The sequence below is a fragment of the Cyanobium sp. Cruz CV13-4-11 genome, from assembly GCF_024346055.1.
Lineage (GTDB): Bacteria > Cyanobacteriota > Cyanobacteriia > PCC-6307 > Cyanobiaceae > Cyanobium.
Genome location: NZ_JAGQCH010000024.1, coordinates 1 through 49,691, shown reverse-complemented (window position 1 = coordinate 49,691; position 49,691 = coordinate 1). Strand labels below are relative to the sequence as shown.

The window sequence follows — 49,691 nt, the reverse complement described above, 5'->3', positions numbered from 1 at the left end:
TATCCCGGAAGGAGGGGTGCTCATCACAGGCGGTCTCTGCCTGAGATGCAACCGGGAATCAAGCTCCCGTCAAGGGTTCAGCAGGGCTGAAGTTCGCAATGAGCCGTCCCGACCCCTGAACGGTTACCTCAACTTCGACATTGGCCAGTCCTGCCGCTTGGATGTCGTCAATGAAGGCAAGATTGTCAAACTCAAAAGAGTAATCGTATATGTTCAGGCTTCGAATCAAATGGGTGCCTTCGCTTTTGTAGGAACCCTTTCCGCCTTTAGGGGTGGCGCCACTACCAATCTTGGATGTTACATCACCCAATCTTTTCACCTCCCAACCCTCCGGAATCTCCCCCAGCGGCGAGTCGATAAACCGGCGACCCTGATGGCCGGGGAAGCGGAAGTGGACAAACCACTCGCGGTAGAGCCGGCGGGCCATCTCCTCCAGGATCTTGATACGCCGCTGGCTATTCTCGATCAGGTCATCGTAGGCGCAGAGGATGCCGGCGATGCGGCGCTGGATGGGGAGTGGGGGAATGTGAACTTCTACCTTTGCGAGCTTCTCGCCTGGCAGATGCTTGATGGTCGCTCCGGTGAAGTATTGGTCGAAACCCCTTCGAAGTCCAATATTTCGAAAAGAATAGTAGAGGAACCCATAATCCAAGCCCAACCCAGGCCTGATCCTATGGAGAGCCTTCTGGATCATCATTCCTGGCACCTGTTCTTTCCATATGGCACATCGCCCAGGCCCCCCCCCTTCGCACATGACAATATCTCCATACTTCAAGCCATAGCGGTCACGCTCATGCTCCTCAAAGCGCATGACCCTCAAGTCGTCTAGAACGAACTCACCCCAGCGGACATTGACGTTGGCCAGATACGGCGTAGGCACTCCTCGATTCTTATTTTGATCAAGCATCTTACCGAGGCAGAGATCGGCGACCTCACCCAATGCATATTGTTCCCATTGCGCCATGGTCACGATTCCAAAATCCCCGCCACATTCGTGGCAATTGACTCCTCCAGCCCCCTGGCCTGGGCATTCAGCCCCTCCAGTTCCTCCTGCAGCTTCCCCAGCTGCTCCTTGAAGTCCTCATCGCTGAGGTCTTCCCCCGCCGCCACGCCCACATAGCGGCCGGGGTTGAGGCTCCAGCCCTGGGCTTCGATCGCCTCCAGGGTGGCCGCCTTGCACAGGCCGGCGATGTCGCGATAGGCCGGCGGGCCGCCAGATTCCGAACCGAAATAAGCCTCGATCCAGCGCTGTGCCTCCTCACCGCCGAGGGTCACATCCACCGCTTCGCCGCGGTAGAGGCGCACGATGTTGGCCAGGAAGCCGATCTGCGCTTCGCTCCAGTCGCGATGGGCACGATCGATCTGGCGGTAGAGATGGCGGGCATCGAGGAACAGCACCGTGTTCTCACGCTCCGTGCCGATCTTGCCGCGATCGAAGAACCACAGCGTGCAGGGCAAGGTCACCGTGTAGAACATGTTTGGCCCTACGGCCACCATCACATCCACCGCCTTTGCTTCGATCAGCTTCTGGCGGATCGCCTGCTCTGAGCCGCGGGCATCGGAGGCGGAGTTTGCCATCACGAAGCCAGCCTTGCCTTTCTCGTTCAGCGACGAATAGAACAGCTGAATCCACAGGTAGTTGGCGTTGTCGACGCTGGGTGTGCCGAATGGGAAGCGCCGCCCAGGGCCGCTGGCAGCGCTGAGCTTGGCCATGTCCACTGCGTTCACATTGAACGGCGGATTGGCCATCACATAGTCGAAGGCTCCCACCGCCCGATGCGGATCGAGGTAGTAGCTGTTGCTGTCGCCACCGTGATAGATCTTGCCCTCCAGGCCATGAATCGCCAGGTTCATGCGGCACAGCCGCCCGGTTTCGTCGGTCTTCTCCACGCCGCAGATCGCCAGGTCGCCCGCCGGGTTGCCGCGGTGCGCTTTCACGAAGCGGGCGCTCTGCACATACATCCCACCGGAACCGCTGGCCGGATCCAGCAGCCGCCCGGCGAAGGGCTCCACGATCTCGGTGATCAGCACCACCAGCGAGGTGGGCGTGAAGTACTCACCGCCTTTCTGCCCTTCCGTGCGGGCGAACTCGCGCAGGAAGTACTCATAAATGCGCCCGAAGGCATCGAACTCCAGATCGGTGGGGATCTCGGAGATGCGCTTGAGCAGCTCTTTGAGCAGCTGCGGCGTGAACAGGTTGTAGTCGCGCGGCAGCACCCCGGCGAGCTTGCTGTTGTGCTGCTCGATCAGGCCCATCGCCTCGTTCAGCCGGGCACCGACATCCGCCCCCTCGGGCAGCTCCAATAGTTCCTGGTAACGGGCACCGGGCGGCAGGTAGAGCAGCCCCTCGCTCTGATAGGCGTTCGGGTCTTCCTCGCGGCTGCCGCGCCGTTCACTACCCCCGGCGGCCTTGAGCTCCTGCCAGCGGGGCATGAAGCGCGCATCAGCGAAGCGCAGGAAGATCAGGCCCAGGATCGGGCCGGAATACTCCTGGGCCTTGAGGCCGGAGTTGGCGCGGAACTGATCGGCTGCCTCCCAGAGGCTCTTCTCCATGGCGGCCTTGCCCAGGTCGCGCTCGGGCGGCGCCACCCAGCCATGGAAACCGCGGCTGGGATCTCCGGGTTCCGGTGGGGGGCTGGCGGGAGGTGACGATTCGTTGGAGCCACGCCCCTGGGAGCCGTTGCTGCTGCGTGGCTTGCGGCCAGCGGCTGCGCGTGGTGGCGGCTCTACACCGGCAGCTTTGAGGCCACCGCCAGGCCCGCGGGCTTTTTCCGCCGCGCCCATCGCCACCACAAGGGTCTTGGCTTCCTCCAGCTCCTGGTCGGCGATCGGTTCCCCCAGCCGCTTCTCCAGCTCCGCCTTGATCTCGCCATTGCTGATCCGGCTGCCGTCCTCAGGGATCAGCGCGATCAGGGCGTCGGTGAGGTCTTCGCGGACGGGCATCGGGGCGGGCTGGGGGCGCTGGGGCCAGGGAAGAAGAGGGGACTGGTGAGAGGTGGAGAACCCGGTCTGGATGGGGTCAGTTTCTGGTTGGGCAGGAGGGTCGCTGGTGACTTGGCGTCACTCTGAATTCAGGCGCGCCTTGCATCCGCTGAGGTCGATGCGCCCCAGTCTGCGTCGTTCTACAGCCGGAGGGCAGCAAACGCCGGTCGATCGGCATCACCATGAATGGGCACCTATGCACTGGGTGCATAGTTTTGGGTGCCAGGCAGCCCAGGGACTGCCTGGCAGGTCTCCCGGATGACCGGGTCGTCCTCGTCCTCAGGCAGCTCACCTGCGCCCAGCAGCTCCTCCCCCACCTTCGCCAGGCGCAGGCGCAGGGTGCGGATCAGATGGCGGGCCTCCCGGCTGCTGCGCACCCGCCCCTCCGGCAGCAGCAGCCACAGCTGCTCCAGTAGCGGCGGCTGGTCGGGATGGAGCTCCAGTCCCTGCGCCTCGAGCCAGCCGGAATCCAACAGGCCCGGGCCCAGGGGCAAGGCCAGCTGACGGTCGCGCATGCGTTTGAGCCAGGCGGGCACGTCCTGGCAGCTGAGCGGCTGCTCCTCAAGCTGGAAGCCATGCCAGGCGAGGGCCTCATGCAGCAGGGGGGTGACCGCCCGCTTGGGCAGCAGCACCCGGCGGGGCGCAGCCTCCTCCGGCGAGAGGGGAGCAGGGATGAACAGCTGCAGGGGCAACACCCCCAGCGGCACCGTCGCCAATCCGGACCAGCTCGGCGGCCGCGGGGCCGAGACCGCTCGCGGGTGACACCAGGAGGAGACGATGGCCCCATCGATCACCGCCTGGCTGAGCAGCTGCGCCCATTCGCTGGAGAGGCGGAACTTCGGTGGCACCGCCTGCACGCTGACCATCCCGGCCAGCAGGGGCTGATGCAGTGGGTCGGTCGCCACTCGCAGCTGCCCATCCATCAGGCGGTGGGCCCGATAGGAGAGCCGCAGCAGCTCCAGGCTTTCGTTGCTGCCGTAACGCAGGACACCGGTGCCGCGCCGCGGCTGCAGCCGGAACTGCTCGCCCATCAGCGCGGCGCTGCGGCAGACGGTGCTCTGGTGCATCGCCAGGGCACGGGCAGCCTTGGACTGCGATCCGGTGAGCTCCAGCAGGTCGAGCACATGCAGGTGCTCCAGCGGCTCGGGAGGGGTGTAGGGAGGGAGGTGGCGCCTTGACGCCAGGCAGGCTTGAACGATGGTGGAATAGGCCACAGGATGCTGTTGATCCGCATCCGTCCAGCGTCATCACGCCACAGCCTGAACGGTTCAGTCCACGTGCGAAAGACCAGCCAATCCCAGGACGATCAGGCGTTTTGATGCAGCTGCTGCATCACTTCTCCTGTTTCCTGAAGGAGCCGGCCTGATCCATGCGGATCCCGCATCTGCCTGTCGCGCAGAGGCAATTTCCCCGGTCGGTGCAGGTATTCCTGATGGAATCGGATCACAGCCATGGCCCCCTTCCACCAGCTCCGCCCCTTGCCGCAGCTGCTGCCTGCTGGTGCCCGGGGCTTCGCGGTGGTGGATCTGGAGACCACCGGCACCGGCCAGCTCTGCCGGATCGTGGAGAGCGCTCTGTTGCTGCTCTCGCCGGACGGGGAGATCGAGCAGGAATGGAGCACCATGATCAACCCGGGCGTGCCGATCCCCAATGCCGCCGTGCATGGCATCAATGAGCACCTGGCTGCAGCGGCGCCGAGCTTCTCGGCGGTGGCACCCACCCTGGCGGCCCTGCTGGAGGGGCGCGTGCTGGTGGCGCACAACCTGGATCGTTTCGACGGGCCGATCCTGCGGCACCACCTCTGGGAAGCGAGCGAGGCCTGGCCTGAGCTGGTGGTTGATCTGGGCGATGGCATCGACACCATGCCCAATCCCTTCCTCAGCCTCAGCAAGCTCTGCGCTGCCCATGGCGTCACCCTCTCCGGCGATGACGCCCACACCGCTCTCGGCGATACCCGCGCCCTGGCCGCGTTGATGCGGCACGGCCTGCCCCACCTGCATCCATCGCGGGCGCCAGTGAGGGTGGCGGGGATCAGCCATTCAGCGCCGGAAGCCCCGGTCCTGCTGCCGCGCACCACGACCAGCCGGAAAGGACTGCAGCAGAGCCATGACTGGACGGACGCCACGGTGGTGATCCCCGCGGCCGGCGGCACCATCGCCTTGCATGGCGAGGACGTTCATGGCTGGGACTTCAAGGTGCAGAAGGCCCTGGAGCACGCCACCAGCCTGGGCCTGACTCACGTCACCTTCGAGCCAGAGGCGCCGGCCGATGTGCTGGTGGTCTCCAGCCTGTTCATCGACAGCCCGCTGATGCGGCACCTCCGCGCTGCCGGCCATCCGGTGGTGGTCAGCAAGGTGTTTCAGGAGGTGCGAGCCGGGGCCGCGGTTGCGGCCAAGCGCTGGGGGGAGAGATCGATGTCGCCGGCCACTGACGCGGACAAGCCGTGACGCCAGATCGATGTGGGATTTGCTCCGGACTCTGGATATCACCCCCGGTGCAACCGCACCGCCTCCTCGTACTCCGCCCCGATCCCCAGTCCTGAGTCCTCATTCGGCATCAGCCGCTTCATCCCCACGTGGATCAGGCAGGCCAGGGCCAGATCGCTCCAGCTGCCGGGCAGGGTCTTGAGGCTGCGGGAAGTGCCGGGCTCGTTGATCTGCAGACCCCCCTGGCCGACAGCTGCCACCTCGCTGAGCACCGCCAGGAAGCGCTGCTGATCCATCCCCTCGAACAGCTGCAGGGCCTGGAGGCAGTAGCTCACCGCGTCCTGTCCTGCCGCAGCCCATCGGGTTGGTCGGCCCGCAGGTCGCGTCTGGCGATGCTGCTGCGCAGATCCTTGGCTTTGTCTGACAGCTCGCCGTAGGGCTGGGCTTCGATCACCCGCAGCAGCAAGCGATCGGCCTCGTCGCGATGCTCGTCTGGATCCAGCTCCAGTAAGGCCTGGGCCAGGTTGAAGGTGGAGATCAGATCGTCCGGTGCCGCCGCCAGCGCCTGGCGGAAGCGCTTCACCGCTGCCGCGTAGGCCCCGGCGATCACCAGCAGGCTGCCGAGGCTGCGCAGGGCAAAGCTGTTGCCTGCCTCCACCTCGATTGCTGCTTCCAGGGCCTGGCGGGCTTCTGCCTTGTCGCCCAGCCGCATGGCAGCCAGCGCCAGGGCCACCTGGGCATTGGCCTGGGCGTGGGCATCGGGGGCATTGGCGACCACCGCCCGGCGCAGCAGCAGACGGGCCTCCTCCAGCCGGCCCTCTTCGCTGGCGAGCACGCCCAGGTTGTAAAGGGCCTCCGGGTGCTCGGGCTGGAGCTGCAGCAGGGTTTCGAGTAGCGGACGGGCTTCATCGAACCGCCGTTGCTGCAGGAGCGGGCCGATGGACGCCATGGCCGGTGCTTCCGCAGGGGCCGGCTCCCAGGCCACCTCGATGCGGCCGGCGGCGAACACCACCGACAGCTGACCGCCCATCGAGGCATACGACTTCTGGAAGTAGTCGGTCACCGCCCGGTGGAAGGCCTCCGTTCCAGGGGTGCGGCTGCCCTCCGGCAGCAGGGAGGCATCAAAGCTGGCCTCTTCGATCGAGAACGCCGTGCCTTCCATCAGGGCGTCTTCCAGACGTACCAGCGGGAGAGGCCCAGCTTCTCGGCCCAGCCGTCGACGATCTCCCGATCCGGATCCGCCGTGGTGGGCTCAGCGCGGGTGATGGCGATCAGCTCCTTGGCCAGCGCCTCAAACCCTGCTGCCTGATACGGGATCGCCAGCGGCGGGATGCCCACCAGCTCGGCGGCCTGGAAGGCATAGGCGGCGTTCATCGCCCGGCTGGCCTTCACCACGTCGGCGGGGCTCATCTTGTCCACCTCCGCATTGAGGCAGGGCACATTCCCCTGCACCTGGCTCTGCAGCACCGCCGCCTGCAGGCCCCGCAGCTCCGGCACCTGCTCGAACAGCCAGCGGTCGGCCCACAGCCCCGGCCCCGTGGAGCGCAGCTGCACCATCAAGCCGTCGTAGAAGCGCAGCCCCGCCTGCCTGGCCTGAGCCAGCCCGAGGCGGCCCTTGAACAGCTTCTCCACCTGCGAGACCACCTTCTCCTTGGCATCCCGCCTTTCGGTGAGGTTCACCCGCTGCTCGGGGGGCACCTGCACGATGCGCAACAGCAGGGCGGCCTCAAAGGCCACGTGGTAGCTGCTGGCCTCATCGGCATCGCGGTAGGCGATCACGTGCGCTTGGTAGTCCGGCGTCGCCGGCCGCAGGGTGGCCAGGGTGCTCAGGTCGCTCTGCTGGGCCACCGCCACCGGCAGGCCGCTGGTCTCCTCCACCTGCTTGAGCAGGCGGTTCACGGCCGGCAGGAGCGCATGGGCAGGCATCGCCGGGCCGAGGGGTGAGCAGGGCCCCCACGGTATCGGCGCCAGCGGGGCAGAGCCCCAAGCCCCTCAGCCGAAACCCTTGGCTGGTCCGCGGCTGCCCGGCGGCAGCAGCGGGATCTCGATCACGGCCCCCTGCTCCACCGGGTAGCCCTCCATCTCCAAGTGGATGTCGCTGCAGACCAGGGTCAGTGGCGGCTCCAGCTCCAGGGCCTCCATGAACACCAGCACCACGTCCTGCCCAGGACCAGCGGCGTCGGGATGGCGCTTGACGTCCTGCTGGAACCGCAGGGCCGTGTACTTCTTGAGGTCGGGCCGGGCCGAGAGCACGTTGGTGCGCAGGAAGCGGCCGTTGCCGTACTCGGTCTGGTTGACGAACGTGTCGTAGGGCTCGTCGCCATCGGGCCCGGGTAGCTCGTCCTGGGTGGTGATCCGGATGTCCTTCACGGCAGGGTGGTGTGAGGCGTGCACCCAGCATCCGTGATCCGGTCAGGATGGGGCACGCCCTCGAGCGAGCAACGTGAGCGCACCCCTGCAGATCGGCGACACCGTTCGCTTCACCCGGGCCTTCCTGCAGTCGTTGGCCATGGTGAGCGGCCCTGACGCCCCCACCAGCAGCGGACCCTTCGCGCGGGGCACGGTGACCGCCATTGGGCCGATCATCCCCAACAGCCCGATGGTGCTGGCAACGGTGAGCTGGGCTGATGGCGTCACCACCCAGGTGAACGTGACCAACCTCGAGATCCAGCCGGGCAACCCGCCGCTCACGCCTCGATGAGCCGGCTGACGCCTGAATCGATCCGGGCCAGCCAGGCGGAACTGCCGCCGATCGGCACGGTGATCACCGAACTGCGCCGCCAGGACCCTTACATCCAGCAGGAGCAGCATCGCTACCGCTCGCCGCGGGGTTTTCAGCACTGGGCCAATCACCTGGCCTACTCCGCCCTGATCGAGGCCGGAGCGGAGGTGATGAACGAGCTGGCCGATCCAATCGGCTTCTGGGCTGCCACCACCTGCCGCTGGGCACGGATCGTCGAAGCCCCGCCTCGCTTCCTGGCGCCGGAGCTGGCGGAGGCCTTCCGCCGCACACCCTCGCCCCGCCTGGATGAGGAGCTGCCCCAGGTGCTGCCCTGCTTCCGGCTGATGCTTCCCGATGGCGCCCTGTTCACAGAAGACGGGGTGCCGATCCCGGTGGTGATCGTGGCCGATCTGCGGGCGATGGCCGACTGGCTGCCGGCTGAGGCCAAGCGGATCAGCGGCATCAGTTGCGTCGGCCTGGCCCTCGATGGCGCCAGCTACCTCACCCGCCATTCCTTCCAGCAGATCGGCGAGCGTCAGCCCACCGTGGAAGATCTGAGCCACCCCGCCTGGCAGTGGGATGAACAGGCGGTGCAGAGCACCAACCAGCGGATGGAGGGCCTGGCCATCAACGCCCTGCTGGTGCAGCTCTACCAGCCGGAACTGCTGACCACCGGCCCGGCGGCCAAGGTGCCGAGCGGCAAGGGTTTCTCCGCCGGCAATGCCGATGACGCCGGCCCCGTGACGCCCCAGGGGCCGGTGTGGATCGGCAAGGACTTCCGGCTCGATCGCACCCCCAGGGCCCCATCAGAAGGAACCACTGCCGGAGGCAGCAGCGGCACCGCTCGCCGGCCCCACTGGCGCCGGGGCCATTGGCACACCGTGCTGCATGGCGAGAAGCGTCAGAACCGGCGGATGCAGTGGTTCCAGCCGGTGTACGTGGGGCTCAGCTGAGCAGTCTTCACTCCTCCTCGGCAGCACCCAGGGGGATGAGCTTGATCTGCTTGCGGCCCAGCTTGATCTCGAACTCATCGCCGGGCTCCAGTCCCAGCTGGGCGGTGTAGGCCTTGCCGACCAGCAGGTTGCCGTTGAACTGCACTTTGGTGGCGTAGCTGAGCTGCCTGCCCGGACGACCCTTGCCGCCACGGCTACCGCCTGCGCCCAGGTTCATGCCCTTGGCTTCCAGCAGCGCCTCATAGAAGGCCGTGAAATTCAGGCGCTCCGTGCCGTCCTTCTTGGTGGAGACGTAGCCACAGCCGCGCACCAGATCAGACTTGGAGGCATCGCCCAGCTCCTTGACTTTGGCGAGCAGATCAGCACCGGTGAGCATCATTCGGGGGTTGGGGTGATGGACCAACCCTAATTGCCAGGCCCGCCATGGTGGTCAACTCAAGGGAATGGCGACCTCGCTGAGTCTCGACAGGGGAAACGGCGATCAGCTCTCGGAAGAATCGTTGATCACGCTGCGCAGATCCTCCAGGAAGGATTCGTCAACCTCGTAGTGCGCCAGGGGCTCCTGCCCCTGGTCACCGACCAAATCAAAGAACCGAAAGGCGAACCACTCCTGGAACAAGGCCAGGGTGCGCGGGCAGGGCCAGGTTGCGGGATCTGTGGACCAGGCCTCCAGCTCTGCGCAGAAGATCTCCTCATAGCCCTGCTCCAGCAGCCCGATGGCTTCCTCCCGGGTCTCGTACTCGGGGAGAAGGTAGAGACCAGGCTCAAAGGCCCCTAGCGGCAGGGCCTGATCAGGTTCCACCTGCTTTGCCCAGTCGATGAAGGGCTGCCGAGGTTCGACGGACACGGCGCAGCGGTTGACGATCTTCACGGGGATGGCGGCGACCGCAGCTGGAAACGTAGGCGTGCCAGTCAGCGTTTGTCGTCCTGTGCCAACCGCTCTCAGCGGAAGGGTTCCCAGGCTCGGACACGAACCGGCTCCTGTCCCTGCATCAGCGCCGATTCGGTTGCCACGCCAGCGAGATTCGGGGCTCCGAACCCCGGTGGTGAGGCCCGAATCGATCGGTTCGGCATACCCCTCCCAGGCCCAGGAGCACCGCCGCGACAGTGATCGCACCGGGGGCGAACGACGACCCCGCACCTGCAACCTTCGCCATCGGAACCATGCTGACCCGCCGTTCTTCCTCTCCTTTCGATCTGTTCGACCGTCTCGAGCAGCAACTGAGCCAGCAGCTGCAGACCGCCGAGCGGGTGCCTGCCGCCGAGGTGCACGAAACCCCTGAGGCTTATGAGGTGGTGCTGGAGCTGCCCGGCGTCGACAAGGCCGCCATTGAGGTGAAGGCCACCGAGCGCACCCTGCTGATCAGCGCCGAGCGCCGCAGCCAGCGACAGCTGGGCGGCCAGCCGTCTGAGGGTGAGGCCGCTGTCCCCATCAGCGAAACCGCCACCCCAGCAGAGAAGGCTCGCGGACCCCTCCTGAGCGAGTTCCGCTACGGGACCTGGAGCCGCAGCTTCCGCTTCCCGGTCGCGATCGAGCGCGATCAGCTGCAGGCCGTGTACCGCGATGGTCTGCTCACCGTCACCGCCCCCAAGGCCAACAAGGTGAGCACCGTGACCGTGAAGGTGGAGGGCTGATGACCTGATGCCTTTCCTGGGCTGAGGCCCGCGCATGAGAACCCCCTGCCCCCGGCTTCTGCTGGGGGCTTTCTGTTGGGCGGATAGGTGCCGATGGAAGTGAGTCAGTTGCGAAGCGATTCGCAGGCCTCACCGTCGCCATTGCTATCGAGATAGGTGTGGCCCTGGCGCAGCAGCTCCTGAGCGCGGGCATAGGAGCCGATCTCCCTGCAGCGGTAGCGGCGGCCGCCGGGGGTGGTGCCATCGGGAATCACCACAGCGGTGCGGCCCCGCCGAAAATCCCAGGGCCTGGTGATCCCGCCTTCCCGCTGCCAGACCCCGTAGCGATGCCGGCTGGCGCGGAACTCGGCATCGAGATACTCCTTGGCGTCACAGCCGCTGAGGTAGCGCCGGTAGGCAAAGGCCTGGCCGTCTTCCACCATCACCAGATTGATGTTGATGTCGCTGATCACTTCGGCCACCGTGCGGCCGTAGCGGTCGGTGGTGTGGGGCTGGATGCTGACCTGGCGGCCCCGCGGCAGGCGCTGCATCAGGTATGCGCGGGACTGCTGCCCCCACGGGGACTGGGCTGTCTCAGGGGCATCGATGCAGGCCAAGCGGATGGTGATGGACCGGCCGCCGGCCTGCACCCGCAGTGTGTCGCCGTCTCCCACCGAGAGCACCGTGGCTCGGTAGCTGGCCGCGGGGGCAGCGACCGCGGCTTTGCCTACCCCGAGCGGCGCAGACACCGACATCGCCATCGCAAACAGGGCCAGCGATCGCTGCAGCAGAGGCATCAAGGCAGCGGAACCGGCAACAGCTCAGCCTGGCACCGTCCTTCTGGGCTCTGGCAACCGATGCAGAATGCGCATCAGTTTTTCGATCACTCCAACAAGAAGGCGCCCTGTTGGGGGCGCCTTAGCACCGGTTGCGGCGGTCAGCTCCTCACACCAAGCACTGCCGATCGGGTGTCTGTTGTTCACGCATGGCCTGCCTTGTGCCTGACAGGAGAGGAATGGGGATCACGTCTCTGGGAAGAGATGCTCGGGGCTTGACCTTCTCAGCTGTGATCCCGGCTCGGGTTATGCAGCCCGGGGTGTCAACACGCGGGAAACAGAACTGGCGTATCGCTTTCTGCTGCTACGGGATGACGTTCGCGCTGCGCCACCGAGTTCACTTGGCTGTTGGGCAACCACTGGAAACAATCGCACCTCCGTCGTGCGCACCGGCTCGGGTGATCCCTGGCCGGACTCCTTGGAAGGGTGAGGGTCGGGTTGGCTCCCGGGCCTCCCCTCAATCACAAAGTAGGTCTTCTGGCCCGTGGTGGAGGGTCGCTGAGGTTCCTGTTCCCGCCATCCAGAGTGCGGTTTCAGGAACGCCTCATCGGCTCGAACGCATAACCATCCATCGCGATCACGTGATCGCTGATGCCGCGATGAATGGCGCGGGCGTGGGCTCCAGTGTCGGCGGCTCCGAGCGCTGTGAACAGCGGCAGCAGATGCTCGTCGCGGGGCTGGGCTTGCAGCGCATCGGGATGGCGCTGGCGGTAGTCCAGCAAGGCCACGGTGTCGCCACGGATCAGCTGGTCATGCACCCAGTCCGAGAAGCGCTGGGCATAGCTGCGATCGATGGCGGCACCCATCTCAGCCTGCTGCCAGTCGCGCAGGTTGTGGGTGATGTTGCCCGTCGCCACGATCAACCAGCCCTGAGCGGCCAGCGGTGCCAGAGCCTGGCCGATGCGGTAGGCGTGCTGCGGGCCTCCGTGATGCTGAATCGACAGGGGAACGACGGGCACATCCGCCTGCGGGAACAGGACCCGCAACGGCACCCAGGCGCCATGGTCGAGGCCCCGGTGTGCGTCGGTGCGCACCGGCAGTCCGGCGGCCTCCAGCACCGTGAGAACCTCCTGCGCCCCCTGAGGTGAACCCTGAACCGGGTAGTGAATGGCGTAGAGCGCCGGATCGAATCCCCCGAAGTCGTGGATCGTCTCCAGCTGGCTGGCGGTGCCCACGGTCGCTACCTCGGTTTCCCAGTGGGGGCTGATCACCAGCACCGCCCGAGGCCGCGCCAACGTCTCGGCCAGGGCCTTGAGCGCCGCGCCAGCCGCACCGGGCCGGAGGGCGACCATTGGCGAGCCGTGGGCGACGAACAGAACGGAAGGGGTTGTTGCAGGAGTCATTGATGCCAACAGGGCCTGGCCTACCCGGCGGACCTCCACGACGCTGACGGGAGGTCCGCAGCCGGGGGATTGCCAGGGCAGAGGAATGGTGCGGTGCGGCGGAGGGGATCAGCCCCAGAACTTCCACCAGGGGCGCTGGGCCTTGGATGTGGCAGCACTCAGCTGGAGATGGCTGCCATCGCAGAAGGGCTTTTTGGCGGAGGCACCGCAGCTGCACAGATAGACGGTCTGCTCCTCCTCGAGCTTGAGGATGTGCGGGGACTGGCCGCTGCCCTGATGGCTGCCGTCGCAGAAGGCTCCGTTCCTGCTGAGGCCGCAGCTGCACAGGGCATGGGTGCCTGCCGGAAAGGTGAGTGGGGAGGGATGCGTGGAGGTGGTCATGACGGAGTTCGCGTGGGGTGATGCAGCGCGGTGATCGCCGCGCCCATTCACCTTCCAATGAATCGCGCCACAGGACAATCCCTCGATACCGGGATAAACTGTCCTGTATATGGGACAGTTTGATCTCAACGGCGCGCTGGTGCTGGTGCGGGTGGTGCAGGCGGGCAGCTTCCGCGCCGCCGCCGAGCGGCTCGGCATGCCCAGGACCACCGTGAGCCGCAAGGTCTCCGAACTTGAGGCCCAGCTGGGGGTGCAGCTCCTGCAGCGCACCACCCGCCGGCTGTCGCTCACCGACGCCGGTATGGCCTTCATGGAGGAGGCGGAAGCGGCGATCGCCCGGTTGGAGGCGGCCCAGGAGGCCGTGACGGAGCTGCAGCGCGAGCCCCGGGGCCGCTTGCGGATCACCACCGCGGTGTCGATCGGCGAACTGTTCCTGGCGCCGGTTCTGGCTGCGTTTCTCGAGGCCTTCCCGGCGGTGGAGGTGGTGCTGCTGCTCAGCGACCGCCTGGTGGATCTGGTGGCGGAGCGCTTTGACGTCGCCATCCGCGCCGGGCATCTGCGGGATGCGAGCCTGATCGTCCGGCGGATTGGCAGCGCCTCCGACCGCGTCGTCGCCAGCCCCGCCTATCTGGCCCGCCACGGCAGCCCGCAGCGCCCCGCGGAGCTGTCATCCCATGCCTGCCTGCGCTTCTCGCGCTCCGGCATGGAGGCGCGCAGCAGCTGGTCGTTCGGCAGCGGGGCCCGCGGCAGTGAGGTGCAGGTCAGCGGCCGGTTGGTGAGCGATGACTGGGTGGTGCTGCGCACGGCCGCCGAACAGGGCCTGGGCATCGCCCGTCTGCCGGGCCTGCTGGCCCATGAGGCGATCCAGGCCGGACGGCTGGTGCCGCTGCTGGACGATCAGGCGCCGCCGCCGACGCCGCTGCAGCTGGTGCTCCCAGGCGGAACCCGCCTGCCGGCCCGCACGCGGGCGTTCATCGAGTTCGTGCAGCCGCGGCTCACTCAGGCCCTGGCGGGGGCGGGGCTGGCGTAGCGGGTTGGATGAGCCGAGGCAGGAAACCTTGGGGGCAAGAGCCTGGTTGCAGAACCATCAGGGCAATCCCGCCTGCCTGTTGGCACGCCAATGAATCCCCTTCATGAAGCCCCGTTGCCTCCGGTGAAGACCGGTGTCGGAAGTGCTGCAGCCCATGCTGGCGTCGGCCGCCGGGCCCATCGTGGCTGCAACGGGATTCGGAGGCTCCATCGATGGAAGACACCCCCCCTGAGCAGCAGCGAGGAGCGCGCTGACGATCCGGCCCCTGCTCCAACACTCTCGACGGATCACTGATGTTCCTGGCGTGCCTTTTCCTGGAGGGGACACACGCCGTCCACTGCACCGCCTCAGGTGCCCAGGACCCAACGGAACGTCCCACTCGACACCTGGCCCCAGGTGCCAGCGCCAGCAGCTCCGCCCCACAACCAAAGACCTTCTGATCTGACGATCAGGCTGACATCAGCACCAACCACGCACAGTTGCGCCCGACCCCCTTGGGCCCGATCCCAGGGGACAACGCCACGGCTGAGCAGGCAAACGCCCGGGGCCAACGCTCCGGGCTTTGTTGTGTGGACGTCCGTGCGCCAACGGGGATAGCCAATGACAGCTGCAGATACCGGCGTGGCTGTCTCAGCGGCCGGCCTTGAAAGACCTGCGGATCTGACCGAACCACTGGCCGGGAAGATCTCCTGCGCGCACCTGAACGCTGGCCATCGACCGGGCGAGCGGCCAGCCACCACGCCGCAGCACCGCAGCGACATGCAGGGCGACCGCGAGGGCGATCAGCAGCCACGCCAACAGGTGAACGCTGTAGACCGCGTGCTGGAACTGGCCGTCCCGCAGCCAGTCTTCCTCCATCAGCTTGCCGCTGCCCACGGCCAGAACTAACGCCAGCAGCGCGATGGCATTGGCGGGCTGCCGCAACCGTGCCCGGCCGGCGGTGAGGGCATAGAGGCCGAACAGCAGCGCGATCGGCCACAGCAGCACGCCCACCGTGCCGTGGATGTCGATCCATTCACCTGGGAGCGTCAACGGCAGCCGTCCGATACGCCCGTCGTAGTCGGAGTAAACGAGCAGGCCCGTGAGCCAGGCCAGCGGAACCAGCAGGGCGGTGGCGCCATGCAGCAGGCGCAGCAGGGAGGGTTGGTAGGGGCGGGCCATGGTGGGGAATGGGATTCAGGACGAAGCACCCATGTCTGGTCAGGGCAAGGGCTGCAGAGGCTCAGCCCTGCTCCCAGCGGAAGTTCTGGTCATCCCAGGAGCTGGGATCTTCGATCGGCTCGAGATGGGTCAGCACATGGGTGCGGGTGAGGGCCGTGGCGATCTCCTGCTCCAGCTGCTCACACAGGTCATGCCCCTGATGCACGGTCCAGCCGCCGGGAACCAGCAAATGCAGCGACACGAAGCGCCGCGAACCGGCCACACGGGTGCGCAGGGCATGAAAACGGATCTCGTCTGTTGTTCGGGCGGCCAGCAGCTGTTCCAGAAGATGCTGCTCGTCTTCCGGCAGGGAGCGATCCAGCAGACCTGAGGCGGTCTCATGCAACATCTTCCAGCCCGTGATGATGATGTTGACCGCCACCGCGATCGCAATCAGGGGGTCGAGGATCGTCCATCCCGTCAGCTTCACGAGGCCGATCCCCACCACAACGCCCGTGGAAGTCCAGACGACGGTCAGCAGGTGATGGGCATCGGCGCGGAGGGTGATCGAATGAAAGCGCTTGGCGGCCTTGAGCAGCACCCAGGCCACCAGGCCATTGAGTGCGGTCGCCAGTAAGGAGATCGCCAGACCGATGCCCAGTTGCTCCAGCGGTTGGGGCTCCTGCAGACGGCCGATGGCGGCATGAATGATCGCGAGTGCAGCCACCACGATCAACACGCTCTCCAGGCCGCTGGAGAAGTATTCGGCTTTGAAATGCCCGTAGTGGTGCCGGCGATCGGCTGGCTTGGCCGCCAGGGTGAGCGCCCAGAAGGCCCCCAGCGCCGCCACCAGGTTCACCCCCGACTCCATCGCATCGGAGAGCAGGCCGACCGAGCCGGTGAGCCGCCAGGCCCAGGTCTTGAGGACGATGGTGGCCACCGCAGCGGCCACCGACAGGAGCATGTAGGAGCGGGGCGAGCCGAACAGCATGGGTGTGCTCCGAGCGCTCCGTTCAACCAAGAGCCTGCTTCAACGAGAACAGGCCGAACACAAGGAACAGGCCGCCGCTGAGCCGGTAGAGCAGTTTCTCGCTGATGCGACCGCCGATCCACTTGCCGGCGCCCACCGCCAGCCAGGTGACCAGGGCATGGCCCAGCAGGGTTCCCGCCAGCAGCCCCGCGAAGGTGAAGGCCGGCGCGGTGGCCAGAAAGATGGTGGTGAACTGAGTGCGATCGCCAAGCTCGGCGATGAACACCAGCACGAACGCCTCCCAGATCACCGCCCAGGTGGTGCTGATGCGGCGGCGGCTCTCGGCCTCGTTGATCGCCTGCTCCGCCTCCTGTTCCTCCTCGTCCGCCTCATCGGCACGCATGCGCTGGGCATCGACCAGCAGCTTGAGGCCGAAGCCCAGGAACAGCGCCGCCGCCAGCCAGGGCACCACCGTGGGGGGCAGCAATTCGCGCAATCCGTAGCCCAGGCCCAGCGAAATCAGGGTGACGGCCGTGAGCGCCGCGAAGGCACCGACGAACACATCCCTGGCGCGGTGGCGCGCCGCCAGGATCAGCGCCATGAAGAAGGTCTTGTCACCCAGCTCAGCCAGGGTGATGGCGGTGAGGCTGGCCCCGAAGGCAGCCACACCGGGATCGGAGGGAAGAGGTGCGCTCATCGCGCCAAGGTGCGGCAGAACCCATGAGGAAGTCATGAGGTTTGCGGCAAGGCCGACGCTTCATGGACCGTCCATGGCGGGCAACTCCACCACCAGCTCACAGCGGCCAGCCCGGCTCTCCCCCAGACGCAGAACCCCGCCATGGCGGCGGGCGATGGCACGGCCGATCGCCAGACCCAGTCCGCTGTGACCGCCACGATCGGCGCCGCTCCAGAAGCGCTCGAACACCCGTTCATGGTCCTGCGGGGGGATGCCGGGGCCCTCGTCCGCGACGGTCACCCGGATCAGCCTTCCGGCCCGGTGCACCAGTACTGACACCGCGGCGCCCTCGGGGCTGTGGCGGATCGCATTGACCAGCAGGTTGGTGAACAGCCGCAGCAGCTGCTCGCTCTGGCCGCGGAAGGGGATGCTGTTGGTGGCTGGATCAGGGCTGAGCTGCAGGTGGATGGAGCGAGCGCCCGCCTGGGGGGCGTAGCAGCGGAGCAGATCCTCCAACAGTTCCAGCAGATCGAACTCCTGCAGCTCCCCCGGGGTCAGGGGCCCGTCCAGGCCGGCCTGCTCCTGGCGGGCGAGCAGCAGCAGATCATCGAGTAGTTCGCCCATCCGGCGGCTGAGGCCGTCGAGCTCCCCCCAGGCCAGGGCCGGCTGCCGGCGCAGCTCCGGCGGCACCGCCGCCAGCTGGGCGCGCAGGGCCGTGAGCGGGTGACGCAGTTCATGGGAGGCATCGGCGGTGAATCGTTGCAACGCGCTCACCTGGCGCTGCAGGGGCGCAAAGGCGGCCCGCAGCATGCGGCGGCCCACCAGCAGCGCCGCCAGCACCGTGACGACACCGCCCAGCAGCAGACCGCGCTGCAGCCTGAGCAGATCGGCCCGGGCCGCCTGATCGGAGAGGGCGACCCGCACATAGCCGAGCCGTTCGGCCTGGCTGTCGACAGGCTGCCAGAGGCTCACGCCCCCGGGCCAGCGCTGCCAGAGCGGCTGACCGGTCAGCTTTGGCAGGGGAGGCATCGCCAGGCTGCCCTGTTCACTGAGCAAGGCCCCTGTGGCATCGAACCACTGCAGGCGCTGTTGCCGCAGGGCCGCTGAGGCGATCCGGCGAGAACCAGCCCGGAACTTGGCGCGCCCCTCGGCCTCGCGCGTCTCATGGGCGATCAGCGGCAGCTGCGCGGCCGCACTACCCGCCAGCTGGCGCAGCTCGGTGCGCTGATCCTCCAGGCGCTGGCTGGCGATCCCCCAGTAGAGAGTGCCGGAGAAGGCGGCCAGCAGGAAGAGCGCAAAACCACCCCCCTGCAGTGCCAGCCGGCGCCTGAGCTGCAGAGGATCAGGCGGCAAGGGATCAGCCGGAAACCGTTCAGAACGAGGCACTGGGATGGAGCCGGTAGCCAACGCCGTACACCGTTTCGATCAGATTGGGATGGCAGCCGGCCGTCGTGAGTTTCTGGCGCAGGTTGCGCATGTGGGCGCGCAGGGCGTCCTCGCCCACCTCGCGGCGACCATCGCCGATGCCATGCAGCAGCTCGGCCTTGCTGAGACTGGCGCCTCCGGCGCGCAGCAGTTGCTCAAGCAGCAAGGCCTCCTTGCGGGTCAGCTCCACGGACTCGCCGTGCACGATGGCGTTCGTCTGGCCGGCGACGAGGCGCACAGGGCCGAACGCCAGCTCAGACTGCAGCGGCCGCTGGGCACGGCGCAACAGGGCCCGCAGCCGCACCCGCAGCAGTTCCGGATCGAACGGTTTGACCACGTAGTCGTCGGCCCCCTCCTCAAAGCCCCGCACCTTGTCGGAGCGGCCATCGCGGGCGGTGAGCATCAACACCAGCGGCTGATGGCGCTGCAGGCAGCGCAACTGGCGGCAGAGCAACAGACCGTCGCGATCGGGCAGGCCCAGATCGAGCAGCACCAGATCGAACAGGTCGCGCTCCAGCCAGGCGAGGGCCTCGGCGGCGGTGGAGGCGTGCTCTGTGGCGTAGCCCCATTGCCTCAGCAGGCGCAGCAGGGCGGCCTGCAAGGGTGGGTCGTCTTCTACGACCAACAGCTTCATGGCGCCTCGCCGCTCTCCAGCTGCAGGGTGCTCTTGCGAATGCCCAGGTCCGTCAGCCGCGCCCGCGCCAGGGTGAGCAACTGATCGCGGCTGAGTGCTTCTGTCTCCAGCCGCTGAGGGTCGATCACCACATGGGCGGTGAGCGCCGTGCGCGAGGTGCTCAGGCCCCAGACGTGCAGCTCCTCCACATCCAGCACCGCCGGCAGCGAGGCAAGGGCCTGCTCCACCTGGACCAGATCGACGTGGCGGGGGGCGGCATCGAGGTTGAGGGCGATCGCCTCGCGCAGCAGCCCCAGAGCGCTCCAGATCACGGCACCACCGACGCCGATGGCCGTGACGGCATCGAGCCACAGCCAGCCGGTGGCGCCCACCACCAGGGCGCTGAACAGCACCGCCACTGAGACGGCCGCATCGGTGAGCAGATGCAGCACCGCCGCCCGTTGGTTGAGATCGTGGTGATGGTCGTGGCCGAACAGGCGGGCCGAGAGCAGGTTGATGCCGATGCCGGCCGCCGCCGCCCAGGCCACCGGGCCGGCGATCAAGGGCACCGGATGGAACAGACGCTGAATCGCCTCGACCACCACGACGGCCCCCGCCGCGAAGATGAGCAGACCATTGATCAGCGACACCATCTGGGTGCTGCGCCCATAGCCGTAGGTGAAGCGCCCCCGGGCCGGCCGGCGACTGAGCCGATCGGCGCCCCAGCCCAGGGCCAGGCCGATCACATCGCCGAGGTTGTGGAGGGCATCGCCGATCAGCGCCAGCGACCCGAAGGCCAGCCCGATCACCAGCTGGAGCGCCGTCAGACCGCTGTTGAGAACGATGCTCCATCGGAAGGCGCTGCCGGAGCGGCTGCCACTGTCGTGATGGTGATCGTGGTAATGATGGCCATGCCCGTGGCCATGAGCGTGATGGTGCTGGGAGCCATGGTGGTGACCGTGGCCTGAGGAGCCATGCCGGTGCTCACCGCCGTGCTCATGGTGATGCCCCTGCTCATGCCCATGACCGTTCTCAGGGCCGTGGCCGTGATGTTGATGGATGTCGCCCATGGCCTCAGGACTCCTGCTGGGCCGCCAGGTAGGCGGCGATCATTTCTTCCATGCCTTTCTGGGTGCGGCCGTGGGGCCGCAGGCCCTTGGAGCCCCAGACCCGATCGAGCTCCATGCGCAGCTCTTCTGTGATCCAGCAGGAGAGCAGCACCTTGCCCTCGCGGCTGGAGGAACAGCGCTTGGCAGCCATCGACGATCCAGGCGATTTCCAGCAATGTATACGTGTACGAGACGGCCCATCTCCTCGCCTGCCTTGACCACCTCCCTTGCCGCTCCGCTGCCAGCGCGCAGCAGAACCACGCGCTGGAACCACGCCGGCCGCAGCCTCGAGATCGCCGTCACAGAACAGGGCGGCCCGGGCCCGGCCTGGCTGCTGCTGCCGGCCCTGAGCACGATCTCCAGCCGCCAGGAATGGGAGCCGTTCGCCGCCGCCATCAGCCGCCGCCAAGGTGCTGAGGCTCCGCGTTTGATCAGTGTCGACTGGCCCGGCTTCGGTGACAGCGACCGGCCGCGTCTGCCCTACGACGCCGAGCTGCTGGCCCGCTTTCTGGCCGACTTCGTGCGTGATCACTGTCCGGCGGACTGCGGCGTGATTGCCGCCGGTCATGCCGCCGGGATCGCCCTGCTGGACGCCGAGCGCCATGGCCTGCGCTTCCGCGATTGGGTGCTGGTGGCGCCCACCTGGCGCGGTCCGTTCCCCACCATGGCCCGACGCCAGAGCCGGGCTTTCCCTGTCATCCGCGGCCTGGTGGAGACGCCGCTGCTGGGTCCGCTGTTGTATCGGCTCAACACGACCCGCTCGGTCCTCGGCTGGATGAGCCGGCGGCATGTGGATGTGGCTGGACCAGGCCTCTCGGCCAAGGGCATCGCCGAACGGCAAGGCATTGCTCGCCAGCGCGGAGCCCGCTTCGCCAGCGCTGCCTTCGTGACCGGGGGGCTGGATCCGTACAACGATCCCGAGGGCTGGATCCAGGCGGCTCGGACCCTTCACTCACCGCTCACGGTGGTGGTTGCCGATCAATCGCCGCCCAAGTCGCTGGCCGAGATGCAGGCGCTCGCCGCCGTGGCCGATCGGGTGCTGCACCTTCCCGGCCGCCTCGGCGCCCATGAGGAGTTCGGGGCCGAGCTGGCGGCGATGCTGAGCCAGGACTGATACGCCGGCCGGACCACGCATGACCTCCCCACGTCGAGGCCAATTGGCGGGCCTGACCGCCGCTGTCCTGTTCGGCTGCAGCGCGCCGCTGATCAGCACACTCACCGGCTCGGGCTCGGCTCTGAGCATCGCCGGCCTCCTCTACGCGGGAGCCACCCTGGCGTTGCTGGTTGTTCGTCTGGTCCGCGGCACCCAGGCCGAAACACCCCTGAGCCGCCAGGACTGGCCGGCCCTGGCGGCGCTCACCCTGCTCGGTGGCGTCGTCGGCCCGTTGGCGCTGGTGCTGGGGCTGGCCCGGCTGCCGGCCGCCTCCAGTTCACTCCTGCTCAACCTCGAGGCGGTGTTCACCCTGGCGATCGCCGTGCTGCTGGGCCGTGAGTACCTGGGCCGGCGCGGGCTGGTCTCGGCAGCGTTGACCATCGCCGGGGCGGTGCTGCTCTCCGAAGGATCGCTCAATGGCGCCAATGGCCTCGGTGCCGCCCTGATCGCCCTGGCCACCCTGGCCTGGGGCATCGACAACAACCTCAGTCAGCGTCTGAGCCTGCGCGATCCGATCCAGATCGCCACCGCCAAGGCAGCCGGTGCCTCGCTGCCGATGTTGCTGTTGGCCCTGCTGCTTGGCCATGCCTTCCCGCCGCTGCCGGTGGCCCTGGCGTTGCTGGCCATCGGCGCCCTGGGCTACGGGATCTCCATCTGGCTCGACCTGCTGGCGCTGCGCGATCTGGGGGCCGCCCGTGAGGCGGTGCTGTTCTCCACCGCGCCGTTCGTGGGGGCACTGTTTTCACTGCTCGTTCTGCGGGACTCCCTTTCCGCTCCCCTGCTGCTGGCGGCAGGGCTGATGGGCGCTGGGGTGGTGCTCCTGCTGCTGGAGCAGCACAGCCACAGGCATCGCCATGAACCGCTGCTGCATGACCATCGCCACCGGCACGATCCTCGCGGAGAGCAGGGCAGTGGCAATCCCCATCACGAGCATCACCACGCACCCCAGGATCTGGAGGGGCTCCCCGCTGATCGCCCCTTCTGGCATGCCCATGAGCACCACCACCGGGAGATCGAGCATGCCCACCCGCATGTGAGCGACGCTCACCATCGGCATCGGCACTGAAGTCAGGGTGTGACCTGACCACCCTCACGCCAGGATTGGGATGTCTCCTTCCCATCAAGCCTGACCAACCTGAGCAAGGGTTCAAGTGGTTTCGATGCTGAATGCCCGCACGATCGGTGTGGCCACCGAGCTGGGTTTCGACGCCGCCTATCTCCTGTCGCTCTGGGCCTTGGTGTTCGGCCTGCAGTGGCGTCTGGTCCCCCTGCAGGCCGCTCAACGCCACTGCGCCAGGCCCTACGTGCTGGCCTTCACCTTGCTGGCCGCGGGCGACAGCGCCCATGTGGGCCTGCGGCTGCTGGGGCTGGCACGAGGCGGGCTCCGCGAGGGTTTGGTGGGCTACGGGGCCCTCGCCACGGCCATCACCGTGACCCTGTTCGACCTGCTGCTGGTGCAGGGCCATCAACGCATCGGCAGGGAGCGCTGGGGGCTGCTGCCCGGGCTGTTGCTCGCCCTGGCCCTGGTGCGGCTGACGCTGTTGGCGCTGCCGCAGAACCACTGGGCCGCGGTGGTGCCGCCCCAGCCCTGGTCACTCATTCGCAATCTGCCCCTGTTGGCCCTGACCATGGGAGCCGGGGTCCTCTACCTGGGGAGCCATGGGGAGCAGCAGCGCTGGCAACGCCGGATCGGCGGGCTGCTGCTGGTCTCGGCTCTGTGCCACCTGCCAGTGGCCCTATGGATTCAGGATCATCCGCTGCTGGGACTGTTGATGATCCCCAAGAGCCTCTGCTATCTGGCCATGGGGCTGATTGTCTATCGCAGGCTGCCGAGCATGGCGCCGATCAGCAGCCCGTGAAGCAGCACCGCACCCCAGAGATTGCGGGTGCGTTGCGTGAGCAGCGCGGCGATCAGCCCCAGCGGCAGGGCCATCAATGCCAAGGCGCCCCGTTCGCTGAGGGCCAGCGGCGCCACGGCCAGGTGATTGAGCCCGAAACCGAGCGTGCTGAGGCACACCGCCCAGAGCGGCGCCAGGCCGAGCTCCAGCAGCGCCGAGAGCAGCAGACCGCGCCACAGCCCCTCCTCCGCTAGCACCAGCGGCGGCAACAGCACCACCAGCCCGCGGCCGAACAGCAGCTGCTTCACCGCCTCCAGAGGCAATCCACCGTCGCCGTCGGCCATCGCCGCCCGCATCGCCGGCAGGCCGAACAGGCCGGCCACGAGCAGCACAGCGCCGAGGCCACCGCCCCAGAGCAGCGAGGCCCGCAGCCCCGGCCCCTGCAGAAACAGGGCCTCCGCTTCCCGGCAGCGCAGCGCCCGCCAGGCCAGCAGCCCCAGGCTGCCGAGCAGATACAGCGCCAGGGCGGCCCAGCTGGCCCAAGGGATCCAGGGCGCCAGCGCACCGACCAGGCCGATCGCCGCCAGCAGGATCAGCGTCTGCCGCAGGCGCTGCTGGGCTGGGGCCGGGGCTGCCGTCATGCAGGCAGGGTCTCCTCCTGCGCCAGCACCGCAGGGAACAGATGGTTGTTCTCCTTGTGCACGTGCAGATGGGTGTCGGCCTCCAGCTCCGCCAGGCCCTCCATCAATGCCCGCGTCGAGGCGCAGGTGTCCTCCGGCGCCTGGTAGCCGCCGGTGATCTGCCGCAATTGCTCGAGCAGCGCACCGACCGCCGTGTGCTCCTGCTCCATCACCGCGATCGGATGGGCAATCGAGCCGCAGTGGAAGCTCGGCCGGCTGCTGGCGGTGGCGAGGCTGCGGATCATCGGGAACAGCGCCTGCTCCTCCTTCTGCAGATGCGGCTCCAGGTCGGCGCGGATCTCGGCCAGCACCGCCTCGGCCTGCACCAGCTCCGGATGCCTGCCGCCATGCACCCGGCTCACCTTGGCGGCCAGCTCACTCAGGCGCGGCAGCTCCCGCTTGAGGAACTGGTGATGGGTGGCCTCCAAGTGATCGACGAGCTCGGCAGGGGGCAGGCCGATCCAGTCGGCGGGTGGCGCCTCAGCAACGGGAACGCTGCTCAATTCGGCCGCGATGGCCTCAGGATCGAGGCCGCGATCTGCGCAGGCCTGGGCCAGGGTGCGCTTGCCGCCGCAGCAGTAGTCCAAGCCGATGCGCTCCAGCTCCCGCGTGAGCGAGGGGTTCGCTGATGCAATGTCAGCAAGGCATGTGGATGGGGTGAAGGCCAAGGCCGCTCCTGCCTTTCTCTCCACTCTGGAAAGGGCTCCGGCCTACGACGCGCTCCTGCATCGACCGAAACAAGCGAGTGACCAGCCCGGGATTCAGGCACCACAGCAGTGCTGCCGATCACCGACGACGATGACGTCAGCGATGACCCGGCTGTGCTCACCACCACCGGCCTGTTCCTGCTGACCGCCGTGGCCGAGATCCTCGGCTGCTACCTCACCGATCTGGTCGTGAAGCATCAGCGCCCGCCGTGGCTTCTGCTTCCTGCGGCGCTGTCCCTGGCCCTGTTCGCCTGGCTGCTCACCCTGCACCCCACCGCATCGGGGCGGGTGTATGCGGGCTATGGGGCTGTCTATGTCGCCGTGGCGCTGATCTGGCTGCGCCTGGTGGATGGTGCTGCGTTCAGCGGTCGTGACCTGCTGGGGGCGGTGGTGATCCTGGGCGGAATGGGCATCCTGATGGGCAAGTCAACCCCGTAGGAGAAGTCCCACCAGCTCCAGGGCGTCTTGATGGCAGCTGGCTGACCAGCACGGGCACCTGGGCGAGGCTGGGGCTGGTCGTCTGACTGATTCGGCAGCTCCTGCGCAGCTGCTCCCACGATGGGGGAAATCCGTCAGGGCTGAGCCATGAAGGTGATCGTGGATCTGTGCGTGGTGCCGATCGGCGTCGGTGTTCACCTGGCGCCCTACATCGCCGCCTGCGAGAAGGTGCTCACCGAGGCCGGCCTCAAGATCCAGCTGCACCCCAACGGTACGGCGATCGAGGGTGAGTGGCAGCCGGTGTTCCAGGCGATCGAGGCCTGCCACCAGGCGGTGCACGCTATGGGTTGCCCACGCGTTTACACCACCGTGAAGATCAATACGCGCACCGACAAGGACCAGACCCTCGAGGACAAGGTGGCCAGCGTGCAGGCGTTGCTGTGATGCCAGGCCAGGGTGAGCAGGCCAGTGAGGTTCTGGACTTCTGGTTCGTGCAGAGCCGGCCGCGCCAGTGGTTCGCCAAGGACCCGGCCTTCGATGCCCTGCTGCGGCAACGCTTCCTCGGACTGACCCGACGCGCCATCGCGGGTGAGCTCAGCGCCTGGGGCATGGAGCCGACCGGGGCCCTGGCGCTGGTGCTGCTGCTGGACCAGTTCCCGCGGCAGATCTGGCGCGACACCGCCCTGGCCTTTTCCGGCGATCCCCAGGCCCTGGCACTGAGTCTGCGGGCGGTCGAGCTGGGCTGGCTGGAGGCCGAAGCCGAGCAGGCAAGGCGGCAGTTCTGGCTGATGCCGCTGATGCACAGCGAGGACCTGGCAGTGCAGGAGGCGGCGCTGCCTCTGTTCGAGCGGTTCAGCGACCCTCGCACCGCCGACTTCGGCCGCCGGCACCGGGATGTGATCGCCCGCTTTGGCCGCTTCCCGCATCGCAATGCCGCCCTGGGGCGGGTGTCGAGCGCGGAGGAGCTGGCCTTCCTGCAGACGCCGGGTTCCCGCTTCTGACGGCTCAGCGATCAGTCGGGGCAGGGAGGCGACAGCCACTGGGGAGCGCAGGGCTGCCAACCCTGCTGGCGTTTTTCGGCCCAGAGCCTGAGCGCTTCCTCCCGCGTGAGCTCCATGCGGCGTTTGAGCAGCGGTACCGGCTGATCCGCCAGCAGCTCACCGCTGGTGACCTCCAGCCGCTGGCTCCAGCGATCCCAGAGGGTGGGCCGGAAGTGCAGCACCTGCCGGCCGTCGCTGATCCACGCCTCCCTGGGCGACAGCGGCGGCCGGTTGCGGGGCCCACGGCTCACGCCACCTCGGGAGCCCAGCCCCGCTGGCGGTGCAGGTCTTATGACCAGCCGCTGCAGCGGTGGGTGAGGTGCTCGCCGTGGGCGATCAGGCCCTGATGCAGGTGACAGGTGAGCAGCGTGGTGCACTCCGGCCCCGGGTGATGCCGGAAGAAGTGGCAGGTCATGCAGACCTGCCGGCTGCGGCTGGCGCGGAGGACCGCCTGATCCAGCCAGGGCCAGTCCTCGATCTCGTCGGTTCGGGAAGGATTCAGACGGGAGAGCGGGACCGGCACCATGACAACGTCTCAATGCGTACAGCCGTACTAGCAGGGGAGGTCCTGGGATGCCAGGGCGGTCGCGCTGTCGCCGTTCAAGCCTGGAGAGTGGGGCCGGTCACGGAAACATGGTCCTGATCCATGCCGGGATGCAGCTGCAGAACGCCGATGGACACCGCTGCGGCCAGACCTTCCTGCTGGAGCAGGGCTCCAAGGCTCTGTGCCGCTCGTTCCGGGCTGATGCCCTGCGGCAGCGGAAGCCCCAGGCAGCGATGCAGCTGGTCGATGGTGGTGGCGGCGTGGAAGCTCAGCCGCAGCCCCGGCGGCAGCTCGGAGGGCTCCGGATCGGGGTCGAACAGGCGATCGATCAGCGGCTCCAGCGCAGTGCGCAGCGCCACGAACACATGGTCGCCGGGCAGCAGCGTGGAGCTGCCGCGGGGCATCACCACCTCCTGGCCGCGCACGATCAGGCTGACCACCACACCATCGGGCAGGGCGAGCTCGCGTAGGGGCAGGCCGGCCACGAGGGAGCCGGGTTGGACGGTGTAGTCGACGATCTCGCCATCCACCTGCCGCAGGGCATTGATCTCCACCGACAGTGCCGGGGTGGGATCGGCAGGCCGTCCGATGTGTAGCCATCGAGCCACCAGCGGCAGCGACCAGCCCTGGCTGAGCGCCGAGAGCACCACCACGAAGAACACCGCATTGAAGATCTGGCCGCTCTTGGGCACGCCGGCCAGCAGCGGGAAGGTGGCCAGGGTGATCGGCACGGCGCCCTTGAGGCCCACCCAGGAGAGGAAGGTGAGGTCGCGGCGGCGGAAGCGGAACGGCCACACCGAGGCCCAGACGGCGATCGGCCTGGCCACCAGGATCAGCACCAGGGCGATCAGCAGCCCCTCCCAGGCCACCGCCAGCAGGCGGCTGGGAAAGCTGAGCAGCCCCAGCATCACGAACAGCACGATCTGGCCCAGCCAGGCGATGGCGTCGTGGAAGGAGAAGATGCCGCGGCGGAACACGATCGAGCTGCTGCCCAGCACGATCCCGGCGATGTAGACCGCCAGGAAGCCGCTGCCCCCCAGCACCGCCGCCGCCCCAAAGGCCACCAACGCGAAGGCCAGCGCCAGCAGCGGATACAGGCCAGGGGTGTCGAGGTTGATGCGGTTCACGGCCGCCGTGGCCAGGCGTCCCACCAGCAGCCCGGCGATGGTGCCGACCCCGAACTGGCCAAGGAACAGCCACAGCAGGGCCAGAGGTGAATCGGCGCTGCCGGTGATCACGCCGATCAGGCCCAGGGTGAGGAAGATCGCCATCGGATCGTTGGCGCCGCTCTCCACCTCGAGCGTGGCGGTGAGCCGCTCGGGCAGCCGCAGCCCACTGCTGCGCAGCATCGAGAACACGGCGGCCGCGTCGGTGGAGCCGACGATGCTGCCCACCAGCAGCCCCTGCAGCAGCGGCAGCTTCAGCACCCAGGCCGCCGCCAGCCCGTTGATCAGGGAGGTGAGCAGCACGCCCACGGTGGAGAGGGCGAGCGCCGGTTTCCAGACGCGACGCACGGCCTGCAGCGGCGTGCGCAGGCCGCCGTCGAACAGGATCAGGGCCAGGGCGACGCTGCCGATGTTGTTGGCGAGGGCGTAGTCCTCGAACGGGATGCGGCCCAGTCCTTCCGAGCCCGCAAGCATCCCGACCGACAGGAACAGCACCAGCACGGGCACGCCCAACCGGGCGGAGAACTTGCTGGAAGCGATCCCCAGCAGCAGCAGCACGCCGGCCAGCAGCATCGCGGCGTTGATCGACACGCTCCCTCCTGTGCAGCCTGCGCCGGAAGGATGGCGCACAACAGCCCGAACCGGGTTGGAACGCTGTCTGCTGTTGGATCAGGACACGCCGCCGCCCTGGTGCTGTTCTGCCAAGCGCACCTCTCGGTGCGACACGAGAAACGCCTCGATCCAGTCGTGGTGGCACTTCTGGTTGATCCGGTCGGCGATGGTCGCCGCCTCCTCGGGAACCTGGAAACGCTTGCGGAAGGCCCGGGTGAGGCTCTCCAGCAGGGGCCTGGGCAGGGCTCGCAGGGTGCTGTGGAGGTGCTGGATGGTCTCGGCATCGAGGGCCACCTGGCCGGGGTCGGCTTGTGCTGATGGCGGTGCCGCCGGGGCAGTGGCCTGGGTGTGACCCTGGCCTGGGGAGGCGGTGGAAGCACCAGCTGCCGGCCGGCTCACAGCAGACCGCTGCCCAACTGGCCGCTGGGCTCCATCACCCTGGCCCGCGGCACTGCTGACCTGCCGCTGCGCCTTGTCGTAGAGGGCAAGGCCAAACGGATTCCCGAAGGTCATCAGGGCCCGCTTCATGGCGTCGGTCTCGGCCTCCTTGAGCGCTGATTCATGGGCCTGGCCCAGATCCACGTCGATGCCGTGGCCGGCACCGCTGCCCTCCCGAACCAGAGGGGGAAGCCCACCGGCGGTGACGGTGACGCGGACACGGGCGGTGTAGGTGACGCCCCAGCCAGGCTTCTGCTCGCGGCCGATCAGCCGCTCGGCCTGGGCGACGCAGCGGACGGCGATGGTCTGCCGCTGCCAGCCATCGAAGCCAAAGATGCGGTTGGCTTCCGCGATCACCTGCCAACCCTCCAGATAGCTCACGCGGCTGCGGCCCTGCTCGCGCTGGCGGACGTTGGCCCGATCGAGCGGGGCAGAGAGTGCAGCGAGCTGCTCAGGGGAGAAGCCAGAGAACTGAGCCTGGGGGGCTGCCGGCGCTGAGGCTGGTGCGGGCCCTGGTGCTGGAGCCTCCTCGGCGCGATCGACGGAGCGGATCAGCTCCAAGGCTGAGGGCGGCCTCTGGACGGGACGAGGCGCAGCGGGCCGGCTGGTCCCGTTGGTGGAAGGAGCGGCGACGGTCATGACGATGGATGCAATGGTGTGAGGAGGACGGGAAGGGGGCCCCGGCTGCCCAGCCGGAACCCCAGTTGCAAGGGGCCTCTGGCCCCTCAGTGGATGCGCCAGGAGCGGCGGGAGACGAGCTGGGCACCGGGGATGAGGTGGCCGGCCTTGAGGGCTTTTTTGATGGCGGCCTTGTCGGGCTGGCTGGTGGTCTTGAGGGCGAGCCACTCGGAGGGGAGGGCGTCTTCGTCGGCGATCTCGACGGCCTGGGACTTGCGGGAGGTCAGCTCGTGATTCGGGAAGGAGAAGCGTGTGGAAGTGGGCTGCAGGCGGGTCAGCACCAGGACCAGCGAGTCTTCGAGGGCGTCGGCCCGGGAGGCATCAGAGCGGGATAGCTCCGTGAGCCGCTTCGCCTGCTGCTGCCGGTAGGCGGCCTGGCCACGCAGGTGCTCGATCACCCAGCAGGTGGCATCGGCTTTGGCGGCGAGAGCCTGTTTGTTGCCCTCCTCGGCCAGCAGGGCAGCCTCCAGCTCGGCGAGGGCCTGGGCGCGGGAATCCCCGTCGTCGGCTTCCAGCTGCTCGGCGAGCCGGCCGATGGCGGTGGTGAGCTCCTGGGCCTCGATGCCCAGCTGCCAGAGGGAACCGGAACGCTGCAAGGTGCAGGACGGCCCGACGGCCTGAGGGAGAGCCGGGGCGAGAGGAGCGGCGGGGGCGGTGAGAACGGACATGGGGATGCGAGAAGAGGAAGGGGGAGAACGGCTCTGCGATCGCCGCTCAGGCAACGAGGGGCTCCGGCGAGAACGGCGGCGGCACTTCCATCACCACCACCGGCACCGGCGAACGGGAGGAGCAGCGGCGGGCCTGCTGCACCAGCGAGGCCGTGCCTGGCCCACCGGGAAAGGCGATCACCAGCACCGAGGCGCTGAACGCCGGGGAGGTGTGGGCTTGGGCCTCGACCAGGGCCTGCTCAAGCAGACGCCGATTGCGGATGGGGCCAGCACAGCGGCCATAACGCCGCCACTCGGCAGCCAGGGACTGAACGCGCCAGCCGAGCTGATGGGCCGCCCGGCCGATGGCCTGATCGGCCCCACGGGCACCGCCATGGAGCAACAGATGGACAGGCCGGCCACCGCTGCGCTGGAGGAGAGCGGAGGCGATGCGCTCCTGAGGCCAGACGAGATCACGGCCACCAGCCGCGACGATGACGACCGAGCGATGGGCCAGCACCGGCGGCGGCAGGAGGCCAAGGGAAGGCAATGCAGCGGCCTGGGCCACTGCAGCAGAGGACAAGCTCATGGGCTACAGAGCAAACGAACGGGGCAAGTTGTCCGAGGATTTCGTTGCCGCAGGCGATGGGCTCGTGGCCTTTGGCGCAACCTTCATTCTACCAGTACAAACGCACTGAGAGACCGGCAGAGCCCCTGCAGGGCAATGGATCTACGCAAAGCGGCGCCATGCGCTGGAGGCCCTGGAGACAGATAAACAACCGCAGCAGATTCAGCCCTGAATGCCCAACCGGCTGCGCAGCCGCGCGAGGAAACCTGGGGCAGTACCCCAGCCCCATGGACGGGACAACTGCCCGGCCACCGCAGCCGCGGGAGGGCAGCCATGCCCGCCACCCCCACACCGGCCCCGGAGCGGAGGGCGGCGGCGGCTGGCCGATGCACGCCACGGCGCAGCCGTGGCACGCTGAAGGACGGCTGCTTCCGACCGGAGCCCTGCGGCGTCTGCTGCAGTGCATCCGACCAAGAACCAATCGGTGAAGCCGACGGGGGAAGCCCTTGGGCCCTTTCAGCGCAACCTGGAATCGAAGCGAAATGCCTCGTTGCTGCTGATGCGCACCCTGGTCATATCTGGGTGGCGCGGATTGAGCAGAAAGTTGGTTTCCATCGGAACGACGACGGAGGGAACCCGTAGAGCAACGCTGGATCTGCGCTCCAGCCAGGCGTTGCCGATGGACTGGGTGCTATCCGGTGCCGGCACGCTGCGCCAGTCTTCAGGAAGCATCGCTGGAACCAGCTCCTCGATGGTCAGCTCGTCCGGCAGCTCCAGGCCCAGCAGGCGCAGATCGTCAGGCGCCTGCAGCGGTTCCACGTGCACTAGCACCTCCAGGGCCGCGAGGGCTGCGGAACTGGCGGTGTAGAGGATTGGATGCCCGCGTCGGTGCCAGCGGCCAGAAACCATCAGACCGCCCACACCCTCCAGAGCGGAGTCGACATGAATCTCCCGGGCGATCCGCCAGAGCAGCATCAGCTGAACACGCCATAGCTCAGGCGCAGCAGCACCTCCTCCACCTGGCGAGACCCAATGTCGGTGTCGAGCCACTGCAGCGGCACCTCACCGGCCAGCGCCCGGTTGGGCGAGGTCAGCCACTGTCTCGCTTTGGCCTGGCTGCCCAGCACCTCAGCCGCCATCGAAACGGTGCGTGCCAGGCGGTAGAGCCGATCCGATTCCTGCGGACTGAGTAGGAGGGTCTTGCGCCGCCTGGCGAAGGTGCGCTGCGGGATCCCCAGCAGTACCCCGATGTCCGCGGAGGGGAGATCCAGCTGGCTGGCGATGGCTTCCAGGGCCGTGAATGGCAGACCATGCCGGACAGCTGCCAGCAGATCCGCCGGCCGATCGCCTTCCAGCGCCAGAACCCTGGCGGGCCCATGGGGGCCGGAATGCGATGCAGGAGCTATCGGTGCCATATGGCAATGATAGCGCTGCCGTATGGCCGGGACAATGATTCGATGCACGCTCCGCCGACAGGGGTGATGGCGGGATCCCTTCCATGTGCAGTCGGGGAGCCGGTGACCAGGCGACTGGATCAAGACGGCTCAGCGACCTGAGCCCACGTCAGTGCTGCTGACGAGAGAGGCAGAGGCTCGATGGAACGCGGCGATCGTGCCCGCGGTACTGGCCCAGGGATAGGAGCGGCAATGCACCTCAAAGCTGTGACCCATCGCCTGGGCCATGCTCCCGGCGTCAATGCCCCGCTGGTGGCCGCGAAGGCTGTAGCTGTGCCGGAAGCTGTAGATCACAGCGCGCTGGGCGTTGGCCTTCATCGCCTCGCGCAGCGATCGCCAGGCAGGCTTTCGTGAGAGATAGGTCTTGATGCAATCTGCTGCGCCGTTCCCGGAGCTGAGGGGCGGCAGCTCGATGAGCCGTGCCTGCCACCGAGCGAGCAGATTCCACTGCTGCACCTCCCCATCAAGGTCGACCAGCGGGAGGGGGAACAACCGGCGCGGTTCGGTCACGCCGCCACCGCTTCGCTTGCGGTAGGTGCACCACCAGTAGGCCTCCCGTGAGCTGGCATCGGTGCGCACGCTGAGATGCAGAAGCTCGATCGGCCGCAGCCCCAGCTCCGCCATGAGCCGGATCGCGTCGGCCCAGCGACGACCGGCCTCATCCTGGGGGAGGCCATCGAGCAACGCCAGGATCTGCCCATCGGTGAAGGGATCTCCCTTCTGGGTGGCAATCGCTGACTCCCTTGACTTGGTGCCGATGTGGTGGCGCAGCGTGCTGGGAGGAGTCCAATGAACAGGAGCCTTCTCTCGGTACACCGCATGTCGCAGCAGTTGGGCGACGGATTGAGCGCGGATCTGACGGATTCGACTGCCTGGCGGCCAATCGCGGATGCAGCGATCGATCAGATCAGCCGGGTTGGTGGGAGCCTCATCACCTGTCAGCAAGTCCACCGCCATGCCGATGACCGGGGCGTAATGGTCTTCCCATGTGGCGGGTTTGATCGAGGTGCCGTGCTCGAGCTTCTGGATCCGGAAGTTCTCGGCAACCTGCTCCCAGTCGATGCTGACCTGGGGCGCCTCACCAGCAGCCACCAGAGCGGCAGTTTTCAAGGAATGACCTTCGCCGACCAGCCGGTAGATCGCGCGCACGCGGGCGACAGCGTCACCGGTCTGGGATTTCGCCCAGTCGAAAGGCAGAGCGACCGATTGCATGCGGCCGTCAGGCCCAACGGTCTCCAGCCGCATCCGCCCGCGGTGTTCGCGGACCCACCAGCCCTCGCGGGTGCTGGCGCGGACGGCGGAACGGAAGCCCTTCACCCAGGGCTGGTCATGGCGGGTTCGGACAGCCATCAGAGCCCCCGAGGCGTTCGTACAACTGTACGGAAAAACGGCCCTTTTGGCCCGGACAAGGCCGGACAGCCTCAGACAAAACCAGTTGCAGCAACGGGTCTTGCCAGTGAGAATCTCGAAAAACTGGCTGATTTGGGAGCACTAGGTCGCAGGTTCGAATCCTGTCGCCCCGATTGACTTTTCAGGGATCGGCCCAGCGGGTTGAGCACAAAATGAGCACAAAACGTCCGGCGCCCTGATTCGGCCAGGCCTTTGGACGGTGGCGTGGTCATGCTGCAAAGCGATACTGAACGCTGCTCATTCCCCGTCGTGCGCCATTCGCACAGCGTTGCGGAATGCACTGCTCCACGCCATAACCAGTAGCCAAGCCCCACGGCAGAAGCTTGATTCTGAAGCTGCTCAGCTCGGCCGAGGGATGGTTTCCAGAGCTGTGGTGACTCTGCTGCAGATCTTGCCCCAGGCGTTCACTGGAACAATCACCAATTTCTGCCACTGCCGCTGATGCTCTTGTGGCGTTGGGTGTTGTTACCAGGTGGAGGCGCCATGGAGATCACGATCGGCAAGGCCCGGCGAAGCAGGCTCTCTGATCCCCTGCCCGGTCAGGTCTATGTGGGCCGGCCCAGCCCGCTGGGCAATCCCTTCCAGCTCGGCCGCGATGGCAGCCGCGCTGAGGTGATTTCCCGCTACCGGCATTGGCTCTGGGCCCAGCTCCAGGTGCCCGGCTCGATCCAGCGGCGCGAGCTGGAGCAGTTGCTCGCCCAGGCCAAGGTGGGCCCGCTGGAGCTGCTGTGCTGGTGCGCGCCGCTGGCCTTCCACGCCGAGGTGATCCGCTCTGCGCTGCTCTGGCTGGAAGCGCAAAGGCGCATCACAGCCTGAGTTGTAGGGCTCCCTTTTGTTGAAAGGGAGGAGCGCAGGGTGCCTCAGTGTGCGCGGGATGGCGCAAGGGCTGCGCGAGCGGTTCGGCCCTGGCGGGCCTCCCGCCCTTGCGCTCCCCCGCGCAGGCACGTCGGCGTCCTTTGCGCCCTTCCCCATGGCCGCATCCACCACCACGCGCCGCCACAAGGTCTCCGGTCCCTCGCCCGAGGAAGCGATGGTGCGCGATCTGATCGAGCTGCTCGAGGCCGGCAGCACGCTTTGGCGCCGGCCATGGGATAGCCGTTGCGGCGGCGTCCACATCAATCTGCTCAGCGGTCGGGCCTACCGGGGCGGCAATCCCATCCTCCTGGAGCTGGGGATGGCCATGCGGGGCGCCGAGCTGCCGTTCTGGTGCTGCTTCGCCGAGGCGAAAAAGCTGGGCCTCTTCTCCAGGAAGGGATCGAAGTCGGTGCGCATCCTGCGGCCCCAGCTGCACTCCCACCAGGAGGAGGGCAAGGGCTGCGAGAAGGTGCTCCACAGCTGGGCCAGCTATCCGCCGGTGCCGGTGTTCAATGCCTGCGATCTGGTGGGTGAGGCGCTGGCTGGGCTGATTGAGGCCCGGCTGCCAAAGGTGGAGCCCCGAGCGCCGCTGGAGCGAATTGAGGAGGCCGAGCAAGTTCTCTCTGGTTGGCCGGTGCCAGCCAGCTGGGGCGGCGAGCGGGCCTTCTATTCACCAGGCTCCGATCGCATCCAGCTGCCGGAGCGCGAGAGCTTCCACGGGGCCGCAGCGCTCTATGCCACCTGGGTGCCCCCATCACAGCTTCGGGACAGCGCCGGACTCGGCTCAGAACGAACCTTCACCCCACCGGACTTTCCTCGTTGCCTCCAGGGCGGGACCCGCTTGAACCGTGATCACCATTGTGGAGCTGGATGGCTGCGGGGGCATTACTGCGGATGGCGGACCAGCCAGCCCAGCATCAGCAGGGAGGCAGCGGTGATCCAGCTGCCGCCCACCCGAATGGCGATGTCCCGCCAGCACGGATGAGGAGGAGCCAGCAGCTGGCTGAGCAGGGTGGTCAAGAAGGCAATGGCGATGGCCTCCCCCAGCAGGGCCGCCATCGCTCCTGAATGACCGGCCAGGGCCGATCCCGCCACCAGGGCGAACAGCCCCGCCAGGCCAGCAGCGAGCGGCAGCAGCAGCGCCTGTCGCAGCCGCAGACCGAGGGCTACCAGCAAACCCAGGGCCGCCAACAGGCCTGTGCAGACAACGGCCAGCAGCAGGGGCGATGGCAGGCGCAGGCCGATCAGGCCCCCCAGGAGCCAGGCCAGCGGCAGCAGCAAGGGCAGGCGATTGCTGACAGCGCGGTTGGCCTGCACGCCCAGCAGCACCAGGCCAATCACCAACAGCAGCTCCGTGGGCTCCAGGAACAGCCGAGCCATGCCATCAGCCCACGGCCCGAACCCGGTGGCGTTGAGGTGGGCGAAGGGTGCGATCACCGCAGGGCCTGCTCGAGGAAAAAGAACCCGATCAGCGCCACGACCCCACCGGCCCCCTGCACAAAGCGCCGGCCACCGGGCCAGCGGCGCGTCTCGCCCAGCAGGATCCCCAGCAGGTGCAGCAGGCCGGTGGCGATCACAAAAGCCAGGCTGTAGAGGAGGGCATTGCTGCCGGCGGGCAGTTCAGCGCCGTGGGCATGGCCGTGGAACACCGCAAAGGCGGAGACGATCAGCGCCGCCAACCAGAGCGGCGGCTTCAGCTCGAACAGCACCATCAGGCCCATCACCATGCCCGAGGCGGCGATGCCGATCTCCACCCCCGGAATCGGAACGCCCAGAAGGCCGAGCAGCCCTCCGAAAGCCATCACCATCGGAAACGCCACCGGCAGCACCCACAAGGCCGGCGGGCCTAGCACTGCCCCCCAGAGACCCACGGCCACCATCGCCACCACGTGATCGAGGCCCGAGATGGGGTGAAGCAAGCCGGCCACGAACCCACCACCGGGGTGCGGATCGGCATGGGCCCAGGCAGCCATCGGCGCCAGGGCCAGGGCGACACAGGCCAGCAAGGTCCATGGCCAGTTGGTTCGAGCCATCAATCTCAGGCAGCTGCATTCCATCCAGGATCTGTCACCCGGGCCCCAGGCGTGCCCCTAATGGGGGTGTTCGGAGCAGGGCATCCACTGGCGCCCAGAGGAGCTGCCAGGAACAAGGCCGATGGCGAGCAACTTCGCGAGGGACGAAACCGAGGCCGGGAGGGACGGCCTGGCTGTGGTGTCCAAACCATGACCGTTGTCTCCAGTGCTCGCGAGTTGGTGGAGACATGGGTGATTATTTCGAGCAAGCCGCCGGCCCGGCGGTGCTCAGGAGACTCTGTTCCATGCTTCCTCTGCGTTCCACGCTCATCGTTCTCGGTCTGGCGGCTCCGCAGGCATCCCACGCCGCGAACCTCGACATGGCGGGGGTGAACCGATACGCCAGCCAGGAGCAGGTCACCAGCATCACCCAGTTCTCGGACGTCAGGCCGGGCGACTGGGCTTTTCAGGCTTTGGCCAACCTGATCGAGCGCTACGGCTGCGTCGCCGGCTATCCCAACGGCACCTTCAAGGGTGGCCAGGCGATGACCCGCTACGAGGCCGCCGCCCTGCTGAACGCCTGCCTCGACCGGATCACCGAGGTGACCGACGAGCTGAAGCGCCTGATGGCCGAGTTCGAGAAGGAACTCGCCGTGCTGCGCGGCCGCGTCGATGGCCTCGAAGCCAAGGTGGGTGAGCTGGAGGCCACCCGGTTCTCCACCACCACCAAGCTGAGCGGCCAGGCCACGTTTGTGGTGGGCGCCAATACCTTCTCAGGATCGGCGATCAACACGGGGGCCAACACGGTCAATCGGGCACCGAATGAATTCACGGGCCGTCCACGGACGCCAGTACCCCTGCCCAGTGCCACCACGTTCAACTACGACGTGCAGCTGACCTTCGACACCAGCTTCAACGGCAAGGATCTGCTGCGCACCAACCTGCGGGCCGGCAACTTCGGCCAAAGCGTTTTTGGTGGTGAACCGCATGCCCTCGGCCTGGCTGAGCTTGAAGTGGCGTTCGAAGAGGATTGCGGGACCGGAACCGACTGCGGCGACGTCGTCTCCATCGACAAGCTCTTCTACCAATGGCCCCTCGGTGGTGGGTTCACGGCCACCCTGGGTGCCCGCGTGGGGCAGGAAGACATGCTGGCGCTGTGGCCCAGCGTGTATCCGTCGGACACCATCCTCAATGTGATGACGGTGAATGGTGCGCCGGCGGCCTACAGCAAGAATCTCGGCGCTGGTGCAGGGTTGTGGTGGCAGAGCAACGGCTTCAGCCTCAGTGCCAACTACGTGGCCGCCAATGGCGACAGCGGCAATCCCAGTGTTTCGGTGGAGGACGGTGGCGGTGGTCTTGGCAACAGGAATTCCGGCGCCACCGGCAGTGTCCAGCTGGGCTATCAGCAGGAGCAGTGGGGTCTGGCTGCGATCTGGACCTACGTGCAACCAGAGACCCAGTTCGTGCCTGGTACCACCCCGTTCACGCACAGCGCGATCGATCACAACATCAATGCCTCAACCAGTGCATGGGGCCTGAGCGCCTTCTGGCAACCGCTCCGCAGCGGATGGCTGCCTTCCCTGAGCCTCGGATGGGGAATCAACAGCACCACCTACAGCACGCCCCAACCCCGCGGCAGCCTCAGCACCAGCCAGTCCTGGATGGTGGGTCTGCAGTGGACCGATGTGTTCGCCAAGGGCAATGACTTCGGCTTTGCTGTGGCCCAACCCGTCTTTGCTACAGCGCTCAGCGGCGGCGTAACCCCGAACGACGGCAACTATGTGTGGGAGTGGTGGTACAAGTTCCAGGTGACTGACAACATCTCGATCACACCGGCTCTGATCTATCTCAGCCGCCCCCTTGGCCAGGCAACACCTTCGGGCGAAAGCTTCAGCCAGTTCGGCGGACTGGTGAAGACGAGCTTCCGCTTCTGATCGGAAGCTCGTTTGTTCAGAGTGTCATCCACAGCTCCTGAAACGCTCCTACTGGGGAGCGCGCTGAGGAGCTGTGGATCCATTCTCAGAAGATGGCGCCGCCGGACTGTGTTGATGCTGGTGCTGGCCAGGCCGGGCTGGTTTGCGATAGCTGCCTGACCCGCCGCCGCCACAGGCCAGGGCGTCAGGCGTGGATGCCAGGAGGGCAAAGATCAGGGCCAGGCTGAGGTTGCGAATCGATTTCATTGTTCAGTGTTGATGTGTGGAATGTTGCGTTGGATGCTCAGCGCACGGCATCCAGAGGTCACCCATGGCGTGCACGCCCTCGCAGCCCAGCTCACGCGCTTTCTGAAGGGCCACCTGCCGGCTCGGGTAGGCCAGCAGCTGTTGCTGCGCCGCCCCGTTGCTGTGGTGTTGATGGCCACTGCCTGGGGTCAGCGACCAGATCCCCATGGCACTGACACCGGCCACCACCACCCCCATCCCCACCACGCAGGCATTGAGCACACCCATGCCCACCACCCCGATGCTGATCACCCCCATCGGCACGACGCCGATGCTCACCACCCCCATCGGCACGATGCCGATCGAGATGATGCCCAGGGGCGCCACCCCGAAAGCGATCCGCTTGGGCTTGTCGCCGCACTGGGCCATGGGAGTGCCTGGCCTCAGTGGGGGTGCGAGGAGCCCTGGGCGCCACCATGCTTGGCGCAGGGCATCCACTGATCTCCCATCTTGTGGGCCCCGGTGCAGTTGAAATGCAGCTTGGCGGCCTTCTCCGCTTCTGCCTGAGTGGCGTACATCGCCGGGACGCCGCCAGAACCGGCGGCTGGAGCGGCGAGGCCGGCGGCGGAGAACAGGAGGTTGGCTCCGATCGCGGCTGCCGCCCGAGCTGGCCACGGACTTGAAAGGATCGACACGGGACGGGTGCGAGCGCAGGCTGGCCTGCTGAGCTCCCACCCTAGCGAATGTCTCTAGTAACGCACGACTGCTGGAGACTCTTGGCCAGCTTCCCTCGCTTTTCTGGCGCCTCCTAGGCTGGTGAAGCTTCTACCCAGTGGAGGGTTCTTGCCTTGGCCCGCCAGGGATCCCAATCAGCAAGCCCTGTTCCCAGTCTTCGCATCGGCGAGGTAGCCAGGCGCACCGGCCTGCCGGTGAAGACGATCCGTTATTACTGCGATGAAGGCCTGCTCCAGCCCAAGGATCGCTCCGCAGGTGGATACCGATTGTTTGATGAGGAGAATCTCGCTGAGCTGGCGATCATTCGAGCCCTGCGGGCGATGGACGTCTCGATTCCCGAGTTGGCGAGGATCCTGGAAGTGCGGCGAGCTGGTGTCTGCAACTGCGCTGTTCTGAAAGACAGCATTGCGGCCAAGATGGAATCGATCAACCTGCGGATCGGTGAGCTCGCCGCCATGAAAGACGAGCTGGCACGTCTGCTCAGCAGCTGGCAGGACTGCGGAGGGTCCAAGCTGCAACGTTGAGCCGTGGGCTTGCGTTGTCGCGATTTCGCTGAATCGTGAGGACCCCATGGCCAACAGGAAGGCGCCCCGTGGGGGGCGCACTACTGCTGCGCAGAAGCCGCAGCAACTCCTGGGCGCGTGCAAAGGAGCCGATCCCACGGCAGCGAAACCTCCGGCACCAGGATTCGATTCGGCAGTGCTGGCTGATCGCCCTGCTGTTCTGCCACCTCGAAAGTCCCAGGGGCGGGTGATCCCACCCGGCACCCTCCACACCCCGTAGCGGCTGCGGGAAGCCCGGAATTCGGCCTCCACATACTCCCTGGCGTCGCACTGGCCCAGGTACTTCCGATAAGCAAACGCCATGCCGTCCTCCACCAGCGCCAGGTTCAGATTCACCTCCCCAATCACCTCCGCCACCGTGCGCCCGAAGCGATCCACCGTCTGGGGCCTGAGGGTCACGCTGGAGCCCAGCCGCAAGCGGGTCTGCAGATAGCGGCGGGCGTTGGCACCATCAGGAGCCTGCGCCATCTCCGGTGCATCGATGCAGGCCAGCCGGATCGTGAGCCGCTGCTGTCCCTGCAGCACACGGATGGTGTCGCTGTCCCCGATCGAGAGCACCGTGGCGCGAGCCTGCTGTTCAGCTTTCGCCAGGCCAACGGAGAAGCCGCTGCACCACCCGGCGATGAGGGCAGCGGCACCGATCAGTGGCCACCTGATCACTCGCTGAGCACAGGCTCAATCTGTGCCAGAAGCGCAGGCAGTTGCTCGCTCAGGGTGATCCACACCTCCTCGAGGTCCACGCGGTCATAGGCATGGATCAGCACATCCCGCATCCCTGCCATCTCCCGCCAGGGAATCATCGGATGTTGCTGGCGGCAACTGTCGCTCAGCCGCTTGGTGGCTTCTCCAATGATCTCGAGATTGCGCACCACGGCGTCCTGGAGAACGTCGCTGGCCAGGAACGTTTCGCGATCGGGGATGGGAAAGCCTTGAACCCGACGGATCGCGGTCAGGATGTCAGCCAGGGCATCACGGTCCCTTGGTGACATCACAGGGGAATCGCATCCCGCTCAGCAGAGGCCAGAGCGGTTGGTTTGAGATTGCGGCGGCGAATCAGATCCACGCGGCAATGCAACGTGTCCTCCAAGGCCAGCTTCAGGGCGATGCGCTCCAGCAGGCCGGTGCGGGGGGGAAGGTCCACCAGGAGGTCGAGATCACTGTCGGGTCCGGCCTGATCACGGGCCACAGAGCCGAACGCCGCCAGATTGGTGGCGCCGTGCGCGGTGGCGATCTCCCGGATCCTTGGAGCCTGAGCCAGCAGGTCGTCGAGGCGCATGGATGCCCAGAAGCCAGGGTCATTCTAAGAGAAGTGGCTCAGCTGGCCTTGCCGCCTCGGTTTATGGTCACCGCTGGCCTTATCCCCAATGAGAAGGGCGCCCCGTATCGAGCGCCCTTGGGCCGGTTGCAGGGTCTGGGCTCGCGCTGCCCTGGTCGTGGCCTCTGATTCATTAATAGATCCAGCAGTCCGGCTTGTCAGTACGGCAAGCCGTTCCTCCCCGGCGCCGGCGGCACCAGACTGGGTTCATCGGTACGGAGCAAGGAGAGGCCATGAACGCGACCCTGGAGAAACCCGCCACGATGCAGTGCGCCTGCCCGGGCTGCCACTGCACGGTGCAAGCGGACAGCCCGTTCCGCAACGGCGCCCTGCTGTTCTGCAGCGAGGTCTGTGCCAAGGGGCACCCCAACGGTGAGCCCTGCCACGCCGGCTGTGGCTGTGAATGCCATGGCTGAGACTTGAGGGCAGGTTGTGCCTGGCTGGCTGGACCCAGAGCGGCGGCAGAGTCTGCGGCCCTGAAGGTGTTCCCGGATTCATGCCTTGATGGCAGCCCGGGCGATCCGTTGCGCCGCCTCCCTGCCCCCAAACAGGTTGCGGGCAGCCGGACCCAGCTGCAGCGCGCTCAGGCTTCCCATCAAGTGAATGTTGGTTCCAGGCAATCGCAGGTCGCTGGTCAGCACAGGAAGGTCGTCAATCAGCTCGATCGGCTGTTGATCCAGCAGCTGGCGCAATAGCGGGTGGTGGCTGATGCCTTGGTGTTGACCTGTGGCCAGCAAGAGGCGATGGGCTGGTTGCCGGCTGCCGTCAAGGCAGAGAATCTGCCACTGGCCTGCATGCCAGGAAGCCGCTTGCACCTGGCAGTGCTCGTGGAGCTGAAGGTGGCCTTGACGGCGAGCCTGTTGAAGCTGGACAGCCAACTGGGGCGTGATGGAGCCGCCATCACGCGCTGCCAGCACCTGCTGGCGTCGCTGATGCCAGCAGGGCTCAGCCTGAAAGCTCTTGAGATGTTTCGGGCCCATCCAGCCAGGGTCTGCGTCAAAAGGTTTGCTGCTCAGAGCCCGCCTGCACAACAAGCTGACCTGAGCGCCTCGCTTGAGAGCCCCCATGGCCAGATGGGCGCTGGTGAGACCACCACCCACGATCAGGATGTGCTGTCCTCGCAGCCCCACGCAGGTGTCGAGATCGATCGTCTGGCTGTGTTGCAGGGCCTCGGCCGGATAACCAGCCGTGATGGCGTGCACCCAGCCCGGCAGCACAGGTACGCCCACGCCCGTGGCAATCACCAGTCGGCGGGGCCTCACGACAGAACCGTCGCTCAGTCTCACTTCCATGGATGCAGGCTTTGCTTGATCCAGGTGGATCTGCTGCACCGAAGCCGCCTGCACCTGTTTGACCAGCTGGAATTCCTCCACCACGCTCTGGCAGAACGCGCTGAACAGGCTTGTGTGCGGCAGACCGTGGGGGCCCTCCAGTTCGCGGCTGCGTCGCCGCTCCTGGGCAAAGCGCCGCAGCGCATGGGGGTTGGGGTGCGGATGGTGGGGCGAAGGGGAGCGCAGCCAGGGAATCTCGCAGCGCTGCATCTGCTGCTCCCAACGTGAGAGCCAGGTGCCACTGGGGTCCACAACCCGTAGCCGCCGGCGCCAGTGAGGCCGTTTCTGCAGCAGCTGGCAACAGAGGCTGAGAGCCTGAGGACCAGCCCCTGCGATCACCAGCTCATCCAAAACTGGCGGCCTCTGAGTGTTGGCAGCGGGCACAGATCCCGTGGATTTCGAAGGTGTGAAATAACGGCCTGAACCCCTGCAGCAGAACCGTCGTCAGCCCCAAGCCACGGGCTCCAAGTGGGCAGATCGACAGCCGTTCACTGCAGCCGCAAAGAACGCAGGTGAGGTGGTGATCATCACGCTCCAGCGGGGCATAGACACCCTCTCCGTTGGCCAGCTTGCGGCAGCGCACCAAGCCATGGCGTTGCAACTGTTTGAGGCCGCGGTACACGGTCGCTAGGCCGTAGGGGGGGCCTGCCTGGAGCAGTAGTGCATGCAGGTCCTGGCCACTCAGCTCCCGATCCGCTTGGCGCAGCAGATGCAACAGCCTCTGCTGCCGAGGGCTCAAGGGCGGCGCGGCGGTCTCCAGCCGGATTGGGATCGTGCTCGAGGCGCAAGCTGCCATGGGGGGCCGGCGGGTGGAAAGCTACCGCTGCTAGAACGACAACCATTCTCACCCCACTTGGGGCCTTCTGGCCTCTCCCCCTTGCCATGGCGTTCACCAGTGCCATTCCAGCCGCTGATCGCCTGCCGGTGACGGTGCTCACCGGCTATCTGGGTGCCGGCAAAACCACCCTGCTCAACAGGATCCTCACCCACGAACATGGCTTGAAGGTGGCCGTGATCGTCAATGAGTTTGGCGAAGTGGGCATCGACAACCAGCTGGTGGTGGATGCCGACGAGGAGATCTTCGAGATGAACAACGGCTGCATCTGCTGCACGGTTCGTGGTGATCTGATCCGCATCATCGGGAACCTGATGAAGCGCCGGGATCGCTTTGATCATCTCGTGATCGAAACCACCGGTCTCGCTGACCCAGCACCCGTGATTCAGACGTTCTTTGTCGATGATGACCTGCGCGATGAGCTGAAGCTCGATGCGGTGGTCACCCTGGTGGATCTCAAGCATGTGCTCCTGCACTGGGAGGCCGAGGAAGTACAGGAGCAGCTGGCCTTCGCCGATGTGCTGCTGCTCAACAAGGCCGACCTGGTGGACGAGAGCGAGCGGCTGGGTATCGAGCGGCGAATCCGGGCCATCAACCCCATGGCGCGGCTGCTCACCACCCACAATGCCGATGCTCCGATGGATCAGATCCTCGGAGTGGATGCGTTCGAGCTGGAGCGTGCCCTCAGCCTCGATCAGGGTTTCCTGCTTGAGGAGCACGCCCACGAGCACGACGATGCCGTGGGCTCCCTGGCGTTGGTGGAGGAGCGGCCCATGGATCTCGACAGGCTGGGGCGCTGGCTCTCGGATCTGGTGGCCAAGCGGGGGCCTGATCTGTTTCGGATGAAGGGAATCATCCAGCTCAAAGGAGAGGACAATCGCTACGTGTTCCAGTCGGTGCACATGCTGCTGGACGGTGATTTCGATCGCCCCTGGAAACCCGCAGAGCGGCGCTGCACCCAGTTTGTGATCATCGGCCGGGATCTCGATCCAGAAGGACTACGGGACGGCTTCAGCGCCTGTGTGGCCTGATGGGTCCCGCACGATGACAGCGACGGCTCCTCTGGTGAGCGAACGGCTTTGCGGGCAACTGCAGCAGGGGATCACGACCCTGAGCTGGTCGGCGGATGGCGAGTTTCTGGCGATCGCCAGTGCTGGCGGTGAACTTCTGCTGCTTGATTTCCGGGCCGGTTGTGAGGAGCTGCTGCGCAGTGATCGCGACAGCAGCCTCAATGCCATTGGCTTCAGCGCTGATGGACAGTTTCTGATGGCGGTGGGCCAGGCCAGTGAGCTGCTGCTCTGGGAGCTGGGCGAAACCGGTGTCCGGCCCATGGCCCTTGATCCGATTCCATTGGATGCCGGTTGGCTTGATGCGGCGGCCTGGCAGCCCCGGGGCTTGCTGTTGGCGGTGGCAGCGGGCCGCCAGGTGCGTCTCTGGGATGGGGCTGTCCGCGCGTGGCGCCCTGAGTGCCTGGACATGCCGGGCACGGTTCATGCCCTCGCTTGGAGTTGCGACGGCAGGCGGCTGGCGGCCAGCTGCCATGGTGAACTGGCCCTCTGGCAGCCCGAGGCTGCCCCTGCAGCGATGCCCCTGAGGGCTCCCACCGGCTCAGCTGGTCTGGTGCTGAGCTTCTCGCCGATTGGTGACCTGCTGGCCTGTGGCCAGATGGATCGATCCCTGCTGCTCTGGCCCGAGGCGGGTCAGGGGCGGCCGTGGCAGTTCAGCGGCTTTCCTGCCAAGGTGCGAGCCCTGGCCTGGAGCGATCAGGCAGGTCGGCTGGCACCCGCCTTGGCGGTGGCCTCAGGAGACACCGTGGTGCTGTGGCAACAGCGCAATCAGAGCCAGCAGGGCTGGCAGCCCGAGCCCCTCCTCTGGCATCAGCAGCGCGTTCATGCTCTTGCCTTTGCGCCCGATAGCAACCTGCTGGCCAGCGCCTCCGCCGACGGCACCGTGGGCCTCTGGGATAGCCGTGGCCGGCTGCGGCAACCGCTGGAAGGGGAGGGGCAAGGTTTCCAGGCGCTGGCCTGGCGGCCTGATGGCCGTCATCTGGCGGCCGGTGGCGATCAAGGCCGCTGGTGGCTGTGGCCGGTGGAGGTGCCAAGCAGGGAACGTCAGCGGCGTTCGGGTGGGGCCGGGTTTGGTTGAACAGCCGCTCCAACGCCCATGAACGTCTTGAGCTGATCCAGGCGCCGTTGCGGATCAGAGGCGGTCATGGCTGGCTTGTCTCTCTCTGAATAGGGGGTGGAACGGGGTCGTAGCCACCCGGGTGAAGTGGATGACAGCGACCCAGCCGGCAGAGCGACAGCCAGCTGCCTCGGATCAATCCGTGGATCTGGATCGCCTCCATGGCGTACTGGGAGCAGCTGGGGGTGAAGCGACAGTTGGGCCCCAGCAGTGGGCTGATCAGGATCTGGTAGCCGCGAATCAGTAGCAGCAGGAGACGCGTCACGGTTTCAGCCACGGTGATGGGAGGGTCGAGCAGGGCTTGGCGGAGCGATGGGACGGCAGGCCCTGACGTCTGCGACCGTCACCCCCGCCTCGATCAGCTGATGCCTCAACCGGTCGGCCAACTGAAAGTCGCCGTCCTGACGCGCCTGGAGGCGGCGCTTCTGGAGCTCGGCGATGGACGCCTCGTTCAGCTGGGTCTGCGACCGTTCGACTTGCCGGGACAGGACCTGCAACGCGGCCAGGGCCTGATGGGGATCCTGCTGCAACAAGCCGAGCAGATGGCCTGAGGCGAGCAGGCTGGCCCTGATCGAGTCCCTCGCAGCAGCGGAGCTGGCGGAACGGGCCTCGCCGCCTGCGGCTTCTCCTGGCGTGACGGGCTCAAAAAGACGAAACAGCCTCCGCTACAATGAGAACGATTCTCATTGTAGTAGCTTCTGCCGTGAGGGTCGCCGCCCTGCTTTCCCTGATGGGCCATCCACTCGTGTTGCCTGAATCCTGATGTCCCTTTTGTTCGCCTGCCTGCAACGCACGGGTCTTTTGGCACTGGCTCTCGTCCTGGTGGGCTGCGTAGCCCCGCGGCAGACCAACGACTCCAGCTCCGGTGGCAAGGGCTTCAAGGTGATGACCACATTCCTGCCGATCACCCTGTTCACCAGGGCGGTGGCCGGAGATTGCGCAGACGTCACAGCCTTGATTCCGCCCAACACTGGCCCCCACGACTTCCAGTCCAAGCCGGGCGATCTGGCCGCCCTTAGGGAGGCCCAGGTCCTGGTGAAGAACGGGCTGGGGATGGAGGCCTTCCTCGAAAAGCTTGTGAGCTCATCCGGCAACAGCCAGCTGGTGGTGATCGACTCCAGCCGCGGTATCGCCACGATCGACTCCCCAGAGGAGCCAGGTCACACTGAGGCTGAGCACGGCAAGGAGCAGGGCCACGGTCACGCCCACGGCGAGGTGAATCCCCACATCTGGCTGGATCCTCTGCGTGCGGTGCAGCAGGTGGAGAACATCCGCGACGGTCTGGTGAAGGCCGATCCCAGCTGCGCCGAGGGCTATCGCCGCAATGCCGAGGCCTTCACCACCCAGCTCAGCGCGCTCAACACTGAGCTTGCAGGCCAGCTCAAGCCCTTCCAGGGCAAGACCTTCGTGGCCTTCCACGACTTCGCTCCCTACTTCGCTGAGCGCTTCGGCCTCAAGGCGGAGTTCTTGGTGGACGTGCCCGAGATCAATCCCTCCCCCGCCGACCTGCAGCGGGTGAGCGAGATCGTGGAGCGCACCCAGCTGCGGGCGCTGCTCACTGAACCCCAGGAGGGGAACCGCTCCTTCAATGCCTTGGCCAAGGATCTGGGCGTGACGATCAGCGTGTTCGACCCGATGGAGACCGCCAGCGAGCAGGCCTCCCGCGATCCGGGCACCTACCTCAGCGTGATGCGCCGCAATGTGGCGGACCTTCGCCAGGCCTTCGGCGAATGAGCAGCTCCACGGCCACTCCGGTGCTGGCGGTGCAGGGATTGACCGTGCAGCGCGATGGGCTGCTGGCCGTGGATGCGGTGAGCTTTCAGCTGGCAAGGGAAACAGACACGGCCCTGGTGGGGCCCAATGGAGCGGGGAAGAGCACCCTGGTGGCAGCACTTCTCGGTTTGCTGCCGCGGCAAGCGGGCACGGTGCTCCTCATGGGCCACGCCCTCGGTCCTGCAGGTCAGCTGCCCCGTTCGGTTCGCGCCCAGATCGCCTACCTGCCCCAAAGCCTGGCCCTGCAAGGCCGTTTTCCCCTCAGCGTGGCGGAATTCGTCGGCTTCGGGTTCGATCCACCAGGCCTGCGCCTGCCCTGGGCCGGCGGCCAACGCCGCCATGGGGCGGTGCAGCGCGCCCTGGAGCGCACCGGTTGCCGCGATCTGGGCGAACGGCTGCTGAGCGAGCTCTCCGGCGGACAGCTCAAGCGGGTGCTGCTGGCGTTCTGCGTGGTGCGGCCCCGGCAGTTGCTGGTGCTCGATGAGGCCCAGGCGGGCCTCGATGCCCCATCCGGCGAGCAGTTTCACCAGCTGTTGCTGGAGCTCCGCCGCCAGGAGGGCTGGACCGTGCTGCAGGTGTCGCACGATCTGGAGATGGTGCGGCGCACGTGTGATCAGGTGCTCTGCCTGAATCGCCGCCTGCGCTGCAGTGGGGCACCCGATCACGCCCTCAGCCCGGCGCGTCTGGCGGAGCTGTATGGGCCCAATGTGGTGCCCTACCGGCACGAGCACAACAGTGGTGTGCGTCGTGGTTGACGGCGCTGCTCTGGCCACGCTTCTGGCCCAACCGTTCATGCAGCGCGCCTTGATCGGCGGGCTGCTGACCGGCAGTCTTGGGGGGCTGTTGGGCAGCTTTGCGGTGCTGCGTCAGCTCTCCTTTTTCAGTGATGCCCTTGGGCACTCCGCCCTGTTGGGCATCACCCTGGGCCTGCTGCTGGGGATCAACCCCACCCTGGTGCTGATCCCGTTTGCGGTGATCTTTGCGTTGCTGATCAACCAGCTGGTGCAACGCAGCCGCCTACCGGCCGATGCCCTGCTCAACATCGTGTATTCCACCTCCCTGGCGTTTGCTGTGGTGGCTCTCAGCTTGGTGGAGACCTACCGGGGTGGCATCCAGCAGCTGCTGTTCGGCGACATCCTCGGCATTGCTTGGCCGGACCTGGTGGTGATCGCCGTGCTGCTCCTGGGTGCGCTGGTTTATCTGGCCCTGAGCCTGCGGGCCCAAGTGCTGCTCACGCTCAACGACGACCTGGCCGGGGCCTTTGGCGTCCGTGCCAACTGGCATCGCCTGGCCTTCATCATCTTGCTGGCGGTGGTGGTGGCCGTCTCGATCAAGGCGGTGGGGGTGCTCCTGATCAGCGCCTTTGTGGTGATTCCGGCCTGTGCCGGCCGGCTGCTGAGCCGCCGCTTCCCTGTTTACATGCTGATTTCAGGCACCCTGGGCGGGGGATGTGCCCTGCTGGGACTGCTGGTCTCGGGGCTCACCAACCTGCCCTCGGGGCCCTGCGTGGTGATTGTGCAGTTCGCCGGCTTCGTGCTGGCCCTGCTGGTCAGCCAGCTGCGTTACTGGTCTGCAGCATCTGCTGTGCCAGCAGGGACCCGAACTCCTGGTGCAGCCCAAGCCGCCCGGGAATGATCGTGACGTGATCGGCGCTCTGTGCCAGCCATTACTGTGACTGCAGCATTGAGCAAGTGAACAGAAAGAGGATTCTTCAGTTTCATCCGCCCGCGATTGTCTGCTGGAATTCAGTCGTGTTTGGCTGCTTAGTCTCGTCTTGGGATGCTTCGCAGAGGGTCAAAGGAAACAACGGACTCCCCGGCACCCACAGCTCACAGCTATCGCTGTTGTCCTCGTAGTAGGAGGCGTTGCAGGTGACACGCATTTCCTTGTCGAGACCGGGCTGGGTCCACTTGAAATCGCATTTGCCGATTCGAGTGGCACTGCAGCCGGGCGGAAGGAGTTCGGGGCGATCGAGAATGGCTTCCAGATCAGCCAGGGTGAGCGGTGAAGGCTGCAGGTTGTTCACAACATCACGGATGGCATCGAGGTCTTGGAGGACGTCATCGAGGTCCAGGCCCTTGATCTCGGGCTCCTGTTCCACAGCAGCCACAGCGGATGCCCGTGCCTTCTCCCGCTGATCACGGCTGACGAGGGTGGCCTGGGAGATGGAGCTGGAAGCCTTGGCCAGGATCGGCTGGAGCTTGCCCACGATGTTCGGCGACGATTAGGTAGGCGGGTCCGCGCAACTACATAGGCGGGTCTCAAGACGCGACAACAGGGTTCCGATTCCGGTCTGGAGCCCTGCGATGCCCGCCCCTCTGTCGTTGCGGATCAAG

The 49,691-nt window shown here is 66.8% G+C and carries 62 protein-coding genes and 1 pseudogene; 22 read left to right on the top strand and 41 right to left on the bottom strand.

Annotated elements, in window-relative coordinates; genetic code table 11:
* Positions 1-58: 58 nt before the first annotated feature.
* The 3 genes from KBZ12_RS15430 to KBZ12_RS15420 all read right to left on the bottom strand — a co-directional run bounded on the left by KBZ12_RS15430 (position 59) and on the right by KBZ12_RS15420 (position 4,196).
* Positions 59-964 (bottom strand): restriction endonuclease subunit S, encoded by a 906-nt coding sequence (locus KBZ12_RS15430; RefSeq protein WP_254958882.1) that lies wholly within the window; start codon positions 962-964, stop codon positions 59-61.
* A 2-nt stretch (positions 965-966) separates the two neighbouring features.
* Positions 967-2,943 (bottom strand): class I SAM-dependent DNA methyltransferase, encoded by a 1,977-nt coding sequence (locus tag KBZ12_RS15425; protein ID WP_254958881.1) that lies wholly within the window; start codon positions 2,941-2,943, stop codon positions 967-969.
* 233 nt (positions 2,944-3,176) lie between these two features.
* Positions 3,177-4,196, bottom strand: a complete 1,020-nt coding sequence (locus KBZ12_RS15420; protein WP_254958880.1) for a hypothetical protein — start codon at positions 4,194-4,196, stop codon at positions 3,177-3,179.
* A 237-nt stretch (positions 4,197-4,433) separates the two neighbouring features.
* Here KBZ12_RS15420 and KBZ12_RS15415 point away from each other — a divergent pair, with 237 nt between their 5' ends.
* The gene (locus KBZ12_RS15415; RefSeq protein WP_254958879.1) at positions 4,434-5,429 is read left to right on the top strand and encodes a PolC-type DNA polymerase III; all 996 of its coding nucleotides are present in this window, start codon (positions 4,434-4,436) and stop codon (positions 5,427-5,429) included.
* A gap of 38 nt (positions 5,430-5,467) precedes the next feature.
* Here KBZ12_RS15415 and KBZ12_RS15410 read toward each other — a convergent pair whose 3' ends face one another.
* From KBZ12_RS15410 to KBZ12_RS15395, 4 genes are all read right to left on the bottom strand, one after another.
* Positions 5,468-5,743: a hypothetical protein gene (locus tag KBZ12_RS15410; protein ID WP_254958878.1), complete on the bottom strand. Its 276-nt coding sequence runs from the start codon at positions 5,741-5,743 to the stop codon at positions 5,468-5,470.
* Positions 5,740-6,570 (bottom strand): tetratricopeptide repeat protein, encoded by an 831-nt coding sequence (locus KBZ12_RS15405; protein WP_254958877.1) that lies wholly within the window; start codon positions 6,568-6,570, stop codon positions 5,740-5,742. The genes KBZ12_RS15410 and KBZ12_RS15405 overlap by 4 nt, the downstream gene beginning before the upstream one ends.
* Positions 6,570-7,334, bottom strand: coding sequence for a hypothetical protein (locus tag KBZ12_RS15400; protein ID WP_254958876.1), 765 nt, complete (start codon positions 7,332-7,334; stop codon positions 6,570-6,572). Before KBZ12_RS15400 ends, KBZ12_RS15405 begins: the two co-directional genes overlap by 1 nt.
* Positions 7,335-7,400: 66 nt before the next feature.
* Positions 7,401-7,778: a hypothetical protein gene (locus KBZ12_RS15395; protein WP_254958875.1), complete on the bottom strand. Its 378-nt coding sequence runs from the start codon at positions 7,776-7,778 to the stop codon at positions 7,401-7,403.
* A 73-nt stretch (positions 7,779-7,851) separates the two neighbouring features.
* Between KBZ12_RS15395 and KBZ12_RS15390 the strand changes: the two genes are divergently transcribed.
* Both KBZ12_RS15390 and KBZ12_RS15385 read left to right on the top strand, forming a co-directional pair.
* Positions 7,852-8,109: a hypothetical protein gene (locus tag KBZ12_RS15390; RefSeq protein WP_254958874.1), complete on the top strand. Its 258-nt coding sequence runs from the start codon at positions 7,852-7,854 to the stop codon at positions 8,107-8,109.
* The gene (locus KBZ12_RS15385; protein WP_254958873.1) at positions 8,106-9,083 is read left to right on the top strand and encodes a hypothetical protein; all 978 of its coding nucleotides are present in this window, start codon (positions 8,106-8,108) and stop codon (positions 9,081-9,083) included. The genes KBZ12_RS15390 and KBZ12_RS15385 overlap by 4 nt, the downstream gene beginning before the upstream one ends.
* A 7-nt stretch (positions 9,084-9,090) precedes the next feature.
* Here KBZ12_RS15385 and KBZ12_RS15380 read toward each other — a convergent pair whose 3' ends face one another.
* Together KBZ12_RS15380 and KBZ12_RS15375 are read right to left on the bottom strand one after the other, a co-directional pair.
* Complete coding sequence (locus KBZ12_RS15380; RefSeq protein ID WP_254958872.1) at positions 9,091-9,459, bottom strand: AbrB family transcriptional regulator; 369 nt, start codon at positions 9,457-9,459, stop codon at positions 9,091-9,093.
* Positions 9,460-9,564: 105 nt separating this feature from the next.
* Positions 9,565-9,930 carry a hypothetical protein gene (locus KBZ12_RS15375; RefSeq protein WP_254958871.1) on the bottom strand — a complete coding sequence of 122 codons (366 nt, stop codon included), beginning with the start codon at positions 9,928-9,930 and terminating at the stop codon, positions 9,565-9,567.
* 317 nt (positions 9,931-10,247) lie between these two features.
* Here KBZ12_RS15375 and KBZ12_RS15370 point away from each other — a divergent pair, with 317 nt between their 5' ends.
* Positions 10,248-10,718, top strand: coding sequence for an Hsp20/alpha crystallin family protein (locus tag KBZ12_RS15370; protein WP_254958869.1), 471 nt, complete (start codon positions 10,248-10,250; stop codon positions 10,716-10,718).
* Between the two features lie 104 nt (positions 10,719-10,822).
* On the opposite strand, the gene KBZ12_RS15365 is transcribed toward KBZ12_RS15370, so the two are convergent.
* From KBZ12_RS15365 to KBZ12_RS15355, 3 genes are all read right to left on the bottom strand, one after another.
* Positions 10,823-11,494, bottom strand: coding sequence for a thermonuclease family protein (locus tag KBZ12_RS15365; RefSeq protein ID WP_254958868.1), 672 nt, complete (start codon positions 11,492-11,494; stop codon positions 10,823-10,825).
* A gap of 572 nt (positions 11,495-12,066) precedes the next feature.
* Positions 12,067-12,825 carry a DODA-type extradiol aromatic ring-opening family dioxygenase gene (locus KBZ12_RS15360; RefSeq protein ID WP_396101355.1) on the bottom strand — a complete coding sequence of 253 codons (759 nt, stop codon included), beginning with the start codon at positions 12,823-12,825 and terminating at the stop codon, positions 12,067-12,069.
* Between the two features lie 159 nt (positions 12,826-12,984).
* Positions 12,985-13,257 (bottom strand): CDGSH iron-sulfur domain-containing protein, encoded by a 273-nt coding sequence (locus KBZ12_RS15355; protein ID WP_254958865.1) that lies wholly within the window; start codon positions 13,255-13,257, stop codon positions 12,985-12,987.
* A gap of 109 nt (positions 13,258-13,366) precedes the next feature.
* Here KBZ12_RS15355 and KBZ12_RS15350 point away from each other — a divergent pair, with 109 nt between their 5' ends.
* Positions 13,367-14,287, top strand: coding sequence for a LysR family transcriptional regulator (locus KBZ12_RS15350; protein WP_254958864.1), 921 nt, complete (start codon positions 13,367-13,369; stop codon positions 14,285-14,287).
* Positions 14,288-14,917: 630 nt separating this feature from the next.
* On the opposite strand, the gene KBZ12_RS15345 is transcribed toward KBZ12_RS15350, so the two are convergent.
* The 7 genes from KBZ12_RS15345 to KBZ12_RS15315 form a co-directional block, all read right to left on the bottom strand.
* Positions 14,918-15,448, bottom strand: a complete 531-nt coding sequence (locus KBZ12_RS15345) for a cytochrome b/b6 domain-containing protein (RefSeq protein ID WP_254958863.1) — start codon at positions 15,446-15,448, stop codon at positions 14,918-14,920.
* Positions 15,449-15,509: 61 nt separating this feature from the next.
* Positions 15,510-16,418 carry a cation diffusion facilitator family transporter gene (locus tag KBZ12_RS15340; RefSeq protein ID WP_254958862.1) on the bottom strand — a complete coding sequence of 303 codons (909 nt, stop codon included), beginning with the start codon at positions 16,416-16,418 and terminating at the stop codon, positions 15,510-15,512.
* A 22-nt stretch (positions 16,419-16,440) separates the two neighbouring features.
* On the bottom strand, positions 16,441-17,094 hold the full coding sequence (locus tag KBZ12_RS15335) for a TMEM165/GDT1 family protein (protein WP_254958861.1): 654 nt from the start codon (positions 17,092-17,094) through the stop codon (positions 16,441-16,443).
* Between the two features lie 60 nt (positions 17,095-17,154).
* Positions 17,155-18,426, bottom strand: a complete 1,272-nt coding sequence (locus tag KBZ12_RS15330) for a HAMP domain-containing sensor histidine kinase (protein ID WP_254958860.1) — start codon at positions 18,424-18,426, stop codon at positions 17,155-17,157.
* A gap of 19 nt (positions 18,427-18,445) precedes the next feature.
* Positions 18,446-19,132 carry a response regulator transcription factor gene (locus KBZ12_RS15325; RefSeq protein WP_254958859.1) on the bottom strand — a complete coding sequence of 229 codons (687 nt, stop codon included), beginning with the start codon at positions 19,130-19,132 and terminating at the stop codon, positions 18,446-18,448.
* Positions 19,129-20,181, bottom strand: coding sequence for a cation diffusion facilitator family transporter (locus tag KBZ12_RS15320; protein WP_254958858.1), 1,053 nt, complete (start codon positions 20,179-20,181; stop codon positions 19,129-19,131). Before KBZ12_RS15320 ends, KBZ12_RS15325 begins: the two co-directional genes overlap by 4 nt.
* A gap of 4 nt (positions 20,182-20,185) precedes the next feature.
* Complete coding sequence (locus tag KBZ12_RS15315) at positions 20,186-20,371, bottom strand: hypothetical protein (RefSeq protein WP_254958857.1); 186 nt, start codon at positions 20,369-20,371, stop codon at positions 20,186-20,188.
* 63 nt (positions 20,372-20,434) lie between these two features.
* Between KBZ12_RS15315 and KBZ12_RS15310 the strand changes: the two genes are divergently transcribed.
* The 3 genes from KBZ12_RS15310 (at position 20,435) to KBZ12_RS15300 (ending at position 23,232) form a co-directional block, all read left to right on the top strand.
* Entirely contained in the window at positions 20,435-21,334 is a 900-nt protein-coding gene (locus KBZ12_RS15310) for an alpha/beta fold hydrolase (RefSeq protein WP_254958856.1), read from the top strand.
* 43 nt (positions 21,335-21,377) lie between these two features.
* The gene (locus tag KBZ12_RS15305; protein ID WP_315859433.1) at positions 21,378-22,439 is read left to right on the top strand and encodes an EamA family transporter; all 1,062 of its coding nucleotides are present in this window, start codon (positions 21,378-21,380) and stop codon (positions 22,437-22,439) included.
* Between the two features lie 94 nt (positions 22,440-22,533).
* A complete protein-coding gene (locus KBZ12_RS15300) occupies positions 22,534-23,232 on the top strand; it encodes a hypothetical protein (RefSeq protein WP_254958852.1) in 699 nt (232 codons plus the stop codon).
* On the opposite strand, the gene KBZ12_RS15295 is transcribed toward KBZ12_RS15300, so the two are convergent.
* Together KBZ12_RS15295 and ric are read right to left on the bottom strand one after the other, a co-directional pair.
* Positions 23,190-23,852, bottom strand: coding sequence for a CPBP family intramembrane glutamic endopeptidase (locus KBZ12_RS15295; RefSeq protein WP_254958850.1), 663 nt, complete (start codon positions 23,850-23,852; stop codon positions 23,190-23,192). The two genes, KBZ12_RS15300 and KBZ12_RS15295, sit on opposite strands and share 43 nt — an antisense overlap.
* Positions 23,849-24,583: an iron-sulfur cluster repair di-iron protein gene (gene ric / locus KBZ12_RS15290; RefSeq protein ID WP_254958849.1), complete on the bottom strand. Its 735-nt coding sequence runs from the start codon at positions 24,581-24,583 to the stop codon at positions 23,849-23,851. Before ric ends, KBZ12_RS15295 begins: the two co-directional genes overlap by 4 nt.
* A gap of 129 nt (positions 24,584-24,712) precedes the next feature.
* Here ric and KBZ12_RS15285 point away from each other — a divergent pair, with 129 nt between their 5' ends.
* The 3 genes from KBZ12_RS15285 to KBZ12_RS15275 all read left to right on the top strand — a co-directional run bounded on the left by KBZ12_RS15285 (position 24,713) and on the right by KBZ12_RS15275 (position 26,037).
* Complete coding sequence (locus KBZ12_RS15285; protein WP_396101361.1) at positions 24,713-25,036, top strand: YnfA family protein; 324 nt, start codon at positions 24,713-24,715, stop codon at positions 25,034-25,036.
* 147 nt (positions 25,037-25,183) lie between these two features.
* A complete protein-coding gene (locus KBZ12_RS15280) occupies positions 25,184-25,480 on the top strand; it encodes an MTH1187 family thiamine-binding protein (RefSeq protein WP_254958847.1) in 297 nt (98 codons plus the stop codon).
* The gene (locus KBZ12_RS15275; protein ID WP_254958846.1) at positions 25,480-26,037 is read left to right on the top strand and encodes a DUF924 family protein; all 558 of its coding nucleotides are present in this window, start codon (positions 25,480-25,482) and stop codon (positions 26,035-26,037) included. The genes KBZ12_RS15280 and KBZ12_RS15275 overlap by 1 nt, the downstream gene beginning before the upstream one ends.
* An 11-nt stretch (positions 26,038-26,048) precedes the next feature.
* On the opposite strand, the gene KBZ12_RS15270 is transcribed toward KBZ12_RS15275, so the two are convergent.
* The 9 genes from KBZ12_RS15270 to KBZ12_RS15230 all read right to left on the bottom strand — a co-directional run bounded on the left by KBZ12_RS15270 (position 26,049) and on the right by KBZ12_RS15230 (position 33,533).
* A complete protein-coding gene (locus tag KBZ12_RS15270) occupies positions 26,049-26,327 on the bottom strand; it encodes a DUF1651 domain-containing protein (RefSeq protein WP_254958845.1) in 279 nt (92 codons plus the stop codon).
* Positions 26,328-26,365: 38 nt separating this feature from the next.
* Positions 26,366-26,602, bottom strand: a complete 237-nt coding sequence (locus tag KBZ12_RS15265; RefSeq protein ID WP_254958844.1) for a galactose oxidase — start codon at positions 26,600-26,602, stop codon at positions 26,366-26,368.
* 74 nt (positions 26,603-26,676) lie between these two features.
* Positions 26,677-28,377: a potassium/proton antiporter gene (locus KBZ12_RS15260; RefSeq protein WP_254958843.1), complete on the bottom strand. Its 1,701-nt coding sequence runs from the start codon at positions 28,375-28,377 to the stop codon at positions 26,677-26,679.
* A 78-nt stretch (positions 28,378-28,455) separates the two neighbouring features.
* Positions 28,456-29,397 carry an RAD52 family DNA repair protein gene (locus KBZ12_RS15255; protein ID WP_254958842.1) on the bottom strand — a complete coding sequence of 314 codons (942 nt, stop codon included), beginning with the start codon at positions 29,395-29,397 and terminating at the stop codon, positions 28,456-28,458.
* 164 nt (positions 29,398-29,561) lie between these two features.
* Positions 29,562-30,182, bottom strand: a complete 621-nt coding sequence (locus tag KBZ12_RS15250; protein ID WP_254958841.1) for a siphovirus Gp157 family protein — start codon at positions 30,180-30,182, stop codon at positions 29,562-29,564.
* A 46-nt stretch (positions 30,183-30,228) separates the two neighbouring features.
* On the bottom strand, positions 30,229-30,750 hold the full coding sequence (locus KBZ12_RS15245; protein ID WP_254958840.1) for a DUF2493 domain-containing protein: 522 nt from the start codon (positions 30,748-30,750) through the stop codon (positions 30,229-30,231).
* Between the two features lie 495 nt (positions 30,751-31,245).
* The gene (locus KBZ12_RS15240; protein ID WP_254958839.1) at positions 31,246-31,704 is read right to left on the bottom strand and encodes an RES family NAD+ phosphorylase; all 459 of its coding nucleotides are present in this window, start codon (positions 31,702-31,704) and stop codon (positions 31,246-31,248) included.
* On the bottom strand, positions 31,704-32,144 hold the full coding sequence (locus KBZ12_RS15235) for an antitoxin Xre-like helix-turn-helix domain-containing protein (RefSeq protein WP_254958838.1): 441 nt from the start codon (positions 32,142-32,144) through the stop codon (positions 31,704-31,706). The genes KBZ12_RS15240 and KBZ12_RS15235 overlap by 1 nt, the downstream gene beginning before the upstream one ends.
* Positions 32,145-32,273: 129 nt before the next feature.
* Positions 32,274-33,533: a site-specific integrase gene (locus KBZ12_RS15230; RefSeq protein WP_254958837.1), complete on the bottom strand. Its 1,260-nt coding sequence runs from the start codon at positions 33,531-33,533 to the stop codon at positions 32,274-32,276.
* A gap of 543 nt (positions 33,534-34,076) precedes the next feature.
* On the opposite strand from KBZ12_RS15230, the gene KBZ12_RS15225 reads away from it, so the two are divergent.
* Both KBZ12_RS15225 and KBZ12_RS15220 read left to right on the top strand, forming a co-directional pair.
* A complete protein-coding gene (locus KBZ12_RS15225; protein ID WP_254958836.1) occupies positions 34,077-34,409 on the top strand; it encodes a DUF4326 domain-containing protein in 333 nt (110 codons plus the stop codon).
* A gap of 154 nt (positions 34,410-34,563) precedes the next feature.
* Positions 34,564-35,433, top strand: coding sequence for an ArdC-like ssDNA-binding domain-containing protein (locus KBZ12_RS15220; RefSeq protein ID WP_254958835.1), 870 nt, complete (start codon positions 34,564-34,566; stop codon positions 35,431-35,433).
* Here KBZ12_RS15220 and KBZ12_RS15215 read toward each other — a convergent pair.
* Together KBZ12_RS15215 and KBZ12_RS15210 are read right to left on the bottom strand one after the other, a co-directional pair.
* Complete coding sequence (locus tag KBZ12_RS15215) at positions 35,334-35,885, bottom strand: phosphoglycerate kinase (protein ID WP_254958834.1); 552 nt, start codon at positions 35,883-35,885, stop codon at positions 35,334-35,336. The two genes, KBZ12_RS15220 and KBZ12_RS15215, sit on opposite strands and share 100 nt — an antisense overlap.
* Complete coding sequence (locus tag KBZ12_RS15210; protein WP_254958833.1) at positions 35,882-36,481, bottom strand: HupE/UreJ family protein; 600 nt, start codon at positions 36,479-36,481, stop codon at positions 35,882-35,884. Before KBZ12_RS15210 ends, KBZ12_RS15215 begins: the two co-directional genes overlap by 4 nt.
* Before the next feature lie 284 nt (positions 36,482-36,765).
* On the opposite strand from KBZ12_RS15210, the gene KBZ12_RS15205 reads away from it, so the two are divergent.
* On the top strand, positions 36,766-38,394 hold the full coding sequence (locus KBZ12_RS15205; RefSeq protein WP_254958832.1) for an iron uptake porin: 1,629 nt from the start codon (positions 36,766-36,768) through the stop codon (positions 38,392-38,394).
* Between the two features lie 249 nt (positions 38,395-38,643).
* On the opposite strand, the gene KBZ12_RS15200 is transcribed toward KBZ12_RS15205, so the two are convergent.
* Together KBZ12_RS15200 and KBZ12_RS15195 are read right to left on the bottom strand one after the other, a co-directional pair.
* The gene (locus KBZ12_RS15200; protein WP_254958831.1) at positions 38,644-39,048 is read right to left on the bottom strand and encodes a hypothetical protein; all 405 of its coding nucleotides are present in this window, start codon (positions 39,046-39,048) and stop codon (positions 38,644-38,646) included.
* A 14-nt stretch (positions 39,049-39,062) separates the two neighbouring features.
* Positions 39,063-39,314: a DUF3721 domain-containing protein gene (locus KBZ12_RS15195; RefSeq protein ID WP_315859432.1), complete on the bottom strand. Its 252-nt coding sequence runs from the start codon at positions 39,312-39,314 to the stop codon at positions 39,063-39,065.
* A gap of 153 nt (positions 39,315-39,467) precedes the next feature.
* Between KBZ12_RS15195 and KBZ12_RS15190 the strand changes: the two genes are divergently transcribed.
* Complete coding sequence (locus KBZ12_RS15190; protein ID WP_254958830.1) at positions 39,468-39,878, top strand: MerR family transcriptional regulator; 411 nt, start codon at positions 39,468-39,470, stop codon at positions 39,876-39,878.
* Between the two features lie 303 nt (positions 39,879-40,181).
* On the opposite strand, the pseudogene KBZ12_RS15185 reads toward KBZ12_RS15190, so the two are convergent.
* The 3 genes and pseudogenes from KBZ12_RS15185 to KBZ12_RS15175 all read right to left on the bottom strand — a co-directional run.
* Positions 40,182-40,385: pseudogene (locus KBZ12_RS15185) on the bottom strand (thermonuclease family protein); the annotation flags it as partial.
* Positions 40,386-40,573: 188 nt separating this feature from the next.
* Positions 40,574-40,906 (bottom strand): DUF86 domain-containing protein, encoded by a 333-nt coding sequence (locus KBZ12_RS15180; RefSeq protein WP_254958829.1) that lies wholly within the window; start codon positions 40,904-40,906, stop codon positions 40,574-40,576.
* The gene (locus tag KBZ12_RS15175; protein ID WP_254954532.1) at positions 40,906-41,193 is read right to left on the bottom strand and encodes a nucleotidyltransferase family protein; all 288 of its coding nucleotides are present in this window, start codon (positions 41,191-41,193) and stop codon (positions 40,906-40,908) included. The genes KBZ12_RS15180 and KBZ12_RS15175 overlap by 1 nt, the downstream gene beginning before the upstream one ends.
* Before the next feature lie 272 nt (positions 41,194-41,465).
* Between KBZ12_RS15175 and KBZ12_RS15170 the strand changes: the two genes are divergently transcribed.
* Complete coding sequence (locus tag KBZ12_RS15170; RefSeq protein WP_254954531.1) at positions 41,466-41,648, top strand: metallothionein; 183 nt, start codon at positions 41,466-41,468, stop codon at positions 41,646-41,648.
* Between the two features lie 78 nt (positions 41,649-41,726).
* Here KBZ12_RS15170 and KBZ12_RS15165 read toward each other — a convergent pair whose 3' ends face one another.
* Together KBZ12_RS15165 and KBZ12_RS15160 are read right to left on the bottom strand one after the other, a co-directional pair.
* Positions 41,727-42,902: an FAD/NAD(P)-binding protein gene (locus KBZ12_RS15165; protein ID WP_254958828.1), complete on the bottom strand. Its 1,176-nt coding sequence runs from the start codon at positions 42,900-42,902 to the stop codon at positions 41,727-41,729.
* Positions 42,903-42,906: 4 nt separating this feature from the next.
* On the bottom strand, positions 42,907-43,359 hold the full coding sequence (locus tag KBZ12_RS15160) for a Fur family transcriptional regulator (protein ID WP_254954529.1): 453 nt from the start codon (positions 43,357-43,359) through the stop codon (positions 42,907-42,909).
* 86 nt (positions 43,360-43,445) lie between these two features.
* Between KBZ12_RS15160 and KBZ12_RS15155 the strand changes: the two genes are divergently transcribed.
* Positions 43,446-44,429 carry a GTP-binding protein gene (locus KBZ12_RS15155; RefSeq protein WP_254958826.1) on the top strand — a complete coding sequence of 328 codons (984 nt, stop codon included), beginning with the start codon at positions 43,446-43,448 and terminating at the stop codon, positions 44,427-44,429.
* Positions 44,430-44,442: 13 nt separating this feature from the next.
* Positions 44,443-45,543 (top strand): WD40 repeat domain-containing protein, encoded by a 1,101-nt coding sequence (locus KBZ12_RS15150; protein ID WP_254958825.1) that lies wholly within the window; start codon positions 44,443-44,445, stop codon positions 45,541-45,543.
* A 64-nt stretch (positions 45,544-45,607) separates the two neighbouring features.
* On the opposite strand, the gene yidD is transcribed toward KBZ12_RS15150, so the two are convergent.
* A complete protein-coding gene (gene yidD, locus KBZ12_RS15145; protein ID WP_254958824.1) occupies positions 45,608-45,847 on the bottom strand; it encodes a membrane protein insertion efficiency factor YidD in 240 nt (79 codons plus the stop codon).
* Between the two features lie 100 nt (positions 45,848-45,947).
* Between yidD and KBZ12_RS15140 the strand changes: the two genes are divergently transcribed.
* From KBZ12_RS15140 to KBZ12_RS15125, 4 genes are all read left to right on the top strand, one after another.
* Positions 45,948-46,133 (top strand): hypothetical protein, encoded by a 186-nt coding sequence (locus tag KBZ12_RS15140; protein ID WP_254958823.1) that lies wholly within the window; start codon positions 45,948-45,950, stop codon positions 46,131-46,133.
* A 211-nt stretch (positions 46,134-46,344) separates the two neighbouring features.
* The gene (locus KBZ12_RS15135) at positions 46,345-47,316 is read left to right on the top strand and encodes a metal ABC transporter substrate-binding protein (RefSeq protein ID WP_254958822.1); all 972 of its coding nucleotides are present in this window, start codon (positions 46,345-46,347) and stop codon (positions 47,314-47,316) included.
* Positions 47,313-48,110, top strand: coding sequence for a metal ABC transporter ATP-binding protein (locus tag KBZ12_RS15130; RefSeq protein WP_254958821.1), 798 nt, complete (start codon positions 47,313-47,315; stop codon positions 48,108-48,110). Before KBZ12_RS15135 ends, KBZ12_RS15130 begins: the two co-directional genes overlap by 4 nt.
* 37 nt (positions 48,111-48,147) lie before the next feature.
* The gene (locus tag KBZ12_RS15125) at positions 48,148-48,990 is read left to right on the top strand and encodes a metal ABC transporter permease (RefSeq protein ID WP_254958820.1); all 843 of its coding nucleotides are present in this window, start codon (positions 48,148-48,150) and stop codon (positions 48,988-48,990) included.
* Between the two features lie 82 nt (positions 48,991-49,072).
* On the opposite strand, the gene KBZ12_RS15120 is transcribed toward KBZ12_RS15125, so the two are convergent.
* The gene (locus KBZ12_RS15120; protein ID WP_254958819.1) at positions 49,073-49,564 is read right to left on the bottom strand and encodes a hypothetical protein; all 492 of its coding nucleotides are present in this window, start codon (positions 49,562-49,564) and stop codon (positions 49,073-49,075) included.
* Positions 49,565-49,691 lie beyond the last annotated feature (127 nt).

Bases quoted from the DNA above. Each gene is read 5' to 3' on its own strand.
- KBZ12_RS15240 (WP_254958839.1), bottom strand. From the start codon at position 31,704: ATGCTGCTCTGGCGGATCGCCCGGGAGATTCATGTCGACTCCGCTCTG.
- KBZ12_RS15295 (WP_254958850.1), bottom strand. From the start codon at position 23,852: ATGACGGCAGCCCCGGCCCCAGCCCAGCAGCGCCTGCGGCAGACGCTG.
- KBZ12_RS15350 (WP_254958864.1), top strand. From the start codon at position 13,367: ATGGGACAGTTTGATCTCAACGGCGCGCTGGTGCTGGTGCGGGTGGTG.
- KBZ12_RS15360 (WP_396101355.1), bottom strand. From the start codon at position 12,825: ATGGTCGCCCTCCGGCCCGGTGCGGCTGGCGCGGCGCTCAAGGCCCTG.
- KBZ12_RS15280 (WP_254958847.1), top strand. From the start codon at position 25,184: ATGAAGGTGATCGTGGATCTGTGCGTGGTGCCGATCGGCGTCGGTGTT.
- KBZ12_RS15150 (WP_254958825.1), top strand. From the start codon at position 44,443: ATGACAGCGACGGCTCCTCTGGTGAGCGAACGGCTTTGCGGGCAACTG.
- KBZ12_RS15365 (WP_254958868.1), bottom strand. From the start codon at position 11,494: ATGCCTCTGCTGCAGCGATCGCTGGCCCTGTTTGCGATGGCGATGTCG.
- KBZ12_RS15170 (WP_254954531.1), top strand. From the start codon at position 41,466: ATGAACGCGACCCTGGAGAAACCCGCCACGATGCAGTGCGCCTGCCCG.
- KBZ12_RS15355 (WP_254958865.1), bottom strand. From the start codon at position 13,257: ATGACCACCTCCACGCATCCCTCCCCACTCACCTTTCCGGCAGGCACC.
- KBZ12_RS15235 (WP_254958838.1), bottom strand. From the start codon at position 32,144: ATGGCACCGATAGCTCCTGCATCGCATTCCGGCCCCCATGGGCCCGCC.
- KBZ12_RS15315 (WP_254958857.1), bottom strand. From the start codon at position 20,371: ATGGCTGCCAAGCGCTGTTCCTCCAGCCGCGAGGGCAAGGTGCTGCTC.
- KBZ12_RS15320 (WP_254958858.1), bottom strand. From the start codon at position 20,181: ATGGGCGACATCCATCAACATCACGGCCACGGCCCTGAGAACGGTCAT.
- KBZ12_RS15125 (WP_254958820.1), top strand. From the start codon at position 48,148: ATGCAGCGCGCCTTGATCGGCGGGCTGCTGACCGGCAGTCTTGGGGGG.
- KBZ12_RS15205 (WP_254958832.1), top strand. From the start codon at position 36,766: ATGCTTCCTCTGCGTTCCACGCTCATCGTTCTCGGTCTGGCGGCTCCG.
- KBZ12_RS15180 (WP_254958829.1), bottom strand. From the start codon at position 40,906: ATGTCACCAAGGGACCGTGATGCCCTGGCTGACATCCTGACCGCGATC.
- KBZ12_RS15200 (WP_254958831.1), bottom strand. From the start codon at position 39,048: ATGGCCCAGTGCGGCGACAAGCCCAAGCGGATCGCTTTCGGGGTGGCG.
- KBZ12_RS15225 (WP_254958836.1), top strand. From the start codon at position 34,077: ATGGAGATCACGATCGGCAAGGCCCGGCGAAGCAGGCTCTCTGATCCC.
- KBZ12_RS15265 (WP_254958844.1), bottom strand. From the start codon at position 26,602: ATGGTGCCGGTCCCGCTCTCCCGTCTGAATCCTTCCCGAACCGACGAG.
- KBZ12_RS15155 (WP_254958826.1), top strand. From the start codon at position 43,446: ATGGCGTTCACCAGTGCCATTCCAGCCGCTGATCGCCTGCCGGTGACG.
- KBZ12_RS15325 (WP_254958859.1), bottom strand. From the start codon at position 19,132: ATGAAGCTGTTGGTCGTAGAAGACGACCCACCCTTGCAGGCCGCCCTG.
- KBZ12_RS15415 (WP_254958879.1), top strand. From the start codon at position 4,434: ATGGCCCCCTTCCACCAGCTCCGCCCCTTGCCGCAGCTGCTGCCTGCT.
- KBZ12_RS15175 (WP_254954532.1), bottom strand. From the start codon at position 41,193: ATGCGCCTCGACGACCTGCTGGCTCAGGCTCCAAGGATCCGGGAGATC.
- KBZ12_RS15250 (WP_254958841.1), bottom strand. From the start codon at position 30,182: ATGTCCGTTCTCACCGCCCCCGCCGCTCCTCTCGCCCCGGCTCTCCCT.
- KBZ12_RS15230 (WP_254958837.1), bottom strand. From the start codon at position 33,533: ATGGCTGTCCGAACCCGCCATGACCAGCCCTGGGTGAAGGGCTTCCGT.
- KBZ12_RS15400 (WP_254958876.1), bottom strand. From the start codon at position 7,334: ATGCCTGCCCATGCGCTCCTGCCGGCCGTGAACCGCCTGCTCAAGCAG.
- KBZ12_RS15430 (WP_254958882.1), bottom strand. From the start codon at position 964: ATGGCGCAATGGGAACAATATGCATTGGGTGAGGTCGCCGATCTCTGC.
- KBZ12_RS15385 (WP_254958873.1), top strand. From the start codon at position 8,106: ATGAGCCGGCTGACGCCTGAATCGATCCGGGCCAGCCAGGCGGAACTG.
- KBZ12_RS15340 (WP_254958862.1), bottom strand. From the start codon at position 16,418: ATGCTGTTCGGCTCGCCCCGCTCCTACATGCTCCTGTCGGTGGCCGCT.
- KBZ12_RS15220 (WP_254958835.1), top strand. From the start codon at position 34,564: ATGGCCGCATCCACCACCACGCGCCGCCACAAGGTCTCCGGTCCCTCG.
- KBZ12_RS15380 (WP_254958872.1), bottom strand. From the start codon at position 9,459: ATGCTCACCGGTGCTGATCTGCTCGCCAAAGTCAAGGAGCTGGGCGAT.
- KBZ12_RS15245 (WP_254958840.1), bottom strand. From the start codon at position 30,750: ATGAGCTTGTCCTCTGCTGCAGTGGCCCAGGCCGCTGCATTGCCTTCC.
- KBZ12_RS15345 (WP_254958863.1), bottom strand. From the start codon at position 15,448: ATGGCCCGCCCCTACCAACCCTCCCTGCTGCGCCTGCTGCATGGCGCC.
- KBZ12_RS15370 (WP_254958869.1), top strand. From the start codon at position 10,248: ATGCTGACCCGCCGTTCTTCCTCTCCTTTCGATCTGTTCGACCGTCTC.
- KBZ12_RS15135 (WP_254958822.1), top strand. From the start codon at position 46,345: ATGTCCCTTTTGTTCGCCTGCCTGCAACGCACGGGTCTTTTGGCACTG.
- KBZ12_RS15130 (WP_254958821.1), top strand. From the start codon at position 47,313: ATGAGCAGCTCCACGGCCACTCCGGTGCTGGCGGTGCAGGGATTGACC.
- KBZ12_RS15160 (WP_254954529.1), bottom strand. From the start codon at position 43,359: ATGGCAGCTTGCGCCTCGAGCACGATCCCAATCCGGCTGGAGACCGCC.
- KBZ12_RS15210 (WP_254958833.1), bottom strand. From the start codon at position 36,481: ATGGCTCGAACCAACTGGCCATGGACCTTGCTGGCCTGTGTCGCCCTG.
- KBZ12_RS15140 (WP_254958823.1), top strand. From the start codon at position 45,948: ATGCCTCAACCGGTCGGCCAACTGAAAGTCGCCGTCCTGACGCGCCTG.
- KBZ12_RS15335 (WP_254958861.1), bottom strand. From the start codon at position 17,094: ATGAGCGCACCTCTTCCCTCCGATCCCGGTGTGGCTGCCTTCGGGGCC.
- KBZ12_RS15425 (WP_254958881.1), bottom strand. From the start codon at position 2,943: ATGCCCGTCCGCGAAGACCTCACCGACGCCCTGATCGCGCTGATCCCT.
- KBZ12_RS15300 (WP_254958852.1), top strand. From the start codon at position 22,534: ATGCTGAATGCCCGCACGATCGGTGTGGCCACCGAGCTGGGTTTCGAC.
- KBZ12_RS15275 (WP_254958846.1), top strand. From the start codon at position 25,480: ATGCCAGGCCAGGGTGAGCAGGCCAGTGAGGTTCTGGACTTCTGGTTC.
- KBZ12_RS15405 (WP_254958877.1), bottom strand. From the start codon at position 6,570: ATGGAAGGCACGGCGTTCTCGATCGAAGAGGCCAGCTTTGATGCCTCC.